The sequence below is a fragment of the Enterobacter sp. V89_11 genome (assembly GCF_029967775.1).
GTDB lineage: Bacteria > Pseudomonadota > Gammaproteobacteria > Enterobacterales > Enterobacteriaceae > Enterobacter > Enterobacter ludwigii.
This window is the reverse complement of sequence record NZ_JASCAN010000001.1, coordinates 115,343-173,013: the sequence shown is the minus strand read 5'-3', so window position 1 is coordinate 173,013 and position 57,671 is coordinate 115,343. Positions and strand designations below refer to the sequence as shown.

At 53.8% G+C, this 57,671-nt stretch carries 49 protein-coding genes and 1 pseudogene (2 of these 50 running past the window's edge); 33 read left to right on the top strand and 17 right to left on the bottom strand.

Annotated features, from left to right (window positions below; genetic code table 11):
• On the bottom strand, positions 1-1,834 hold the 5' portion of the coding sequence (locus tag QLG09_RS00735; RefSeq protein ID WP_282488674.1) for a recombinase family protein. 128 nt of this gene lie to the left of the window's left edge; 1,834 of the gene's 1,962 nt are visible here — the first part of the coding sequence; it begins with the start codon at positions 1,832-1,834; the stop codon falls past the left edge of the window.
• 106 nt (positions 1,835-1,940) lie between these two features.
• Here QLG09_RS00735 and QLG09_RS22380 point away from each other — a divergent pair.
• The 4 genes and pseudogenes from QLG09_RS22380 to QLG09_RS00720 form a co-directional block, all read left to right on the top strand.
• Positions 1,941-2,088, top strand: a pseudogene (locus QLG09_RS22380) (YkgJ family cysteine cluster protein); the annotation flags it as partial.
• Positions 2,089-2,342: 254 nt separating this feature from the next.
• Positions 2,343-3,206, top strand: coding sequence for a toll/interleukin-1 receptor domain-containing protein (locus QLG09_RS00730; protein WP_262811578.1), 864 nt, complete (start codon positions 2,343-2,345; stop codon positions 3,204-3,206).
• 17 nt (positions 3,207-3,223) lie between these two features.
• A complete protein-coding gene (locus tag QLG09_RS00725; RefSeq protein ID WP_282488673.1) occupies positions 3,224-4,309 on the top strand; it encodes a putative phage abortive infection protein in 1,086 nt (361 codons plus the stop codon).
• A gap of 831 nt (positions 4,310-5,140) precedes the next feature.
• On the top strand, positions 5,141-5,338 hold the full coding sequence (locus tag QLG09_RS00720) for a Fe-S-cluster oxidoreductase (RefSeq protein WP_282488672.1): 198 nt from the start codon (positions 5,141-5,143) through the stop codon (positions 5,336-5,338).
• On the opposite strand, the gene setB is transcribed toward QLG09_RS00720, so the two are convergent.
• Positions 5,335-6,516 (bottom strand): sugar efflux transporter SetB, encoded by a 1,182-nt coding sequence (setB, locus tag QLG09_RS00715; RefSeq protein ID WP_049023585.1) that lies wholly within the window; start codon positions 6,514-6,516, stop codon positions 5,335-5,337. The genes QLG09_RS00720 and setB overlap by 4 nt on opposite strands.
• Before the next feature lie 360 nt (positions 6,517-6,876).
• Here setB and fruB point away from each other — a divergent pair, with 360 nt between their 5' ends.
• Genes fruB through fruA form a run of 3 tightly spaced genes read left to right on the top strand, consistent with a single transcriptional unit; the run spans position 6,877 to position 10,644 of the window.
• Positions 6,877-8,007 carry a fused PTS fructose transporter subunit IIA/HPr protein gene (fruB, locus tag QLG09_RS00710; protein ID WP_049023584.1) on the top strand — a complete coding sequence of 377 codons (1,131 nt, stop codon included), beginning with the start codon at positions 6,877-6,879 and terminating at the stop codon, positions 8,005-8,007.
• On the top strand, positions 8,007-8,945 hold the full coding sequence (gene fruK, locus QLG09_RS00705; protein WP_014170919.1) for a 1-phosphofructokinase: 939 nt from the start codon (positions 8,007-8,009) through the stop codon (positions 8,943-8,945). The genes fruB and fruK overlap by 1 nt, the downstream gene beginning before the upstream one ends.
• A gap of 16 nt (positions 8,946-8,961) precedes the next feature.
• Complete coding sequence (gene fruA / locus QLG09_RS00700) at positions 8,962-10,644, top strand: PTS fructose transporter subunit IIBC (protein ID WP_032680587.1); 1,683 nt, start codon at positions 8,962-8,964, stop codon at positions 10,642-10,644.
• Positions 10,645-10,691: 47 nt separating this feature from the next.
• On the opposite strand, the gene nfo is transcribed toward fruA, so the two are convergent.
• Together nfo and QLG09_RS00690 are read right to left on the bottom strand one after the other, a co-directional pair.
• Positions 10,692-11,549 carry a deoxyribonuclease IV gene (gene nfo, locus QLG09_RS00695; protein WP_014170917.1) on the bottom strand — a complete coding sequence of 286 codons (858 nt, stop codon included), beginning with the start codon at positions 11,547-11,549 and terminating at the stop codon, positions 10,692-10,694.
• Between the two features lie 64 nt (positions 11,550-11,613).
• A complete protein-coding gene (locus QLG09_RS00690) occupies positions 11,614-12,660 on the bottom strand; it encodes a YeiH family protein (RefSeq protein WP_032678578.1) in 1,047 nt (348 codons plus the stop codon).
• A 98-nt stretch (positions 12,661-12,758) separates the two neighbouring features.
• Here QLG09_RS00690 and yieE point away from each other — a divergent pair, with 98 nt between their 5' ends.
• Entirely contained in the window at positions 12,759-13,625 is an 867-nt protein-coding gene (gene yieE / locus QLG09_RS00685; RefSeq protein ID WP_014170915.1) for a DNA-binding transcriptional regulator YeiE, read from the top strand.
• 171 nt (positions 13,626-13,796) lie between these two features.
• The gene (locus QLG09_RS00680; protein ID WP_020883191.1) at positions 13,797-15,266 is read left to right on the top strand and encodes an amino acid permease; all 1,470 of its coding nucleotides are present in this window, start codon (positions 13,797-13,799) and stop codon (positions 15,264-15,266) included.
• Positions 15,267-15,319: 53 nt separating this feature from the next.
• On the opposite strand, the gene QLG09_RS00675 is transcribed toward QLG09_RS00680, so the two are convergent.
• Both QLG09_RS00675 and fghA read right to left on the bottom strand, forming a co-directional pair.
• Entirely contained in the window at positions 15,320-17,305 is a 1,986-nt protein-coding gene (locus QLG09_RS00675) for a ligand-gated channel protein (RefSeq protein ID WP_049023023.1), read from the bottom strand.
• A gap of 249 nt (positions 17,306-17,554) precedes the next feature.
• Entirely contained in the window at positions 17,555-18,391 is an 837-nt protein-coding gene (fghA, locus tag QLG09_RS00670; protein WP_014170912.1) for an S-formylglutathione hydrolase, read from the bottom strand.
• A gap of 138 nt (positions 18,392-18,529) precedes the next feature.
• Here fghA and QLG09_RS00665 point away from each other — a divergent pair, with 138 nt between their 5' ends.
• The 7 genes from QLG09_RS00665 to mglC all read left to right on the top strand — a co-directional run bounded on the left by QLG09_RS00665 (position 18,530) and on the right by mglC (position 26,723).
• Positions 18,530-19,678 carry a YbfB/YjiJ family MFS transporter gene (locus QLG09_RS00665; protein ID WP_032678574.1) on the top strand — a complete coding sequence of 383 codons (1,149 nt, stop codon included), beginning with the start codon at positions 18,530-18,532 and terminating at the stop codon, positions 19,676-19,678.
• A gap of 102 nt (positions 19,679-19,780) precedes the next feature.
• Complete coding sequence (gene folE / locus QLG09_RS00660; protein WP_020883194.1) at positions 19,781-20,449, top strand: GTP cyclohydrolase I FolE; 669 nt, start codon at positions 19,781-19,783, stop codon at positions 20,447-20,449.
• Between the two features lie 18 nt (positions 20,450-20,467).
• Positions 20,468-21,625, top strand: a complete 1,158-nt coding sequence (yeiB, locus tag QLG09_RS00655; protein ID WP_014170909.1) for a DUF418 domain-containing protein YeiB — start codon at positions 20,468-20,470, stop codon at positions 21,623-21,625.
• Positions 21,626-21,780: 155 nt separating this feature from the next.
• A complete protein-coding gene (gene galS, locus QLG09_RS00650) occupies positions 21,781-22,803 on the top strand; it encodes an HTH-type transcriptional regulator GalS (protein ID WP_282488671.1) in 1,023 nt (340 codons plus the stop codon).
• A gap of 295 nt (positions 22,804-23,098) precedes the next feature.
• Positions 23,099-24,097: a galactose/glucose ABC transporter substrate-binding protein MglB gene (gene mglB / locus QLG09_RS00645; RefSeq protein ID WP_014170907.1), complete on the top strand. Its 999-nt coding sequence runs from the start codon at positions 23,099-23,101 to the stop codon at positions 24,095-24,097.
• A gap of 79 nt (positions 24,098-24,176) precedes the next feature.
• Positions 24,177-25,697, top strand: coding sequence for a galactose/methyl galactoside ABC transporter ATP-binding protein MglA (mglA, locus tag QLG09_RS00640; protein ID WP_020883197.1), 1,521 nt, complete (start codon positions 24,177-24,179; stop codon positions 25,695-25,697).
• 15 nt (positions 25,698-25,712) lie between these two features.
• Positions 25,713-26,723: a galactose/methyl galactoside ABC transporter permease MglC gene (mglC, locus tag QLG09_RS00635; protein ID WP_014170905.1), complete on the top strand. Its 1,011-nt coding sequence runs from the start codon at positions 25,713-25,715 to the stop codon at positions 26,721-26,723.
• Positions 26,724-26,772: 49 nt separating this feature from the next.
• On the opposite strand, the gene QLG09_RS00630 is transcribed toward mglC, so the two are convergent.
• The 5 genes from QLG09_RS00630 to QLG09_RS00610 form a co-directional block, all read right to left on the bottom strand.
• Positions 26,773-28,161 carry a glutamine synthetase family protein gene (locus QLG09_RS00630; RefSeq protein ID WP_049023022.1) on the bottom strand — a complete coding sequence of 463 codons (1,389 nt, stop codon included), beginning with the start codon at positions 28,159-28,161 and terminating at the stop codon, positions 26,773-26,775.
• A gap of 121 nt (positions 28,162-28,282) precedes the next feature.
• Positions 28,283-29,002 carry an outer membrane permeability protein SanA gene (sanA, locus tag QLG09_RS00625; RefSeq protein WP_014170903.1) on the bottom strand — a complete coding sequence of 240 codons (720 nt, stop codon included), beginning with the start codon at positions 29,000-29,002 and terminating at the stop codon, positions 28,283-28,285.
• Between the two features lie 127 nt (positions 29,003-29,129).
• The gene (gene cdd, locus QLG09_RS00620; RefSeq protein WP_047955879.1) at positions 29,130-30,014 is read right to left on the bottom strand and encodes a cytidine deaminase; all 885 of its coding nucleotides are present in this window, start codon (positions 30,012-30,014) and stop codon (positions 29,130-29,132) included.
• 129 nt (positions 30,015-30,143) lie between these two features.
• Positions 30,144-30,839 (bottom strand): CidB/LrgB family autolysis modulator, encoded by a 696-nt coding sequence (locus tag QLG09_RS00615; protein WP_014170901.1) that lies wholly within the window; start codon positions 30,837-30,839, stop codon positions 30,144-30,146.
• Complete coding sequence (locus tag QLG09_RS00610) at positions 30,836-31,234, bottom strand: CidA/LrgA family protein (protein ID WP_020883202.1); 399 nt, start codon at positions 31,232-31,234, stop codon at positions 30,836-30,838. The genes QLG09_RS00615 and QLG09_RS00610 overlap by 4 nt, the downstream gene beginning before the upstream one ends.
• A 194-nt stretch (positions 31,235-31,428) precedes the next feature.
• On the opposite strand from QLG09_RS00610, the gene dusC reads away from it, so the two are divergent.
• The 7 genes from dusC to QLG09_RS00575 all read left to right on the top strand — a co-directional run bounded on the left by dusC (position 31,429) and on the right by QLG09_RS00575 (position 40,977).
• Positions 31,429-32,361, top strand: coding sequence for a tRNA dihydrouridine(16) synthase DusC (gene dusC / locus QLG09_RS00605; RefSeq protein ID WP_049022986.1), 933 nt, complete (start codon positions 31,429-31,431; stop codon positions 32,359-32,361).
• Positions 32,362-32,671: 310 nt separating this feature from the next.
• A complete protein-coding gene (locus QLG09_RS00600) occupies positions 32,672-34,030 on the top strand; it encodes a carbohydrate porin (RefSeq protein WP_282488670.1) in 1,359 nt (452 codons plus the stop codon).
• 166 nt (positions 34,031-34,196) lie between these two features.
• Entirely contained in the window at positions 34,197-35,030 is an 834-nt protein-coding gene (gene bglG / locus QLG09_RS00595; protein WP_014170897.1) for a transcriptional antiterminator BglG, read from the top strand.
• 136 nt (positions 35,031-35,166) lie between these two features.
• The gene (gene bglF / locus QLG09_RS00590; protein ID WP_049022984.1) at positions 35,167-37,020 is read left to right on the top strand and encodes a PTS beta-glucoside transporter subunit IIABC; all 1,854 of its coding nucleotides are present in this window, start codon (positions 35,167-35,169) and stop codon (positions 37,018-37,020) included.
• Between the two features lie 12 nt (positions 37,021-37,032).
• The gene (gene ascB, locus QLG09_RS00585) at positions 37,033-38,427 is read left to right on the top strand and encodes a 6-phospho-beta-glucosidase (RefSeq protein ID WP_049022983.1); all 1,395 of its coding nucleotides are present in this window, start codon (positions 37,033-37,035) and stop codon (positions 38,425-38,427) included.
• 325 nt (positions 38,428-38,752) lie between these two features.
• Positions 38,753-40,162: a multidrug resistance outer membrane protein MdtQ gene (gene mdtQ, locus QLG09_RS00580; RefSeq protein ID WP_049022982.1), complete on the top strand. Its 1,410-nt coding sequence runs from the start codon at positions 38,753-38,755 to the stop codon at positions 40,160-40,162.
• A 50-nt stretch (positions 40,163-40,212) separates the two neighbouring features.
• Positions 40,213-40,977: an SDR family oxidoreductase gene (locus QLG09_RS00575; protein ID WP_020883205.1), complete on the top strand. Its 765-nt coding sequence runs from the start codon at positions 40,213-40,215 to the stop codon at positions 40,975-40,977.
• A 42-nt stretch (positions 40,978-41,019) separates the two neighbouring features.
• Here the strand turns inward: QLG09_RS00575 and QLG09_RS00570 are convergent, their stop codons facing one another.
• The gene (locus QLG09_RS00570) at positions 41,020-41,592 is read right to left on the bottom strand and encodes a DedA family protein (protein ID WP_014170892.1); all 573 of its coding nucleotides are present in this window, start codon (positions 41,590-41,592) and stop codon (positions 41,020-41,022) included.
• Between the two features lie 157 nt (positions 41,593-41,749).
• On the opposite strand from QLG09_RS00570, the gene QLG09_RS00565 reads away from it, so the two are divergent.
• Positions 41,750-42,337, top strand: coding sequence for a Yip1 family protein (locus tag QLG09_RS00565; protein ID WP_014170891.1), 588 nt, complete (start codon positions 41,750-41,752; stop codon positions 42,335-42,337).
• A gap of 167 nt (positions 42,338-42,504) precedes the next feature.
• Entirely contained in the window at positions 42,505-43,428 is a 924-nt protein-coding gene (gene pbpG, locus QLG09_RS00560; RefSeq protein ID WP_063435364.1) for a D-alanyl-D-alanine endopeptidase, read from the top strand.
• A 66-nt stretch (positions 43,429-43,494) separates the two neighbouring features.
• Here pbpG and QLG09_RS00555 read toward each other — a convergent pair whose 3' ends face one another.
• A complete protein-coding gene (locus QLG09_RS00555; protein WP_014170889.1) occupies positions 43,495-44,049 on the bottom strand; it encodes a GNAT family N-acetyltransferase in 555 nt (184 codons plus the stop codon).
• 111 nt (positions 44,050-44,160) lie between these two features.
• Positions 44,161-45,909, bottom strand: a complete 1,749-nt coding sequence (dld, locus tag QLG09_RS00550; protein ID WP_020883209.1) for a D-lactate dehydrogenase — start codon at positions 45,907-45,909, stop codon at positions 44,161-44,163.
• 189 nt (positions 45,910-46,098) lie between these two features.
• Here dld and bglX point away from each other — a divergent pair, with 189 nt between their 5' ends.
• From bglX to QLG09_RS00525, 5 genes are all read left to right on the top strand, one after another.
• On the top strand, positions 46,099-48,396 hold the full coding sequence (bglX, locus tag QLG09_RS00545) for a beta-glucosidase BglX (protein WP_049022980.1): 2,298 nt from the start codon (positions 46,099-46,101) through the stop codon (positions 48,394-48,396).
• Positions 48,397-48,542: 146 nt separating this feature from the next.
• A complete protein-coding gene (locus tag QLG09_RS00540) occupies positions 48,543-49,460 on the top strand; it encodes an ABC transporter substrate-binding protein (RefSeq protein ID WP_014170886.1) in 918 nt (305 codons plus the stop codon).
• A gap of 12 nt (positions 49,461-49,472) precedes the next feature.
• On the top strand, positions 49,473-50,630 hold the full coding sequence (locus QLG09_RS00535) for an ABC transporter permease (protein ID WP_014170885.1): 1,158 nt from the start codon (positions 49,473-49,475) through the stop codon (positions 50,628-50,630).
• The gene (locus tag QLG09_RS00530; protein WP_049022979.1) at positions 50,623-51,573 is read left to right on the top strand and encodes an ABC transporter ATP-binding protein; all 951 of its coding nucleotides are present in this window, start codon (positions 50,623-50,625) and stop codon (positions 51,571-51,573) included. Before QLG09_RS00535 ends, QLG09_RS00530 begins: the two co-directional genes overlap by 8 nt.
• The gene (locus QLG09_RS00525) at positions 51,557-52,294 is read left to right on the top strand and encodes an ABC transporter permease (RefSeq protein ID WP_049022978.1); all 738 of its coding nucleotides are present in this window, start codon (positions 51,557-51,559) and stop codon (positions 52,292-52,294) included. Before QLG09_RS00530 ends, QLG09_RS00525 begins: the two co-directional genes overlap by 17 nt.
• Here QLG09_RS00525 and QLG09_RS00520 read toward each other — a convergent pair.
• The gene (locus QLG09_RS00520) at positions 52,269-52,382 is read right to left on the bottom strand and encodes a protein YohO (RefSeq protein ID WP_010433613.1); all 114 of its coding nucleotides are present in this window, start codon (positions 52,380-52,382) and stop codon (positions 52,269-52,271) included. The two genes, QLG09_RS00525 and QLG09_RS00520, sit on opposite strands and share 26 nt — an antisense overlap.
• 69 nt (positions 52,383-52,451) lie before the next feature.
• Positions 52,452-53,192, bottom strand: coding sequence for an HTH-type transcriptional regulator MlrA (mlrA, locus tag QLG09_RS00515; protein WP_020883214.1), 741 nt, complete (start codon positions 53,190-53,192; stop codon positions 52,452-52,454).
• 217 nt (positions 53,193-53,409) lie between these two features.
• Between mlrA and QLG09_RS00510 the strand changes: the two genes are divergently transcribed.
• The 3 genes from QLG09_RS00510 to QLG09_RS00500 are packed head-to-tail and all read left to right on the top strand — an operon-like array spanning position 53,410 to position 56,331.
• The gene (locus QLG09_RS00510; RefSeq protein ID WP_040017978.1) at positions 53,410-55,095 is read left to right on the top strand and encodes a sensor histidine kinase; all 1,686 of its coding nucleotides are present in this window, start codon (positions 53,410-53,412) and stop codon (positions 55,093-55,095) included.
• Entirely contained in the window at positions 55,089-55,808 is a 720-nt protein-coding gene (gene btsR / locus QLG09_RS00505; RefSeq protein ID WP_049022977.1) for a two-component system response regulator BtsR, read from the top strand. Before QLG09_RS00510 ends, btsR begins: the two co-directional genes overlap by 7 nt.
• A 52-nt stretch (positions 55,809-55,860) precedes the next feature.
• A complete protein-coding gene (locus tag QLG09_RS00500) occupies positions 55,861-56,331 on the top strand; it encodes a DUF1456 family protein (protein WP_014170878.1) in 471 nt (156 codons plus the stop codon).
• Positions 56,332-56,395: 64 nt separating this feature from the next.
• Here QLG09_RS00500 and metG read toward each other — a convergent pair whose 3' ends face one another.
• A protein-coding gene (metG, locus tag QLG09_RS00495; RefSeq protein ID WP_049022976.1) for a methionine--tRNA ligase crosses the window boundary here: on the bottom strand, positions 56,396-57,671 show its 3' portion. 758 nt of this gene lie beyond the right edge of the window; the window shows 1,276 of its 2,034 coding nt (coding positions 759-2,034); its start codon lies off the right edge, out of view — the gene reads right to left on this strand; its stop codon occupies positions 56,396-56,398.

Sequence of the window (57,671 nt, the reverse complement as noted above, 5' to 3'; positions counted from 1 at the left end):
TCATTACTACTTGTGTTGCAACTGTGTCCTCTGTCTGCTGATGTAGATCATCCTCGAGCTCAGTTATAAATGTAGGATTGAGTTTGCTGGCCTCATGATTTTCCTTGACCTGTAGGGCAAATCCTACGGGATCGATTAGCTCATCAATGAAGGAGTGAAGAACCAGCCCTTGCATCTTGAGTATTTCGTCGTTTTTGATCGTTGCACTATCGACATACGTGGTGCCGGGTGAACGGTTACGGTTAAACTTGATCACTATTCTTTGCTTTTTATCGTCGGCAAATATGACTGAAAAATGACCATATCGATCATTTATGTCATAGCAATCGATGCGCTTGATCGCTTGCTTTACCCTTAAACGGATTCGCTTACGGTCAGGATTTTTCGTATCGTGCACATTGAAATTTTTAAATTGGTCCCATCCAGAGGTTTGGGTTTTTGATCTGCTAACCTTGTACCGTTTGAACTCATTTTCTAGTTGCGCTTTTATCTTTTTATGATCGTTTATCTGCTCTGCTAGGGCATCAATATCATCTGTCAAAATTGCTAATTTAAGCAGCTTCTCAATTCGCTCTGACTCTTTTGCAATCTCTGATTCGTACCAGGCAGTTTTATCTTCTAGATGGTTGGTCCAAACATGATCGGCGATAAGTTGCAAAACTGCATGTTCAAGCTGATATGACGTGAATCCTTTCTTGCCACATGGTTTACCCTGAACAATCTTTGAACCACATATATAACGGTACTTGTTCTTACTTGAACCAGACTTGAACATAAATGAACCACAGTTCCCGCAAAAGAGTATACCGAGTCCTGAAAGTAATGGGATTTCTGGTTCAGGATTTCCTTCTGGATGATTGAATGAACTGCGAGTGACTGCGCGGTGATGGTCTAACTGTGAAAGAGTTAGATAATCAATCTCTGACATCAGGGCAGGGTAGTAGTCTGGGATCGTGTATGTTTCTTTAAGAGGCTCATCTGTATCAGAATCGTAAATGACCGCGCCTGATTCTTCCCGTTTATCCAGAGTAAAGGTTTTTTGTCCATGAACCGTTGGGTTCAAAAATGTTCTAAGTAAGTGCTTACCCCATTTCTCAGTTCTTGGTGGTTGTATGTTGCCTTCTTGGTTTTTATAGACTCTTTTTTTTGGTGCTGGGTAATGTTCGTTAAGATACCGCTGGATCCCCAGCAATGTTTCGCCGCTCTGTTTTAATTCGATTATTTTTTGTGCTGTATTGTAGTAAACAGGGTGAGGCTCAACGTACCCTGATTTGGTATCAACCCACCATACATTTTGTCCGATTGATTCGATTGCTTTTGCTGCTGTTCCCGGTTGCCTTGAAAGGTTATATCTGATCAGAGCACGAGCTTGTGCTTCCACTCGATTTTTCTTAGTCAGTGATTCATCGTGTGCTCGAGTGAACATCAATAGGGAGATGATCAGATCAGTTGGATTATTCTTTACATCTGCATATTTATAAACTTTCTCATCCATTCCGGTTACAACGATAATTCCTTTCTTCAGAAGGCTTTTGAAAATGTCTAAAGCACTCCAGGCATCGTCACGGCTAATGCGGTCAAGGTTTTCTACAACTAACCATGATCCTTTAGGAACCTTTTTTCCTATCTGAGAGATGAATTCTGAAAGCTTACCTTCATAAGCATTTTTACCTTTGAAGGCAGACATGCCGAGATCGTGGTATGCGGTGCTATCCAGCTCAAGATCATAGCGTTCAGCAATCTTTGCAGCAGTATCTTGCTGACGCTCAAGTGAGTTTCCGTCACGTTGCTTAGCTGATGAAAAACGAACATATGAATACAGTTTAGGCTTCATTAATCGTACCTACCTTCGGGCTAGCAAGTGGGTGAAAGACTGATGCCCAGATGCTAACAGCAGACATGCAAATTTTAAACAATGAGTAATTGTACTTTTGACAGCTAGAGCGAACACACCCTCAGTTCAGCTCGACGACAGCGCTGCAAAATCTTTGGATCGCTGCTGCGCCCGAAGGTCTGCGGTAGCCTAAGCCGTCGCTTGATATGTGCTCTACGAGTCGCGAAGAAGCTATGATTTATCTCATAGAATAGGAAGTAAGGACAGACCCAGCAGTAGCCGAAGACAGTGCTTTTCTTAAAAGTGTTCACCTTAATATTTCGTTGGGATATATTCACGCACTTGAGTTATATTTTTTTTATTTAATTAAAGTGGTGATAAATTTCCACTGAAAATTATTTAATGCCAGCATGTCAGATTCTCTTTATATTCTGACCTAAAGTTATCACTTGAAATGTTAGGGAAATTAAACGATAGTAGTAGCATTTTTCTCAATAGGGGGTTAATTATGCCAATTTTTATTAGTTACTCACATAATGACAAAATATTTGTAGATAAGCTTGCCAATCAGTTAGTCCAACATAACGTAAATGTATGGTTGGATCGGTGGGAACTTTCAGTAGGTGATTCGATAATTGACTGTGTACAGAACGCTGTTGAGGGAGCCAGCGCTCTGTTAGTTGTGTTATCTAACAATTCTGTAAATTCTGAATGGTGCAAGAAGGAACTTTCCGCGGGCCTTTTACGTGAACTTGAAGAAAAGCGTGTCGTTGTACTGCCTCTGAAATTAGACGACTGCTCGATTCCATTGTTTGCCCGCGGAAAAATGTACGCAGATTTTACCAAAAACTTCGACGAAGGGCTTAAAGCAGTACTACAAGGTATTGCTAAGATAACAAACCCATCCCTCGGAAGAGCCCGGGAAGAACAATATGATACGGATTGGTCAATTGATGATGGTACAATAGATGGAAATATAGCCCTGAATATTAATTTTGTACAATTACCGAAACGTTATCCTTATACATGTTTATCGCAAATTGAAATTTTAGCTAATACACACGCGTCAGCTCGATTTATAAAAGAACAAACATTAACGAATAACCATCACGCTAAGTTACATATAATCAATATCTTGAATAAAAGATTGAAAGAAAACGGTGATTTGAAATTAATACTTTCTGATGAAAAAATGGTTTCTCAACGTTTCGTTTTAAATGGTAGTGAAGATGATGAAGTATACTACGTGACAGTATCTTCCAGGCGTATGGGGGAAGACACAGGATTTGATGTTCTGGTAAACGTCAGCGGTGTTGTTGACGATTGTTATCAGCACATGAGCAAAGTGCTTGCATCTCCCCTTAACAAATAGGTTTAGAAGAAAATATTATGAAGGTAAAACATAGAATACAACGCATGGTTAATATCTTGAGTTGTGGCTTTTATTCAAGGGTTGAAAATTCTTCTAAAGTATTTATTAACGATGTTCTGGATGATGACTCTGGAGATAAATTAAAAAAATATGCTTTTCTATTGATTATGGCTTTATTTTTATTGTTTTTAATTAATATATTCGGAACGGTGTTAGGCCTAGGAGGGGATCTAGGTTCGTTTGGTGATTTTATTGGAGGAGTGGCGAATCCAATACTTACATTTTTAACATTTATTTGTTTGATTAAGACTATTTTCATGCAACGAGATGAGTTAGTTCTTTCAAGAAAAGAGCTGGAACTAACCCGCAAGGAATATACTGAGACGCAGCTTGTTATCAGAAGGCAAAGTGTAGAAAGTACATTTTATAATGGTCTGAATCTACATCATGAGATAGCGAGAAACTTGCAGGTGGATTTTAATGATAGTGTTAATTTTATCAGTGAAAGAGATAAAATTGCATTAGGTCTCGACATTAAAAATGGCCGTCAGTGTTTTAAAGCTTTGCTGGATTATCTGGCATCTGATAGTCCTACCCAGGACGAATTGATAGAGAAGTATAAAAATATCAATAAACATAGAAATGAATGGTTTGGACATTACTTTAGGAATCTTTATAGAATAATCAAAATAATCGATGATCTTCCTGGTGAGTACTTTTCGGTTAGCCAAAAAGAAGAATATTGTCATACCCTCAGAGCGCAGTTGTCTTCAGATGAATTGGCTGTGTTGATGTTAAATTGTTATGGGGATGTCTGCGATCGTGGTGAATTCCGTGGACTACTCAGTCGCTATCAAATGCTGGAACATTTACCCCTCAAATATTCTGAAAAAGATGATAGGGGGGAAGTTAAAGTTGAGGTTGTTGGTTCATTTATAGTTACGCTCTCTTTTTTATCTACGTTTATACTAAGTAATGAAGAAATCGAAAAATCTAAAAAAAGAATAGATCTTAAACGCCACCCTGGTGGTGCCTTTGGGAAAAATTTATCAATAGCATTTCCAAAGAAGTTCGAGAGGGGTAATAATTCTTCGGACGTTTAAATTACATTAATATGCTATACGCCCATTCTTTTTCATAGAATTTTCGAAGATGTGGGCGTAATTCCCATCATGATAATTGTTCAGTTAGGGTAATAATTATTACCTTTTTCTACGAGCATCAACGCATGATTTGCACCACGCCATCAGTTTATCTGCATTGTCATTGCTAGGGTAAAAACTCGTTCTTTTTCTTCGTATTTTGCACCTGGGGCACCATTTCATATGCCTGGTATTTTTTTCTCCACGTAAGCAATCAGTACACCATACGGTTACTCCATCGGAGTGTTTGCTTGACTTACTAAATTTGCTGAACGGTAGCCGTATCCTGCACCTCGTACACTGCTTCGATAGTTCATTGATGTTGTTCTGTTTTAAGGCTAATGCAGGCTCGCATACATCATCCCTTGAGGATACCGTTTCGAGCGGGCAATTCTCGATCTTTTTCTGAACAGGCTCAGGGACTATTCTGGAAGAATAGTCAACCTGCTTGATTGCATTGTGGTAGGCCTCTGCGGGTGTAATTTGCTTTTGTTGTGGTGGATGGAATGTTGTTTGAGTGCTATCAATGACTTTTGTTCTTTCGACTCTGATCTCACCGATGTCCGTTTTGTAGGTATCAGTTTGCCTGATAACAGTTTTATCAGTTGTTTTTGCTTTGTTCTGATTTATCAGATAGATGGCTACAGCTACTAAACCAATTACGACCCAGAATATTTCCATTTCATCATCCTTTGCGTGAATCCCTTGATAGTAATTCGCTGATGAATATGTCGTCAATAAAACCGACGTATTTCCACTGTTACTAAATATACACTTATAATATTTTAAAGAATGAGTAAGTTACAGTTAGGCAAACCTGCCAATACCCGCTGTGTGCAGCTTGCTGAAAATAACCTGTGCATGATCTTTGGTTCCCCGCTGCGCCCGAAAGTCTGTTCCGGCCTTCAGCCGTCCGCGGAGATGTGCGGCAGCACGCGCACGCAGGCGATCACTTACCTTCTTGAGCTGGAAGCGCTCACCGCCCCTTAAACGTCCTTAATTCGCGCCAGACACCCTATCGTCAGCGTACACATCACCAGCGCAATCCAGAATACCGTGTGATAGCTCCAGATCTCGGCCACGATGCCGGCCATTGAACCTGCAATAATCCAGCCCACGCGAGTGGTATTGGTATAAAGGGTGGTGGCGGAGCCTGCCTGGCCTGGCATCAGGTCCTGGAAGTAGAGCATGCCAATCCCGGCGAGTATGCCGATATAAATGGCGTTGAGAAGCTGCAATGCCAGCAAGAGTTCCGGCGTGTGCACCGTCAGCATACCGATATAGAACAGCAGTCCTGCGACAGCCGCGATGCGCATTAAAAAACGCTTTCCGAAACGCTTCGCGTAATAGCCCGCGATCAGCATGGTCGGGATCTCAAGCCCGGCCGCGGTTCCCATCATAATGCCCGCCAGCTTCTCTGGCAGATGCAACTCATCAATAATAAACAGCGGCATGTTGATAATATAAAGGCTGTTTGTTCCCCACATCAACGTACAGATAACAAACAGGAGCAGCGCATCACGACGGTTACGGCGCGGGGCTTCCAGTACGCCTGAAGCCACTTTGGGCTCTTTGCGCATCGACGGCAGGAAGAACCACACCATGGTGCCGCACACCACAAACGCGACAGCCGCACTCAGGTACATCACCGTAAAGCCAAACCCCATCGCCAGGGCATACGCCAGCGGCGGGCCAATGACCCATGCCAGCGACACCTGGGCACGCAGAATAGAGCTGAACATCACCGCTTCACGACCGGTATGGTCGGCGTGCTCGCGGGCGAGGGCGAACATCTGCGGGTTCGCCGTGGAACCGAAGCTGCTCAGGAACACCCCCACGAACAGCAGGATGAAATAGTTGCGGTTAAAAGCAAACAACACGCAGGCAAACACCCCGAGAAGGCAGCAAAAGACGATCAGACTTTTACGATCGCCTTTTCTGTCGGAACGCCCCGCCAGAAACTGACTCACCAGAATGCCGATGATGGCACTGCCGGTAAAAAAGAAGCCAACCATTGCCGGACGGGCGTGGACTTCATTGGTCAGAAACAGGCTCAACGTGGGCGTCTGTAACGCCCCGGCAATGCCGGTAAGGAAGGCAACAATCAAAAACGCCGTGGACGTCAAATCAAAGGGTTTTGGCGAGGCGGCGGCAGGGGTGTTATGCATACTTTCAGTATCAGCAAGTCATAAAGAGACGCGGAGTGTACGACGCTTGTCAGAAAATAAACAGGTACTGCGGTCAATTTCGCCACGAAAAATCAAAATGCCATTTCAATTAACAGGCTCGGGCTGAACTTAGCTGAAACTGACGTGCTGAACGTCAGCAAGATTCAGCTGAGCGAAGAAGAAATGTGCTGTATCTCTAAATTCTGCATCGCCATTTGTAACTTTTCTTGCAAGGTTAAGCAGAAAGCGCAAGACTTTTTGAAACGTTTCAGCGCTATCTTGTTTTAACAAACGGAGCAGGCTAGCGCATTTTTTCTCATTTAAGCTGAAACGATTCAAGTTCAGCAGGAGAGGAGAACCATGTTCCAGTTATCTGTTCAGGATATCCACCCGGGCGCTCAGGCCGGGAACAAAGAAGAGGCCATTCGCCAGGTTGCCGCTGCCCTTGTGCAGGCGGGTAATGTCGCGGACGGCTACGTTAACGGCATGCTGGCGCGCGAGCAGCAGACCTCCACTTTCCTCGGCAATGGTATCGCCATTCCGCACGGTACAACGGACACCCGCGATCAGGTGCTGAAAACCGGCGTTCAGGTTTATCAGTTCCCTCAGGGTGTGGTGTGGGGCGACGGTCAGGTTGCTTACGTGGCAATCGGTATCGCTGCCAGCAGCGACGAGCACCTGGGCCTGCTGCGTCAGCTGACGCATGTGCTGAGCGATGATTCGGTGGCTGAACAGCTGAAGTCCGCGACGACTGCGGAAGAGCTGCGCGCGTTGCTGATGGGCGAAAAACAGAGTGAAGCGCTGAAACTGGATAATGAAACATTGACCCTGGATGTTGTGGCGAGCGATCTGGTCACGCTGCAGGCGCTGAACGCAGGCCGTCTGAAAGAAGCCGGTGCGGTAGACGCGTCCTTTATCACGCGCGTTATCAATGAGAAGCCGCTGAACCTGGGACAAGGTATCTGGCTGAACGACAGTGCTGAAGGCAACCTGCGCAGCGCTATCGCGGTGAGCCGCGCGGCCAACGCGTTTGACGTTGAGGGCGCGCACGCTGCGATGCTGGTCACCGTCGCGATGACCGATGAACAGCCGGTTTCCGCGTTAAAACGTCTTGGCGATCTGCTGCTGAATGACAAGGCTGAAAAACTGCTGAACGCTGACGCAAGCACGCTGCTGGCGCTGCTGACCAGCGATGATGTGCCGACTGATGACGTGCTGACCGCTGAGTTTGTAGTGCGTAACGAGCACGGCCTGCATGCCCGTCCTGGCACCGTGCTGGTGAATACCATTAAACAATTCGAAAGTGAGATTACCGTGACTAACCTTGATGGCACGGGCAAACCGGCCAACGGCCGTAGCCTGATGAAAGTTGTCGCGCTGGGCGTGAAGAAAGGTCACCGTCTGCGCTTTACCGCACAGGGTGCTGATGCTGAACAGGCGCTGAAAGCGATTGGCGACGCCATCGCGGCAGGTCTGGGGGAGGGCGCATAATGAGCAGACGTGTTGCGACTATTACGCTGAACCCGGCATACGACCTGGTGGGGTTTTGCCCGGAGATTGAGCGCGGCGAAGTAAACCTCGTGCGTACCACTGGCCTGCATGCTGCAGGTAAAGGGATTAACGTCGCGAAAGTGCTCAAGGATCTCGGTATCGATGTCACCGTGGGCGGATTCCTCGGTAAAGATAACCAGGATGGTTTCCAGCAGCTGTTCAGCGAACTGGGGATTGCTAATCGTTTTCAGGTTGTTCAGGGCCGTACCCGTATCAACGTCAAGCTGACGGAGAAAGACGGCGAAGTGACCGATCTGAACTTCTCAGGCTTCGAGGTGACTCCGTCAGACTGGGAGCGCTTCGTGAACGACTCTCTGACCTGGCTTGGTCAGTTCGACATGGTCTGCGTCAGCGGCAGCCTGCCGTCCGGCGTGAGCCCGGAAGCGTTCACCGACTGGATGACGCGTCTGCGAAGCCAGTGCCCATGCATTATTTTTGACAGCAGCCGTGACGCGCTGGTCGCCGGCCTGAAAGCCTCGCCGTGGCTGGTGAAGCCGAATCGCCGCGAACTGGAGATCTGGGCTGGCCGTAAGCTGCCAGAATTAAAAGATGTGATTGACGCTGCCCATGCGCTGCGCGAGCAGGGTATCGCTCACGTGGTTATCTCTCTTGGTGCAGAAGGGGCGCTGTGGGTTAACGCTTCTGGCGAATGGATCGCCAAACCGCCATCGGTTGACGTTGTCAGCACCGTTGGCGCAGGGGATTCAATGGTTGGCGGTCTGATTTATGGCCTGCTGATGCGTGAATCCAGTGAACATACTTTACGTCTTGCCACCGCCGTTGCTGCCCTGGCCGTTAGCCAGAGCAATGTCGGTATTACCGATCGTACCCAGTTAGCCGCGATGATGGCGCGCGTTGACTTAAAACCTTTTAACTAACAGCAGGAGAGGAATAATGAAAACGCTGCTGATCATTGACTCCGGTCTCGGACAGGCTCGCGCCTATATGGCGAAGACCTTGCTGGGAGCGGCGGCGAACAAAGCACATCTTGAGATGACGGATAACCCGGGCGACGCCGAAATGGTGATTGTTCTGGGGGATAAAATTCCCGCTGACAGTGCGCTGAATGGCAAAAAAGTGTGGCTGGGCGACATCAATCGCGCGGTGGCACACCCGGAACTGTTCCTGAGCGAAGCGAAAGGTCATGCGTCTGTTTACAGCGCACCGGTCGCGGCGCCGGTTGCCGCGACCGGACCAAAACGTATCGTGGCGATCACGGCCTGCCCGACGGGCGTGGCTCATACCTTTATGGCGGCTGAAGCCATTGAAACCGAAGCGAAAAAACGCGGCTGGTGGGTAAAAGTTGAAACACGTGGATCCGTTGGTGCGGGCAACGCAATCACCCCTGAAGAGGTGGCTGAAGCCGATCTGGTGATGGTTGCGGCTGACATCGAAGTGGACCTGGCAAAATTTGCCGGTAAGCCGATGTACCGCACGTCAACGGGCCTGGCGCTGAAAAAGACCGCTCAGGAGTTTGATAAAGCGCTGGTGGAAGCGAAGCCGTATCAGGCAACGGGGTCCACGCAAACTGCGACGGAAGGTAAGAAAGAGTCAGCTGGTGCCTATCGCCATCTGCTGACCGGTGTGTCTTATATGCTGCCGATGGTGGTGGCGGGCGGTCTGTGTATTGCCCTCTCGTTCGCGTTTGGTATTACCGCGTTTAAAGAAGAAGGCACGCTGGCTGCCGCCCTGATGCAGATTGGTGGTGGTTCCGCGTTTGCCCTGATGGTGCCGGTGCTGGCAGGCTTTATCGCCTTCTCCATCGCTGACCGTCCGGGCCTGACGCCGGGTCTTATCGGCGGTATGCTGGCGGTGAGCACCGGGTCTGGCTTTATCGGCGGTATCATTGCCGGTTTCCTGGCGGGTTACGTTGCGAAGCTTATTAGCTCGAAGCTGAAACTGCCGCAGAGTATGGAAGCGCTGAAACCGATTCTGATCATCCCGTTGATTTCCAGCCTGGTGGTGGGCCTGGCGATGATTTACCTCATCGGTAAACCGGTAGCGGGTATCCTGGCGGGTCTGACCCACTGGCTGCAAACCATGGGTACTGCGAATGCGGTACTGCTGGGAGCTATTCTCGGTGGCATGATGTGTACCGACATGGGTGGCCCGGTGAACAAAGCAGCATACGCATTCGGTGTTGGCCTGCTGAGTACCCAGACCTACGCGCCAATGGCAGCGATTATGGCGGCCGGTATGGTGCCACCATTGGCTCTTGGCCTGGCAACCATCATTGCACGTCGTAAGTTCGACAAAGCGCAGCAGGAAGGGGGGAAAGCCGCCCTGGTACTTGGCCTGTGCTTTATCACCGAAGGGGCAATTCCGTTCGCTGCGCGTGACCCAATGCGCGTGCTGCCATGCTGTATCGTGGGGGGCGCGGTAACCGGTGCTATCTCCATGGCGGTTGGCGCGAAACTGATGGCACCACATGGCGGTCTGTTCGTGCTGCTGATCCCAGGTGCAATCACGCCAGTGCTGGGTTATCTGCTGGCGATTGTGGCCGGTACGCTGGTGGCAGGTCTCTCTTACGCGGTGCTGAAACGTCCGGAAGCGGAAGGGGTCGCGAAAGCGGCGTAAGCGGTAAAACAATAAAAAAGCCGGGTGCTTATGCGACCCGGCTTTTTTTATGCCGCCTGTTCAGCGGTTTGCTGTGCCTTCAGCCAGGCAATCTCTTCTGCCCAGATGTCCGGATTAATGGTTTCCAGCACCATCGGGATACCGTCGAAACGGGCATCCTGCATAATAAAGCGAAACGCATCGTGGCCGATATTGCCTTCACCGAGGCTGTGATGGCGGTCCACGCGGCTGCCAAACGCGCTTTTCGCATCGTTCAAGTGCATTCCGCGCAGATACTTGAAGCCCACAATGCGTTCAAACTCATCGAAGGTCTTTTTCGTCTCATCAAGCGTTCGCAGATCGTAACCCGCGGCAAAGGCATGGCAGGTATCAATACATACGCCCACGCGGGATTTATCCTCCACGCCGTCAATAATGGCCGCCAGATGTTCGAACTTAAAGCCGAGGTTACTGCCCTGCCCGGCGGTGTTCTCGATGACCGCCGTCACGCCCTGGGTTTTATCCAGCGTGATGTTGATGGATTCGGCAATGCGCGCCAGACAGGCATCTTCGTCAATCTGCATCAGATGACTTCCCGGATGGAAGTTCAACAGCGTCAGCCCAAGCTGCTCGCAGCGCTGCACTTCATCAAGAAAAGCCTCGCGGGATTTCTCCAGCGCCTCCTGCACGGGATGGCCGAGGTTAATGAGATAGCTGTCGTGGGGAAGGATTTGACCCGGCCCGTAGTGGTATTTCTCACAGGCGGCTTTGAAATCATCAATCACTTCAGAGGTGAGCGGGGCGGCGCGCCACTGGCGCTGGTTCTTGGTGAACAGGGCGAAAGCGGTCGCCTCAATTTCGGCGGCGCGAATGGCGGCATTCGCAAGGCCACCTGCAGCGCTGACGTGCGCTCCAACATATTTCATAAAGGGACTCCTGTTAACCCGAAATACGTATGATAGCGGGTTAACAGGAGAAGGATGAAGTGGTTTATGCCATCAGGCTATGTACCGCGAGGTTAATCGCACCGCCGCCAACGATCAGCCAGATGAAGAGTACCAGCGCCATCAGCAGCGGTTTTGCACCTGCTTTTTTCAGCGCGCTCACGTGTGTCGTGACCCCGAGCGCCGCCATCGCCATCGCCAGCAGGACGGTATCCAGCGTGACCAGCATATCCACCACGGCTTTCGGCAGCAGGTGGAAGGAGTTAAATACCGCCACCACGATGAAAAGAATCGCAAACCATGGAATGGTGATTTTACTCTTCTGGCTGCTGCCTGCCGGCGCGAGTTGTTTTACGCGAGCGGCCAGGATAATCAGGAACGGAGCCAGCATCATGACGCGCAGCATTTTGGCAATGACCGCGGCATTTTCCGCATCCGGATTAATAGCGTGACCCGCCGCCACCACCTGAGCCACTTCATGCATGGTTGAACCAATATAAATGCCGTAGGTCTCCGGGCTAAACCAGTGCGCAACCAGCGGGTACATGGCCGGGTAGAGGAAAATCGCCAGCGTACCGAAAATGACGACGGTCGCGACGGCAACCGTCACTTTGCTGGATTCTGCCTTAACGACAGGCTCGGTTGCCAGTACCGCGGCAGCCCCGCAGATGCTGCTGCCGGCACCAATCAGCCAACTGGTTTGTTTATCCAGCCCAAACACTTTCTGGCCGATAAAGCAGGCCAGTAAAAAGGTGCTGGTCAGGGTCAGGACGTCAATAGCGATCCCGCTGACGCCGACGTCCGCAATCTGTGAAAAGGTCAGGCGGAAGCCGTAAAGGATAATCCCGAGGCGCAGCAGATGCTGTTTGGCGAAAATAACCCCGCCATCACAGGACTTCCAGATATGGGGGTAAACGGTATTTCCCACCACCATGCCGAGCAATATTGCCAGCGTTAAGGCACTAAAACCTGCCCCGGCGACGGCCGGAATACTGCCGCCCCATAACGCTACGCCAGTTACCACCGCGCTGAGCGCAAGACCCGGCACGAAGTGCCACAATGTACGTTGATGCTGTAAGGTGTGTTCTGACATAACCTTCTCCTTTATCTGGCTAAAAGGTTACGGCGTTGTGGCTTAAAAATAAAATTGATTATATACTTATAATCAATCTATATAAGTGGTAAGTAACCATGCACATTACGTTGCGTCAGCTGGAAGTTTTTGCCGAAGTGCTGAAAAGCGGGTCGACGACGCAGGCCTCGCAAATGCTGGCGCTGTCCCAGTCCGCGGTAAGCGCGGCCCTGACCGATCTGGAAGGGCAACTGGGGGTTCAGCTTTTCGACAGAGTGGGGAAACGGCTGGTCGTCAATGAACATGGCCGCCTGCTGTACCCGCGCGCGCTGGCATTGCTGGAGCAGGCGACTGAAATCGAACAATTGTTCCGCGAAGAGAACGGGGCCATCCGCGTTTACGCCAGCAGTACGATCGGCAATTACATTCTGCCGGAAGTGATTGCCCGCTATCGCCGGGATTTCCCGACCCTGCCGCTGGAGATGAGCGTTGGCAATAGCCAGGATGTCATCAATGCGGTGATCGATTTCCGCGTGGACATCGGTTTGATTGAAGGGCCGTGTCACAACGTCGATATCATTGCTGAACCCTGGCTGGAAGATGAGCTGGTGGTGTTCGCCTCGCCGGCCTCTTCTTTATTACAGGGTGAAGTGACGCTGGAACGGCTGGCTCAGGCGCAGTGGATCCTCCGGGAACAGGGCTCCGGTACCCGTGAAATTGTCGATTACCTGCTGCTCTCTCACCTGCCGCATTTCCGGCTGAGTATGGAGCTGGGCAACTCGGAAGCCATCAAACACGCGGTCCGTCATGGGCTGGGCATCAGCTGTCTCTCCCGGCGGGTGATTGCTGAACAGCTTGAGGCCGGCACGCTGGTCGAAATACCGCTCCCGTTGCCTAAACTGGTGCGCACGCTGTGGTGCATTCATCATCGTCAGAAACACCTTTCCAGCTCGCTGCAGCGTTTTCTGCGCTATTGCGACATGTAAACCCGCAATGCGGATCCTCTCTCCGTTGGGAGAGGGGAGATGCAGATGCGTGCTTTACTTATAATCCTGGCCGAGTCATGAAGCTCTCTTATAACTGAGCATTTCTGCCGGAAGGAACGCGTATCGTCTGCTACAATCGCGCCTCATTTGTTGAAGGGACAGCATTTTCACATGGTTTCAGAAATTAAAACCACAGAAGCGCCCGCGCTACGTCGCGAACTTAAGGCGCGTCACCTGACGATGATCGCTATCGGCGGTTCAATCGGTACAGGTCTTTTTGTTGCCTCTGGCGCAACAATTTCGGCAGCCGGCCCGGGTGGGGCACTTTTCTCTTATATCCTGATTGGCCTGATGGTGTACTTCCTGATGACCAGTCTGGGCGAACTGGCGGCGTACATGCCGGTATCCGGTTCGTTTTCGACCTACGGTCAAAAATACGTTGAAGAAGGCTTCGGCTTCGCGCTGGGCTGGAACTACTGGTACAACTGGGCCGTTACTATCGCCGTTGACCTGGTCGCCGCACAGCTGGTGATGAACTGGTGGTTCCCGGACACGCCAGGCTGGATCTGGAGTGCGCTGTTCCTGGCGGTGATCTTCCTGCTCAACTACATCTCCGTGCGTGGTTTTGGCGAAGCGGAATACTGGTTCTCTTTGATTAAAGTGGCAACCGTCATCATCTTTATCGTCGTCGGTGTGGCGATGATCGTTGGTATTTTCAAAGGCGCTCAACCTGCAGGATGGAGTAACTGGAGCATTGGCGATGCGCCATTTGCGGGTGGATTCTCGGCCATGATTGGCGTGGCGATGATTGTCGGCTTCTCCTTCCAGGGAACCGAGCTGATCGGGATTGCTGCCGGTGAATCCGAGAACCCGGAGAAGAACATTCCACGCGCGGTGCGTCAGGTATTCTGGCGTATCCTGCTGTTCTATGTGTTTGCGATTTTGATTATCAGCCTGATCATTCCTTACACCGATCCAAGCCTGCTGCGCAATGATGTGAAAGACATCAGCGTTAGCCCGTTCACGCTGGTCTTCCAGCATGCCGGTCTGCTCTCCGCCGCGGCGGTGATGAACGCCGTTATCCTGACCGCCGTGCTCTCAGCGGGTAACTCCGGCATGTACGCGTCTACCCGTATGCTCTATACCCTGGCATGCGACGGCAAAGCGCCACGCATCTTTTCTAAGCTGTCCCGTGGCGGCGTACCGCGTAACGCCCTGTATGCCACAACGGTGATTGCCGGTCTGTGCTTCCTGACCTCCATGTTTGGCAACCAGACGGTGTACCTGTGGCTGCTCAATACGTCCGGTATGACGGGCTTTATCGCCTGGCTCGGGATTGCTATCAGCCACTATCGCTTCCGTCGCGGTTACGTTATGCAAGGTCATGACATCAATGACCTGCCGTATCGCTCAGGGTTCTTCCCGCTGGGGCCTATTTTCGCCTTCATTCTGTGCCTGATTATTACGCTGGGACAGAACTATGAAGCGTTCCTTGCGGACCGTATCGACTGGGGTGGTGTAACGGCGACCTACATCGGTATTCCGCTGTTCCTGATAATCTGGTTTGGTTACAAACTGACGAAGGGGACGCGCTTTGTTCGCTACAGTGAAATGGAATTCCCGGGACGCGTAAAACAATAACCGCACTTCCTCTCTTTTAGCCCGCTCGGTTGAGCGGGCTTTTTTATTGGCGATCAGAAGCTGTAGGTCATGCCGACAGTGTAACGGCGGCCATCAAGTACGGTATCGTAAGTCTCGTAATCAATCTGTTTATCCAGCACGTTATACACGCCTGCGGTTACCAGCAGGTTCTTATTGGCGTTATAGCGCAGACCCACATCAACCTGCGTGTAAGACGGGCTGCCCTGTGACATTGAGGTTCGGCTGAGATACTCAGAAGATTTGCCGCGGAAGTTCAGGCGGCTCCAGAAGCCCACATCCTGCGTAGCCTGCCAGTCCACCGTGGTGTTGAACATATGCTTAGGCATTTTATTCAGCGGCTTACCGGAGAACTGACCGCTCTTCTGCTCGGATTCGGTATAGGTGTAGTTAGCCGTCCAGTTAACATCACGGGTGATTTTCCAGCCGAAAGTGGATTCCACACCGCGCATGTTGGCTTTGTCGACGTTGACCCGGTCGCTGACAAAATCGTAGGCATGACCGCCAATCGTACAGGCAGGGTCGGCACTGCTGTTACAGCGACGTACTTCAGTGATTTTGTTTTTGAAGTCGGTATTGAACAGCGTAACGCCGGCGTTAAGACTGTCATTGTTATCCCAGAGCAGGGCGATCTCTTCGCTCAGGCTCTTCTCCGGCTTGAGGTCCGGGTTACCCACGATCATGCCATCCAGCCGACCGCCGCCCGTTGCCTGACCCCAGTTGGCGGAGGACTGACGCAGATCCGGTGCACGGTAGCCGGCAGAAACGCCCCCTTTTAACGTCCACTGTTCTGCAAGGTGCCACACCCCATAACCGCGAGGCGTCCAGTTGGTGCCATAGTTCTGGTCTTTATCCATACGCAGACCACCGGTCGCCGTGAAGCTATCGGTCATCGCCCACTCATCTTCAGCAAACAGCGCCCAGCTCCAGCGCGTCAGTTTGTTGAGCCCGTCCGCCGCCTCAAGCTGGTTACCGTTGTCACGCAGCTTCTCATAGCGATATTGACCGCCGAGGGTCAGGGTATGGTCGCCGAGGAAGATCTGGTTCTGGTTGTTGAAAGTGGTGTTATACGAACGCATTTTGCGAACCGGGTTATTGGTCTCTTCCTGCTGGATGTAGCTGGTAGTGTTGAAGTCGCTGTAGTAACCGCTGTGGGTAAGGGAATAGGTCGTATGTTCGTAGCGGGTTTCGCTTTTGCTGTTTGGCGTGCAGGTTGCCCCGCGGCAGGTTTCAGTCGCTTTCGACTTGCCCGGCGTGCTGTTTCGGTCCTGAAGTTCGCGGGCAAAATCGAGGTCAAAATCGTTCTGCTCGTCCGGGGTAAAGTTCAGCGTGATCCCGCCGTTACGCATTTTCTGCTCATTGAAACCGTTCAGGATCTGATCTTCCGCGCGACGTGAGAGCAGGCCTGTCACTTTTGCACCGAGCAGTCCGTCAATTAACGGGCCGGAAGCGTAGGCGTTGGTCTGGAAGATATCCCCGGAATCATGGTTCTCCTGGAACGTGGCATCGCCGTGTAACGATCCGGTCCAGGCTTTGGTATTCGAGACTTTTTTGGTAATGATGTTGATTACGCCGCCCATTGCATCTGAGCCATAGAGCGATGACATGGGCCCGCGGATCACTTCGATGCGCTCGATAGACTCCAGCGGCGGTAGCCAGCCTTGCTCAATGCCCGAGTTATCGCTGTTCGGGCGCGTGCTGCGCGTGCTGACGCGCTTGCCATTGACCAGGAACAAGGTGTACTGGGACGCCATGCCGCGAATGCTGATATCGCTGCTGCTTCCGCCGCCCGTGACGACGACGCCCGGGACATCTTTTAGCGCATCGGTCACATCGCGGTAAGCCTTGTCTTCAATCTGCTGCTTTGAAATGACGGAGATAGAGGCTGGGGCATTCTGGATTTTTTGCTCAAAACCCGTGGCGGTCACCACCACGGTATCCGGGTCGGCTGCGTGAGCAAGTGGGGAGAGCATGGCGGCGCTGATGGCAACAGCCAGTAACGTAACGCGTGGTATTGTCATTTGAACATTCCATATCAAAAAGAAAAACACTCCATCGGGTAACCCTGAGAACTGTATGTATTTGTCTTGTAAGAACTCTTTGTGATGGAGAAGAGCCTGGAATTGTACAAAAGAATGTGAAATTGTAAACACAAATGATAATCGAAATCATTTGTGTTTTGATGTTGGTTGGTGAAACTGGCTTTTATTCAAAGGGATAGGGTTTTGAGGCCCGGCAGACGGAGCGCCACCGGGCAAGAAGGGAGGAACTTACTTAAACAGATGCGCCGCATGGAAGCGGAGATGATCTTCAATAAATGACGCCATAAAGTAATAGCTGTGGTCATACCCTGGCTGGATACGCAGCGTCAGCGGCCAGTCCTTCTGGCGTGCCGCTTCGGCCAGAACCGCAGGTTGAAGCTGACCGGCGAGGAACTGATCCGCATCGCCCTGATCGATCAGCGTCGGGATGGCGTCCCCCGTGTTGCTGGCCAGCATCAGCGCACAGCTGTCCCACGCCTGCCATTTATCTGTGTCACTGCCCAGATAATGGGTGAAGGCTTTCTGACCCCATGGCACCTGAGTGGGGTTCACAATCGGGGCGAATGCCGACACGCTGGTGTATTTTCCCGGATTTTTCAGCGCCATTATCAACGCGCCGTGTCCACCCATGGAGTGTCCGCTAATGGCGCAGCGGTCGCTTACCTCAAATTCGGCCTGAACCAGCGCAGGCAGTTCGTCACGAATGTAATCATACATGCGGTAATGACGTGCCCAGGGCTGCTCTGTCGCGTTCAGGTAGAATCCGGCGCCTTTGCCCAGATCGTACCCGGCATCATCGGCGACATCATCGCCACGCGGGCTGGTATCAGGCATGACCAGCGCAATCCCCAGTTCAGCCGCAATACGCTGCGCGCCCGCTTTGGTGGTGAAGTTTTCGTCGGTACAGGTTAAACCGGACAGCCAGAACAGCACGGGTGGCTTTACGCCCGTTTCAGTTGGCGGCAAAAAAATGCTGAACGTCATGGCACAGTTCAGTACGCTGGAGTCGTGCCGCCAGCGCTGCTGTCGACCTTCAAAACAACGATGCTCTTCGAGCAGTTCCATGCAGGGCTCCTTAATACGAATTGCTATTTACTCGGCCCATAATACAGAGTTTTCATTTACCTGTGAGCAACTTTCACTTTCGCAGGACGGTAAGATGCGGCATCATAAATTAACTTTTCTTTAACAATTGGAGCGATCATGGCGCTGCGTATCGCGCTCAGTGGGTTTGTGGTTCTGGTGGTAGCGATGGGGATAGGGCGCTTTGCTTTTACCCCTCAGGTGCCGCTAATGATTGCCGCCGGGCAACTCACGCTCACCAGCGCGGGCCTGGTGGCGGCGATGAACTATCTGGGCTATCTGGTGGGAGCATGGGATGCAATGCGTGCGCACCGCTTCGTTGAAACACGCCTCTGGTTGGGTATTTTTGGTGCAGTTGCGCTGACGCTGCTTTCCGCTGCGGCCGATAACGCCGTGGTACATGGCCTGCTGCGCTTTGTGATTGGCTGCATGAGTGGCTGGTCGATGGTGCTGATTGCCGCCTGGACCAACGAGCGGCTGGGACAACTGGGGAAACCGGGTCTCAGCGCCGCGGTATTTGCCGGGCCAGGTGCAGGTATTGCGCTCAGCGGGCTGCTTGCCGTCTATATCCAGGCTAAGGCGCTTTCCGCCGGTGCAGCATGGCAAATCTACGGCGTACTGGCGCTGGTGCTTATCGCGCTGGTGGCCCGGTATCTGCCGCGTGCGGGTCAACTTCACCGGCCGGGCAGCGCACCGGAACCGCTCGTCCTGACGAAGAATTTAAAGCGCCTGGTCTGGAGCTACAGCCTGGCCGGGTTTGGCTATATCCTTCCGGCGACCTTTTTATCGCAAATGGCGGCCGTGCGTTTTCCCGGCAGTCTGTTTGCCCAGTTTGTCTGGCCGATATTTGGTATTGCCGCCGTGGCGGGCATTGCGCTCAGCATCGTTTTACGCCACACCTCAACCTCAAACCGCAGGCTGGCTATCGTATTGTGGTTGCAGGGGGCCGGCGTACTGGCAGCCTGGCTGTTGCCGGGGATTGGCGGGTTACTGACCGGCGGCTTGCTCGTTGGGGGCGGGTTCTTGTGTGCCGTTCAGCTCTCTTTACTTTATGGGCGCGAGCTGGCACCAGATCACACGCGCTACATGGCGGGACTGCTTACTACCGGTTATGCCATCGGTCAGTTGATTGGCCCGGTAACGTCGGCGTTATCGACGTGGCTCACGCACCGACTGGAGCCTGCGCTGGGGCTGGCGGGCGTCGCGCTGTTCATCGGCGGCGCACTGGTCTGGGATCGTCAGGCCGAAAGGCAACAGCAATTGCAATAATTATCGTCGTGAATACTGGATTATGTGCGCCGCCTCACGCACAATGAGCGCACACTTTTGCCACAACGAGGGCAAAAGACGCCACACCTGCAGGAGAAAAGAATGCCATCACTCAGTAAAGAAGCAGCCCTGGTTCACGAAGCTCTGGTTGCGCGTGGTCTTGAAACGCCACTGCGTCCACCCGTTCAGGAACTGGACAATGAAACCCGTAAGCATCTGATTGCTGGGCATATGACCGAGATCATGCAACTGCTGAATCTCGATCTGAGCGACGACAGTCTGATGGAGACGCCGCACCGTATCGCAAAAATGTACGTTGACGAAATTTTCTCCGGCCTGGATTACGCCAATTTCCCGAAAATCACCGTCATTGAAAACAAGATGAAGGTGGATGAGATGGTAACGGTACGTGATATCACGTTAACCAGTACCTGCGAACACCACTTCGTGACCATCGACGGTAAAGCGACCGTGGCTTATATTCCTAAAGATACGGTGATTGGTCTGTCGAAGATCAACCGCATCGTGCAGTTCTTTGCTCAGCGTCCACAGGTGCAGGAGCGTCTGACGCAGCAGATCCTGACCGCGCTGCAAACGCTGCTGGGCACCAATAACGTGGCAGTATCTATCGACGCCGTTCACTACTGTGTGAAAGCACGCGGCGTGCGTGATGCCACCAGTGCGACCACCACGACGTCGCTGGGCGGTCTGTTTAAATCCAGCCAGAACACCCGCCAGGAGTTTCTGCGCGCCGTGCGTCACCACAACTAATCTGACAGGGCAGGCTACATGGAGCGAAACGTCACGCTCGATTTTGTTCGAGGCGTCGCCATTCTCGGTATCCTGCTGCTTAACATCAGCGCCTTCGGCTTGCCGAAGGCGGCGTATCTCAATCCTGCGTGGTATGGCGACATCACCCGCAGCGATGCCTGGACGTGGGCCATCCTCGATCTCTTTGCCCAGGTCAAATTCCTCACCCTGTTTGCCCTGCTGTTTGGCGCGGGCCTGCAGTTACTGCTCAGGCGCGGCACGCGCTGGATCCAGTCGCGTCTGACGTTGCTGGTGATCCTCGGCTTTATTCACGGGCTGTTCTTCTGGGATGGCGACATTCTTCTCGCCTATGGCTTAGTCGGGCTGATTTGCTGGCGGCTCATTCGCGATGCGCACAGCGTAAAAAGCCTGTTTAACACGGGCGTGATGCTTTACGTCATGGGCCTTGGCGTGCTGTTACTGCTGGGGATAATCTCCGGTGATGCGGCAAACCGTTCATGGATCCCCGATGCCGCCAATCTTCAGTACGAGCAGTACTGGAAGCTGAAAGGAGGCACGGAAGCGATAAGCAACCGTGCGGATATGCTTGGCGATAACCTGCTGGCGCTGGGGGCGCAGTATGGCTGGCAGCTGGCAGGGATGATGCTGATGGGGGCATCACTGATGCGCACCGGCTGGCTGAAAGGGGAGTTTTCCCTTCGCCACTATCGCCTGACGGGAGCCGGGTTAATTCTTCTCGGCGTGCTGATTAATCTGCCGGCAGTGATCATGCAGTGGCATCTGCACTGGAACTACCGCTGGTGTGCGTTTCTGCTTCAGGTCCCGCGCGAGCTGAGCGCGCCCTTCCAGACGATTGGCTATGCGGCACTCATTTACGGCTTCTGGCCACAAATGTGTCGCGCATGGATTGTCAGTGCCATTGCCTGCGTAGGCCGTATGGCCCTCAGCAATTACATTCTGCAGACGCTGATATGCACCACGCTTTTCTATCGGTTTGGCCTGTTTATGAAGTTCGACCGGCTTTCGCTGCTGGCGTTTGTTATCCCGGTCTGGATGGTTAACCTGGCGTTTTCTGTTCTCTGGCTACGTTATTTCCGCCAGGGGCCGCTGGAGTGGGTGTGGCGTCAGTTAACCGCACATGCTTCAGGGGTATCATTGAGAAATACATCCAGATAACGATCTGGATCACAATCATTAACAAAACGGATGTAAACGTTTTCATCTGTGTGAGCTTCTTCACGTAGTCCCCTTTCTCTCGCTGCCAAAATAGCCACCTTGCTAAACACAGGGGGTGTCTGTGAGTTGCTGCAATCCTTTGAAGGATGGTGAATATGATCACCATTCGTGACGTCGCCCGTCAGGCGGGTGTTTCCGTGGCTACCGTCTCACGCGTGCTGAACAACAGCGCGCTGGTCAGCCCTGACACCCGCGAAACCGTAATGAAAGCCGTGACCCAGCTGGGTTATCGCCCTAATGCCAATGCGCAGGCGCTAGCCACGCAGGTCAGCGATACCATTGGCGTGGTGGTGATGGATGTCTCTGATGCCTTTTTCGGTGCGCTGGTTAAAGCGGTAGACGTTGTCGCTCAGCAGCATCAGAAATACGTGCTGATTGGCAACAGCTATCACGAGGCTGAAAAAGAGCGTCATGCGATTGAAGTGCTGATCCGCCAGCGTTGTAACGCACTGATTGTGCACTCAAAAGCCTTAAGCGATGACGAGATTTCCGGGTTTATGGAGCAAATCCCGGGCATGGTGCTGATCAACCGTATTGTGCCAGGGTATTCCCACCGCTGCGTCGGGCTGGATAACGTCAGCGGGGCGATGATGGCCACCAAAATGCTCATCAACAACGGGCATCAGCGGATCGGTTTTTTGGCCTCCAGCCATCATATTGAAGATGATGAGCTGCGGCGCGAAGGCTGGCAAAACGCCCTTAAAGAACAGGGTATTACGCCGTCTGAAAGCTGGGTCGGAACCGGAACGCCGGATATGCAGGGCGGGGAGGCGGCGATGGTGGAGTTACTGGGCCGTAATCTGCAGCTGTCTGCCGTGTTTGCCTATAACGATAACATGGCGGCCGGGGCGCTGACTGCGCTGAAGGATAACGGCATTGCGGTGCCACAGCATTTATCGTTGATTGGTTTTGATGATATTCCCATTGCCCGTTACACCGACCCGCAGCTGACCACCGTGCGTTACCCCATTGCCTCTATGGCCAAACTGGCCACTGAGCTGGCGTTACAGGGGGCGGCAGGGCTGCTGGATCCGGGCGCAACACACTGTTTCATGCCGACTTTAGTGCGTCGACATTCTGTCGCTGCCCGGCAAATTGTGGTTCCGATCACTAACTGATTACATCAGCTGATGTAACCGTTTTCAATCTGTGAGTAAATTCACAGTATCTTAACAAGGCGCTGACTATGATGTCAGCGTTTTAGGGGCTGAAACGCTATGTAACAGTGATTAATCACTTTCACCATAGCCAATGTGCCGCAAACAACGAATAAAACGCATTTCTGGAGCGTTACCGAACACGGAAGATAGAAATTTTATAAGTGAACTTCGGCTGTCAGTAACGTTTCATTAACACCTGCCTGCCGATCGTTATTCACAAGAACTACCCTGCATAAAAAAAACCGGAGATACCATGAATAAGAAGGTGTTGACCCTGTCTGCTGTAATGGCAAGCATGCTTTTTGGTGCAGCAGCGCACGCTGCGGATACCCGTATTGGTGTGACCATCTATAAATACGACGACAACTTCATGTCTGTTGTCCGTAAAGCTATCGAGAAAGATGCTAAAGCAGCGCCAGATGTTCAGCTGCTGATGAATGACTCCCAGAACGACCAGTCCAAACAGAACGACCAGATCGACGTTCTGCTGGCAAAAGGCGTGAAGGCACTGGCCATCAACCTGGTTGACCCAGCTGCGGCAGGCACGGTCATTGAAAAAGCGCGCGGCCAGAATGTGCCGATTGTCTTCTTCAACAAAGAACCTTCCCGTAAAGCGCTGGACAGCTATGACAAAGCGTTTTACGTCGGTACTGACTCCAAAGAGTCCGGCATTATTCAGGGCGATCTGATCGCTAAACACTGGGCGGCGAACCCGAACTGGGACCTGAACAAAGACGGCCAGATCCAGTTCGTACTGCTGAAAGGCGAACCAGGCCATCCGGATGCTGAAGCCCGTACCACTTACGTTATCAAAGAGCTGAATGATAAGGGCCTGAAAACCCAGCAGCTGGCATTAGATACCGCGATGTGGGATACCGCTCAGGCGAAAGATAAGATGGACGCGTGGCTGTCCGGCCCGAACGCTAACAAAATCGAAGTGGTGATTGCCAACAACGATGCGATGGCTATGGGTGCGGTAGAAGCGCTGAAAGCGCACAACAAATCAGCCATTCCTGTGTTCGGTGTGGATGCGCTGCCAGAAGCTCTGGCCCTGGTGAAATCCGGTGCAATGGCCGGGACCGTGCTGAACGATGCCAACAACCAGGCGAAAGCAACCTTCGATCTGGCGAAAAACCTGGCCGATGGCAAAGGTGCGGCAGACGGTACGACCTGGAAAATTGAAAACAAAATCGTTCGCGTACCTTACGTTGGCGTAGACCAGTCCAACCTGGCTGAGTTTATCGGTAAATAAGTTATTTGAATTGTCTTCACTGGGCGCAACTTGTTGCGCCCTTTTATAACGCGATATGCGAGGCCAACAAGGTATAATTATGGTCAGCACAAATACTCAGTCATCTGGTGAATACTTGTTGGAAATGAGCGCTATCAACAAGTCATTTCCCGGGGTTAAGGCACTCGATAATGTTAATTTAAAAGTTCGTCCTCACTCTATTCATGCATTAATGGGGGAGAACGGCGCAGGTAAATCAACATTATTAAAATGTCTTTTTGGGATCTATCAAAAAGATTCTGGCAGCATTCTTTTTCAGGGGAAAGAGATCGATTTCCATTCAGCAAAAGAAGCACTGGAAAACGGTATCTCAATGGTTCACCAGGAATTAAACCTGGTGCTGCAGCGTTCTGTTATGGATAACATGTGGCTGGGCCGTTATCCGACCAAAGGTGTCTTTGTCGATCAGGATAAAATGTATCGCGACACCAAAGCGATTTTCGATGAACTGGATATTGATATCGATCCGCGCGCCCGCGTGGGAACGTTATCCGTGTCCCAAATGCAGATGATCGAAATTGCCAAAGCGTTCTCCTATGATGCGAAAATCGTCATCATGGACGAACCGACATCGTCATTAACGGAAAAAGAGGTTAACCACCTTTTTACCATTATTCGTAAGCTCAAAGACCGCGGCTGCGGCATTGTTTATATCTCTCACAAAATGGAAGAGATCTTCCAGCTGTGTGATGAGATTACCATCCTGCGCGATGGCCAGTGGATTGCCACCCAGCCTCTCGAAGGGCTGGATATGGACAAGATCATCGCCATGATGGTGGGGCGCTCTCTGAACCAGCGCTTCCCGGACAAAGAGAACAAGCCGGGTGAAGTGATCCTTGAGGTTCGCAATCTCACCTCGCTGCGTCAGCCGTCTATTCGCGACGTCTCTTTTGACCTGCATAAGGGCGAAATTCTCGGTATCGCAGGTCTGGTCGGGGCAAAACGTACTGATATTGTCGAAACCCTGTTCGGTATTCGTGAGAAAGCCGCGGGCACCATCACGCTGCACGGTAAGAAAATCAATAACCACAGCGCTAACGAAGCTATTAATAATGGTTTTGCGCTGGTCACGGAAGAGCGTCGTTCGACCGGTATTTATGCGTATCTGGATATTAACTTTAACTCGTTAATTTCTAATATTCGCAACTATAAAAACAAAGTCGGGCTGCTGGATAACTCCCGCATGAAGAGCGATACCCAGTGGGTGATTGACTCCATGCGCGTCAAAACGCCAGGTCACCGCACGCAAATTGGTTCGCTGTCAGGCGGTAACCAGCAGAAGGTCATTATTGGGCGTTGGTTATTAACCCAGCCAGAAATTCTGATGCTGGATGAACCGACCCGCGGTATTGACGTCGGCGCGAAGTTTGAGATTTATCAGCTGATTGCCGAGCTGGCGAAAAAAAATAAAGGGATCATTATTATTTCTTCCGAAATGCCGGAATTGTTAGGGATCACAGATCGTATTCTGGTTATGAGCAATGGTCTCGTTGCCGGTATTGTTGACACCAAAACGACAACGCAAAACGAAATTTTGCGTCTTGCGTCTTTGCACCTTTAAGATCAGGGGCTCCTCATGAGTGCGTTAAATAAAAAAAGTTTTCTCACTTACCTGAAAGAAGGCGGTATTTACGTTGTTCTTTTAGTACTGCTGGCTATCATCATTTTCCAGGACCCTACGTTCTTAAGCCTGTTGAACCTCAGTAACATCCTGACCCAGTCCTCCGTGCGCATTATTATCGCGCTGGGCGTGGCGGGACTTATCGTGACGCAGGGGACTGACCTGTCAGCGGGACGTCAGGTTGGCCTCGCGGCGGTTATCGCGGCAACGCTGCTACAGTCGATGGAAAACGCCAACAAGGTGTTCCCGGAAATGGCGACCATGCCCATTTTCGTGGTAATCCTGATTGTCTGTGCGATCGGCGCAGTGATTGGTCTGATTAACGGCATCATTATCGCTTACCTGAACGTGACGCCATTTATCACCACCTTAGGTACGATGATCATCGTTTACGGTATCAACTCCCTGTACTACGACTTCGTGGGGGCGTCGCCAATCTCTGGCTTCGACAGCGGGTTCTCGACCTTTACGCAAGGGTTTATCGCGCTGGGCAGTTTCCGCCTGTCGTACATTACCTTCTACGCCCTGATTGCCGTCGCTTTTGTCTGGATCCTGTGGAACAAAACCCGCTTCGGTAAAAACATCTTCGCTATCGGCGGTAACCCGGAAGCGGCGAAAGTGTCCGGCGTCAACGTTGCCCTGAACCTGCTGATGATCTATGCCCTGTCAGGTGTGTTCTACGCCTTTGGTGGGATGCTGGAAGCGGGCCGTATCGGCTCTGCAACGAACAACCTGGGCTTCATGTACGAACTGGATGCGATCGCAGCCTGTGTGGTCGGCGGCGTCTCCTTTAGCGGCGGCGTGGGTACCGTGTTCGGCGTGGTAACCGGTGTCATCATCTTTACTGTGATCAACTACGGTCTGACCTACATCGGCGTGAACCCATACTGGCAGTACATCATCAAAGGCGGCATCATCATCTTTGCGGTCGCCCTGGATTCACTCAAATACGCGCGTAAAAAATAATCGCCTCTGGCATTACCTGGCCCGCTCATCGAGCGGGCTTTTTTGTGCTTCATGCCAGACTCGACTCCTCCCGGGTGACGATGCTCTCGAACCAGTCGAGCTCGGAGAGTTTGCAGGCAACCCACTGTTGAGAAAAAGCCTCTCCCAGGCTGTCGGTAAGATACTGACAGCGTGCAAATGTCTCGATCGCCTCCTGCTGAAACAGCGGCAGATCCGGCCCGTCCTGCTGAGGTTCAGGTAAATCCTGCTCGTCAAAATTTTCCAGTCCGTACAGCATTCCGCTCAGAAGCGTTGCCGCCACCAGATACGGGTTGGCATCAGCCCCGGCCAGCCGGTATTCAATACGCCGGTTATGGTCATCAGAGCAGGGAATACGCAGCGCGGCGGAGCGGGTGTTATAGCCCCAGGAGTTAAATAGCGGTTCCGTGAGGTTTTTACGCAGGCGGCGGAATGCGTTAACGCCAGGGGCGAGAATGGCGATGGAGGCGGGCATCAGCGCCAGCTGGCCAGCGATGCAGAGGCGCATCATGCTGTTCAGCGCTTCCACCGGTGACGCGAATACGTTTTCGCCATGAATATCGTTCAGGCTGAAATGGAAGTGCAAACCGCTGCCGGACTGCTGGCTGAACGGTTTGGCCATAAAGTTGGCCTGCAGACCTTGTTTCTCCGCAACGTAGCGGGTCAGGCGTCGCAGGGCCAGCACGTTATCGCAGACTTCAACGACGCGATGGCTATGCTTCAGGTTTAACTCGAACTGGCCAGATTCGGCTTCGGCCACGATCCCGGTCAGGGGGATACGCTGCAGGTGCGCCAGCTGCTCCAGCTCGTCAAACAGTGCCGCGTGTGCCGTTGAGGTATCCATATGAAAGCAGCCCTGATTTTGTGGATCCTGCGTGCCACGCCCGGTCAGGTAAAACTCAATTTCCGGGGCAATCACCGGGAAGAGCCCGTGCTGATGGAAACGAGCCAGAACGTTTTGCAATATCACCCTTGGCTCAAGCGGGCACGGTTTGCCGTCGCTCTCTTTCATGGTCAGCAGGATCTGCGCGTTATGCTGAGGGTCTTGCGAACAGGGGCGCAGGGAACCGCCGACGGGAACGCAGAGCCGGTCGGGCTCATCATCAATCGGGGCGGCTATTTTGCCTTTATGGTCCATGGAGTAGACGGAGAGGGGGAAGTAACAGCCTTTTTCCAGATTCAGCATGCTTTCCACCGAGAGCCGCTTGCCGCGCATAATGCCATTGATATCGTTCAGGTAAACGTCAATATGTTTTGTCTGCGGGTAACGTTCCAGGTAATCCGCCACTTCCAGCGAGAGGTTGTGCTGCATGGCATCAATTTTGTCATCAAGCCAGAGGCCAGCGTTGAGCGCCGTCGGAAGTGATAAACCCGGGAAGTTAAAATAGGGGCGGATATTTTTCAGGAAAAACGCATTCATTATTGAGTTCATAGTCATTCTTCAATGAAGCCGTAGCGGCAGTGAACTCAGCTTAAAAGGGGCGGCGTAAAGGCGGGATAAAAAGCGTTACGCCCGGTATAAAGAAAGTATAAAGGCGAGGCTATTTTTTCTCTTTTTTCTGCATATCAAGCAGTTGTTCTGGCGTGACGGCCGGGTAGCCCTGCGCATCTTCCGGCACTTCATGCATCGCCGGAATGGGTACCAGCGGACCTAAAAAGCGCGGTTCACGTTTGAAGATGTACAGATCGGCCAGAGCGCCAAAACGCGCGCCAAACTCACGTACGCGGACGCTCAGCATATCTTTTGGCGACGGCACGGCGTAGCACTGCGCCTGGATACCCATATGCAGTGCGATAAACAGCGCCCGTTCGCAGTGGAAGCGTTGGGTGATGATGATGAAATCGTTGGTATCGAAAACCTTGCGCGTACGCACGATGGAATCCAGAGTGCGGAACCCGGCGTAGTCGAGCACGATATCGGCCGGATCGACGCCGGCGGCAATCAGGTCTTTGCGCATGGTGACCGGTTCGTTATAGCTTTGCAGCGCATTATCGCCGCTCAGCAGCAGGTAATTCACTTTGCCGCTGTTATACGCGTTCAGCGCGCCCTGAATGCGGTAACGGTAATACTGATTAATTACCCCAGTGCGGTAATACTTGGCGGTACCCAGCACAACGCCGACCTGACGATAGGGCAGGTCCTGCAGGTCGTCAAAGATATACGGAGCCGTTTTCCAGCTCATCCAGCGATCAAGACCCAGCACGATCAACAGCAGTATGCCGACCAGGACAGACAGGCTGTAAAAAGCGCGCTTTAACATGCAGATGGCTCGTACCGAAGGTGAAATTTAACTCAGGCTACTTTACCCGCCTGGTTAGCGCAAGAAACAGCGAATCAACTGAGGGGTTTTTCAGCAAAGCGGCGGGCATTTCTGCCCGCCGGAGGCATTACGCAAGCAAAACACGGTCAATAGTTGAGCAGCCGAGCGCTTTCAGCGTTGCGGCGGTGGCATCCCACTGGATCAACGGCGCGTCGGCTTTCTCTGCCAGAATAGCGCGCTGAATGTCCGGGTAGTCATAGCCATTGAGGCTCAGCAAATTCAGGGCGCCCTGAAGTGGTGGCAGCGTCGGGTTAAAGGCGGCGTTTTCGGCATAGCTGCCGGTGAAGATGCGACCATCACGACACTGTAGCGCCACACCGCTTGGGGAGTGACTGTATGGCGTGTGGCTCTTGTTCGCCGCACGAATCGCGGCTTCGCTCAGCGCATCGCCGGAAAGGGCAAAACCGTGATCCTGTTCATCCATCAGCAGTGTTTTGATGTCGAGATCTTTCGGACCAAACGCGTCAGGCAGGTAATCCCCGAGGGTATGCGGCGCACGGCCTGGCAGATTGATGCGTAACGCCAGCCCGCTGTTCAGCTCGTTCATGAACTGGCGGCAGTGGCCGCAAGGGGTGTAGTTAACGGTAATGGCGCTCAGCGCTTGTTCACCGCGCAGCCAGGCGTGGCTGATGGCGCTTTGTTCCGCGTGAACGGTCTGCTGCATGGTCGCGCCGAGGAACTCCATGTTGCCACCGAAGTACCAGGTTCCGCTTACGCCGCGTGCAATTGCACCGACGTTGAAATGAGAAAGATCGGCGCGGGCGCAGGCCGCCGCCAGCGGCAGCAGCGCGAAGGCCAGCGCGTCGTCGTCCAGCCCTGTGGCTTCTTTCAGTGCCGTGACGTGTTCAGCCGTCAGCAGGGCCGGGAAATGCTCATCCGCCAGAATCGGGGCCAGAGCTGATTGCACATTCTCTGCAAGCTGGGCGAAAGCAGCTTGAAAACGTGGATGCATGGCGTTTGCCTCATAAAGGTTAATGGATCGGTAGTTTACGGAGCCGCTGGGGCTTTATATGTGATCCACTTCTCATTATGTATGCAACTTATGAAAACAAAATGAAATTTGCGCGACGCATCGCAAATTTTAACCCATGACCGCCACAATCAGCGGGAAAATAAACGGTGCGAGCAGGGAGGTGATAATCCCGCAGATCACCAGTGCGAGTGAGCTAAACGCCCCTTCCTGATAATCCAGTTCAGCGCAGCGCGCGGTGCCCAGGGCGTGCGACGCGGTACCCATCGCCAGACCTCGTGCCGCTTTGGTGTGGATACGCATCGCATTCAGCAGGGTATGTCCAAAGACCGCGCCGAGGATCCCCACGAATATCACACACATGGCGCTGATGGCCGGAATCCCCCCCAGGCTGCCGCCCACGGCCATCGCAATAGGCGTGGTGACCGACTTAGGCAGAATAGAGGCCGCAATTTGCGGGGACGCGCCCATCAGCAGCGCCACCGAGGTGCCGGTGATCATCGCCACCAGGCTCCCGACAAAACAGATGGTAATGATGGATTTCCAGCGGGCGCGGATCTGGTGCAATTGCTCATATAAAGGAAAGGCGAGCGCCACCACGGCGGGCTGCAGAAGGTCGTTCAAAATTTTGCTGCCGGCAAAGTAGCGTTCATAAGGAATGCCGGTGAGAAGCAGGAACGGGATAATCACCACCATCGCCACCAGCAGCGGATTAAGTAACGGCATTTTGAAACGCGCGGCGAGTTTGCGTGCGGCGAAGAACACTGCCAGCGTTAACGGCAGCGACCACCAGATATTGGCCATCATTGTTTTGTTCCTTTCTGCCCAACCACTTTACGTTCGCCATGCACCAGATGCGAACTCCAGCTTACTACCAGGAAAACCACCAGCGTACTGACCGCGCAGGAGACCACAATGGGTCCGAACTGCGCCTGGAGCAAATCAAAATACTGCATAACCCCGACGCCGATAGGCACGAACAGCAGCGCCATATAGCGAATAAGGACAAAGCAGCCAGGGTTAACCCATCTGGCAGGCAGAATTTGCAATGCCAGCAAAACAAAGAGGATCAACATTCCGATGATGCTGCCGGGAATGGTGATGGGAAGCAGGGATGCGATAAAGATTCCGGCATACAGGCAGGCGTAAATCAGGACGAATGCGCGAAGATATTGCCAGATAATGTTCAATGATTTTCTCATGGTGAAAGTCCTTGATGAAACGCATTCATCATACAATTAAACCTAAAAATGTGCCACGGATCACATCATGAATTTTGAGCATACCAGACATTCCGAAATGGAACGTCTGGTATAACCTCACCGGGTTAACCGCCGGGCTTTCCTCACGCCGGGAGAGCGGCTACTATAGCGCGTCTTTTTTCACAGGTACTGCTATGCGTGTTTTACTGGCCCCAATGGAAGGCGTGCTCGACTCTCTCGTGCGCGAGCTTCTGACCGAGGTGAACGACTACGATCTCTGCGTGACGGAGTTTTTGCGCGTGGTCGATATGTTGTTGCCAGTAAAATCATTCTATCGCCTTTGCCCGGAACTGCATCATCAGAGCCGCACCTCTTCCGGCACGCTGGTGCGCATTCAGCTACTGGGTCAGTATCCCGAATGGCTGGCGGAGAACGCGGCTCGTGCCGTAGAGCTTGGTTCCTTTGGGGTTGATCTCAACTGCGGTTGCCCATCCAAACTGGTGAATGGCAGCGGTGGCGGTGCCACCTTGCTGAAAGATCCGGAGCTGATTTACCGTGGCGCAAAAGCCATGCGTGAGGCTGTACCGTCGCATCTGCCGGTGACGGTAAAGGTGCGTCTTGGATGGGACAGCGACGCGCGTCAATTTGAGATTGCCGATGCCGTGCAGCAGGCCGGGTCCACTGAGCTGGTGGTGCATGGCCGCACCAAAGAAGATGGCTATAAAGCCGAACGTATTAACTGGCAGGCGATTGGCGAGATCCGCAAAAGACTCACCATTCCCGTTATTGCCAACGGGGAAATCTGGGATTACGAAAGCGCGCAGGCGTGCCTGAAAGAGACTGGCTGCGATGCGGTGATGATTGGCCGCGGCGCGCTTAACGTACCAAACCTCAGCCGGGTGATTAAATATAACGAACCACGTATGCCGTGGGCTGATGTGGTCACGCTACTGAAAAAATACAGCCGCCTCGAAAAACAGGGTGATACCGGGTTATATCACGTCGCGCGAATTAAGCAGTGGCTCAGTTATTTACGCAAAGAGTACAGTGAAGCGCTGGGGTTATTTCAGGAGATCCGCACGCTGCAGACTTCCGCTGATATTGCACGGGTGATTCAGTCCAAATAATAAGCGTTAATTTGCTCACACTTTTTTAAAATATAAAACAAAGCAGGTTTTCAACGTGACGCCACGATGTTAAGGTGCCACTGTATTCAACGCAGGATTGTTACTGGTTAACAGGCAAAACCTAAGCGTTTCACAGCACGTATCGCTGTGGAGCGCTTAGGTTTTTTTTTGCCTGTCATTTACGCAGGAGAGAAATTTGGCTTAACAATTTTTACTGACGTCTTTCACTGAAATGAATAATTAAATCGCGACAGGAAAAGAGAATTTTCCTGCGACGGCTTACGCACTCAATACTCACTCACAGGTTGTTATGATGGCATATAAAAATATACACACTACACTGTGCGCGCTCGCCTTAATAACATTCCCCTCTTTATCAGGGGCACAGGAATGGAATGGAACGGTGTTAGGTTTTGAAGCGCCACCGGACCCTCTCCTGGGCGATATGGGCGGCATCCGCAAGATCATTAACGATAACGGGTTTACTTATAATCTGGGCTATCTGAACGAAATCGCCTGGAACGGAGGTGGCGGCTATAACCATGATTCTCACGTGGCGTATATTGATCAGTTTGCGCTGACCTTTAATCAGGATCTGGAGCGCTGGACAGGCGTGCCGGATGCGCAGATCGAAGGAAATATCGTCAACCGTAATCACAATGACGATCTCACCACCAGGCGTGTTCAGGATCCGCGCGTTAACTTTAACGACCTGACCCAGGAAAGCTGGGGAGGGCAGTCCATTACCCGCCTGGGCTGGCTCACCTTTGCCCGCAGTTTTGACGATCGGCGTCTGACCTGGCGCATCGGGATGATGAACAAAGTGCAAACCTTTGATCAAATCATTCCGTGTGACTTCCAGTTGCTCTCGCAGTGCGGCGGGAAATCTGCCAACTCACTGACCTGGAACAACTGGAACGTGCATACCTGGGGCTCCACGCTAGCGTATAAAGTAACGCCCACGCTGACCATAAAAGGCGGTGTGATGGAGCAAAACCCGGACGCGTCAAGCCGTAGTCATGCCTGGAGCTGGTCAACAAAGGGCAGTAAAGGAATATTACTCCCGGTTGAAATCGAAGCGCGTCCGCATATCAACGGTCTGCCGGGCGCGTACAATCTGGGCGTAGTGTTTACCAATGCGCCGCAAACCGATTTTTACCGGGGTAAATCCGGTGGGGCGGGTGCGAGCGACCCGGATGGATTTGATAAGCACAACCGCACCTGGTTTATGTATGCCGGGCTAAACCAGCAACTGACCCAACATCAAAATGATCCGAATCGTGGGTTGAGCGCCTCTTTCAGCATGAGTCTTGCCGATCAACGCACGAACTCTATGCACCAGGTATACTCTGCCTCACTGCGATACCGTGGGTTGTTTGATGCGCGTCCACAAGACTGGATTGGCTTCGGTCTGACCTGGATTGATATGAGCAGCCAGTACGCACGCAACCAACGTTACCTGAACAGCCTGAGCGGGGCTTCCGATTATAACGATCCGGCATACCATCCTGTGCCGGACCATTCGCTGAACGGTGAGTTCTACTATCGCTTTCGTCCGCTGTCATGGCTGGAGCTACAGCCGGGCATCCAATACTGGCACCATCCTGGTGGGGTTTCCCGCACGCAGGATGCCTGGGTAACTGAGCTGAAAACGGTGGTGACCTTCTGAGATCACCGTCGCAAGTTCGATCTGCGTCACGTTTCTTACTCGTGACATATTGAGGCTACGAATGAAACTGATAGAGTGCCAGAACTGGATTGTTACTGCTTAGGCAGGCAAAACCTGATTTTCTGGCATCTGCCGGAGGTCAGGTTTTTTTGTTTCTGGGGTTCCGATGAAAATCGCCAAAATTCTTAATAATAATGTGGTGGTTGTTCAGGATGAACGCGGATGTGAACAGGTCGTGATGGGGCGTGGGCTGGGGTTCCAGAAACGCGTCGGTGATGAACTGGATACCGCGCTTATTGAAAAGGTGTTTGCATTACAAAGCGATGAGTTGATGCGTCGACTCGGAGAGCTGCTGAGCCAGATCCCGCTTGAGGTGATGACCACCTGTGACTGCATTATTGGGCAGGCAGCGCAGCGGCTGGGGAAACTGCAGGACAGTTTGTATATCACCTTAACGGACCACTGCTACTTTGCGATTGAACGCCAAAAGAAAGGGCTGGCAATCAAAAATGTGCTGCTGTGGGATATTAAACGTCTCTATCCGAAGGAGTTCGAATTAGGGCAGGAGGCGCGGGCCATTATCGCCAAACGCCTGAATGTTGAACTCGAGGAGGATGAAGCCGGGTTTATCGCGCTGCATCTGGTGACGGCGCAACTGAATAGCGAAATGCCGGAAGTGATGCACGTGACGCGGGTGATGCAGGAGATCCTGCAACTGGTGAAGTATCAGCTACAGCTTGAGTATGACGAAGAGTCGCTCAGTTATCAGCGTTTTGTCACCCATCTGAAATTTTTTGCTCAGCGGATGCTTACCCGCACCGTGGTAGAAGATGATGATGTTTCGTTGCATACGGCGGTAAAGGACAATTACGCGAAAGCCTGGAAATGCGCAGAGAAAATCGCGCAGCATCTGAATAAGAGCTATCAGCGTGAGCTGACAACCGAAGAAATTATGTTCCTCGCGATTCATATTGAGCGGGTAAGAAAAGAGGGGCGCTAAGCCTCAACAATGGGATTGTTACTGCATAATGCAGGCAAAACCCGGGTGCGGTCTTTGAAAAAAGACCGTTCTCGGGTTTTTTTATTTTGTACTCAGTCAACAGGTGCCTTCGGGCATCGGATGTAAGGAAATCGAGATGGAATACCAGGCTTTAGCACAGGATATTCTCGGGCACGTTGGCGGGAAAGAGAACATCGTCAGCCTTGTTCACTGCGCCACCCGACTTCGCTTCAAACTGAAAGAGAATCAAAAAGCGGATGCGGAAGGGTTAAAGAAAAACCCGGGGGTGATCATGGTAGTCGAAAGCGGCGGTCAGTTTCAGGTCGTGATTGGTAACCATGTGCATGATGTGTGGCTGGCGGTACGCAAGGAAGCAGGGCTGACAGATGATACCCCTGTGGTGGACGATAAGATGGAAAAAGGCAACCTGCTGGGCCGTCTGATCGACATCGTTTCCGGGATCTTCACGCCGTTTATTGGCATCCTTGCTGCGTCCGGTATTTTAAAAGGGCTGCTTGCGCTGGCCGTGGTTTGCGGCTGGCTCACGACTGAAAGTGGCACCTATAAAATCTGGTTTGCCGCAAGCGACGCGCTGTTCTTCTTCTTCCCGCTGGTGCTGGGCTATACGGCCGGGAAAAAATTCGGCGGCAACCCGTTTATTACCATGGTGATCGGCGGGGCGCTTACCCATCCGATGATGATCGCCGCCTTTAATGCGAGCCAACAGCCGGGGGCGGTATCGGAAGCCTTTCTTGGTATTCCGGTTACCTGGTTCAACTACAGCACATCGGTGATCCCGATTATTCTCGCTTCGTGGGTAAGCTGCTGGCTGGAAAAGCAGAGCACCAGGTGGCTGCCATCATCGATGAAAAACTTCTTCGCTCCGCTGATCTGTTTAGGCGTTACTGTTCCACTGACGTTCCTGGTCATTGGTCCGCTGGCGACCTGGCTGAGTCAGATACTGGCGAACAGCTATCAGGGGATCTATGTGCTGGCACCGTGGCTGGCGGGGGCGGCAATGGGGGCACTGTGGCAGGTATGCGTAATTTTTGGCCTGCACTGGGGGCTGGTGCCGCTGATGATTAATAACCTGGCGGTACTGGGGCATGACTCGATGCTGCCCATGTTGCTGCCAGCAGTATTTGGTCAGGTGGGTGCGGCGCTGGGCATTTTCCTGCGTACCCACGATGCCCGCCAGAAAATGCTGGCAGGCTCATCCGTCACGGCCGGGATCTTTGGCATCACCGAGCCAGCCGTGTATGGCGTAAACCTGCCGCTGCGCCGTCCGTTTATCTTTGGTTGTGTCGCTGGTGCTATCGGCGGGGCGATTGTCGGCTTCAGCGATACCCACGTTTATTCCTTCGGCTTCGCGAATATCTTTACCATCGCACAAATGATCCCGCCGGGTGGGGTGAATGCCACGCTGTGGGGCGGCGTTATTGGTACGGTGGTTGCGCTGGTACTGAGCTGTGGCCTGACGCTGGTGGCCGGTATGCCGGGGCGCACAATGCCTGATTCTGCAGTGTCGGTCGGGGAAAACGACGTGTTATCCCCGATGACCGGTACCGTTCTGGCGCTCGATCACGTGCCGGATACCACCTTTGCCAGCGGCCTGCTGGGCAGCGGGGTTGCCATTATTCCTTCAGATAACAAAGTGGTTTCCCCTTTTGCTGGCGTTGTAGCTTCGCTTTTCCAGACCAAACACGCCATCGGCCTGCTCAGTGACAACGGTATTGAAGTGTTAATCCACGTAGGTATCGACACCGTGAAGCTCGACGGCAAGCCATTTACCGCTCATGTGAAGGTGGGGGACAAGGTACAGCCGGGGGATCTGCTGCTGGAGTTTGATCGTCAGGCGATTATCGATGCCGGATACGACCTGGCGACCCCGATTATTATCAGTAATAGCGACGAGTACCGCGAAGTGGTGACCGTGGCGGCAACCTCCGTGAATGCGGGAGCACCGTTACTCAGCGTAAACCATCAATAACAGGAGAATGGAATGAAGACTTTCCCGGATGATTTTTTATGGGGCGGTGCGGTTGCCGCGAATCAGGTAGAAGGCGCTTATCGGGAAGACGGTAAAGGGTTGTCCACCTCTGACGTTCAGCCGCAGGGAGTTTTTGGCCCGGTGGTTGAGCGCGTCGAGGGCGACAGCGGCATCAAGGATGTCGCGATTGATTTCTATCATCGATACCCCGAGGACATCAAACTGTTCGCCGAGATGGGCTTTAGCTGCCTGCGCGTTTCCATTGCCTGGACACGCATTTTCCCGAACGGCGACGAGCAGCACCCTAACGAAGCGGGGCTGGCTTTTTACGACAAGTTGTTTGACGAACTGGCCGCGCACAACATCACGCCGCTTGTCACACTGTCGCATTACGAAATGCCGTGGGGGTTGGTGAAGCAGTACGGAGGCTGGGCCAGCCGTCAGACCATTGGGTTCTTTGAGCGCTATGCCCGTATCGTATTTACGCGCTACAAAACGAAGGTAAAGCTGTGGCTGACGTTCAATGAGATCAATATGTCTCTGCATGCACCGATGACCGGCGTCGGTCTGCCGGAAACCAGCAGCAAAGGTGAGGTGTATCAGGCTATCCATCATCAACTGGTGGCTAGCGCGCTGGCAGTGAAAGCCTGCCATGAGATCATTGCAGACGCCCGGATTGGCAACATGTTGCTGGGCGGGCTGATGTATCCGCTGACCTGCAAGCCGGAAGATATCCTGGAAACACTGCAGGAAAACCGCGCCTGGCAATTCTTTGGCGACGTGCAGTGCCGTGGTGTTTATCCGGGGTATATGCAGCGCTTCTTCCGCGATAACGATATCCAGATTGATATTACCGATGCCGATCGTGAGGCGTTGAAATCGACCGTCGATTTTATCTCGTTCAGTTACTACATGACGGGATGTGTCACCGCGGATGAGGCGCTTAATCAGCAGGCTCGGGGCAATATCCTTAGTATGGTACCTAACCCGCATCTGGCTAGTTCCGAGTGGGGCTGGCAGATTGACCCTGTCGGCCTGCGTACTCTGCTGAACGTGCTCTGGGATCGCTATCAAAAGCCGCTGTTTATCGTGGAAAACGGTCTGGGCGCGAAAGACACGCCGGATGCTGACGGCGTAGTGCAGGATGATTACCGCATTAGCTACCTTAACGACCACCTGGTACAGGTGCGTGAAGCCATTGAAGATGGTGTGGAGGTAATGGGTTACACCAGTTGGGGGCCGATCGATCTGGTCAGTGCGTCTAAAGCAGAACTCTCAAAACGCTATGGCTTTATTTATGTCGATCGTGATGACAGTGGAAAAGGGACGTTAGCGCGCAGTCGTAAGAAAAGCTTCTACTGGTATAAAGAGGTTATTGCCACAAAAGGCGCTTCCCTGAAAGCATAATGATGTGAATTTGCCCGGCGCTGAGCCGGGCAATGAAATCAGAAAATCATCTTGAATACACCGGTTACCACCAGCAGCCCTATCAGAAATATAATTAAAATAACCCACAGTAATATTTTCATTCGCTTCTCCTGCGTCTGTTTGTCGAAAGTAAGTGTAGCAGTGAATTTATAATGAAGATGAATTCACTCATTTAATTCATTCTTATGATGAATAATTTTCTGAGTATGAAAATGTATGACAAATTGCGGGTTGCCACGCGTTACTAAAAAAAAGAGCGACGTCTGGCGTAAGTTGCGCCTTTATTTTTCGCGTGAATGGCGTAATGAAACCTTTATCTCTGAGTATTCCCCTGGTTTTTATTCTGGTGGCCTGCGCGCCGGAACATGCCTCGGTTTCCCCTGTAAATATGCAATCAACAACGGCTGCGGTGAATACTACGCTGAGCCATACCGCGTGGCCGAAAGATGCATGGTGGAAAACGTATAACGATCCTGAACTCAATTCGCTGATTGCGAAGGCGCTGAACGATGCGCCGGATATGCAAATTGCCCGTCAGCGCATCACGCTGGCGGAAGCGCAGGCAAAAGCCACCCTGGCCGCCGGAGGGCCGGAAATTGATTTCTCAGCGGATGCTGAACGGCAAAAAATGTCGGCCGAGGGGCTGATGGGGCCCTTTGCGATAACCGATCCGGCGGCGGGAACCACCGGGCCGTGGTACACCAACGGTACTTTTGGTCTGAGCGCGGGCTGGGATCTCGATTTGTGGGGGAAAAATCGTGCACGGGTTGAAGCCCGAATTGGCCGGGTAAACGCGCAAAAAGCGGAGCTTGAGCAGACCCGGCAACTGCTTGCCAGCAGCGTCGCACGTCTTTACTGGGCGTGGCAAACCCAGGCCGCGGTGGGGGATGTCCTCACGGAGATTAAACACCAGCAGGACACGATTATTGCAGCCGACCGCGAATTGTATCAGCATGGGATCACCTCTTCCGTTGAGGGCGTCGAGACCGACATCAACGCCAGCAAAACTGACGAGCAGCTGGCAGAAGTGAACGGAAAAATGAAAGCCGTTGAGGCGCGTCTGAGCGCCCTGACGAACACCTCCTCAGTGACGCTTACACGCCACGCCTTACCCACAGTAGAAGCCTCGCTCCCGGCCACGCTGGGGTATGAACTGCTGGCACGTCGACCGGATTTGCAGGAGGCTCGCTGGTATATCGAGGCCTCCATGAGTGACGTTGAGGCCGCCAGAGCAGCGTTCTATCCCGATGTGAATCTGATGGCTTTCTTACAGCAGGATGCCCTGCACCTGAGCGATTTGTTCCGCTCTTCTGCGCAGCAGATGGGCGTCACCGCCGGGCTGACGCTGCCCATTTTCGACAGCGGCAGGCTAAACGCCGAACTGGATATTGCCCAGGCGCAGAACAATCTCTCCGTCGCGCGTTATAACAAAGCGGTGGTGGATGCGGTGAATCAGGTGGCGCGCACGGCCAGCGAAGTCGAAACACTGACCGCCAAAAACCAGCACCAGCAGCGTGTCGAAAAAGAGGCTGCCCGCGTTGTTGCACTGGCTCAGGCCCGCTTTCGCGCCGGCATTATCCCCGGCTCCCGCGTAAGTGAGGCCAGAATACCGGCCCTCAGGGAGCAGCTCACCGGGGTGATGCTCAAAGGCCAGTACGTTGACGCCACGCTGCAGCTGACCTCGGCGCTGGGGGGAGGCTATCATCAGGGCTAAAAAGCGCGATTATCTATACTTACCTCTTTGCAGCTTTTCTGGAGGTGAGTATGACCAAAGTCGCGATTGTTACCGCATCGGATTCCGGGATTGGGAAAACCACAGCCCTGATGCTGGCTGAACGAGGGTTTGATATCGGCGTCACCTGGCATTCTGACGAAAAAGGTGCGCTGGAAACCTGCCGCGAAGTCGAGGCGAAGGGCCGGCGTGCAGAGGCGGTTCAACTTGATTTAAGCACTCTCCCGCAGGGCGCGCAGGCCATTGAAACGTTAATTACGCGCTTTGGTCGGCTGGACGTGCTGGTCAACAATGCCGGGGCGATGACCAAAGCGCCGTTTCTCGACATGCCGTTTGAGGAGTGGCGGGGGATTTTTACCGTTGACGTGGATGGCGCGTTTCTCTGTTCACAGATCGCTGCGCGTCAAATGGTGAAGCAGGGAGAAGGGGGGCGAATTGTGAACATTACCTCGGTGCATGAACACACGCCTTTACCGGATGCCAGTGCGTATACGGCGGCCAAGCATGCCCTGGGCGGATTAACCAAATCCATGGCGCTGGAGCTGGTCGAGCATAACATCCTTGTGAATGCCGTTGCGCCAGGAGCCATTGCCACGCCAATGAATGATATGGACGACAGTGAAGTGAAGGCCGGTTCGATGCCCGCGATCCCGCTCGCGCGGCCGGGGCATACCAAAGAGATTGCCAGCCTGGTGGCGTGGCTGTGTGACGGTGACGCCAGCTATGCTACCGGGCAATCATTTATTGTCGACGGCGGTTTTATGCTGGCGAATCCGCAATTTAAGCCCGCCGGGTAGAAACTTTTCGCCCTCTCTTTGTGCGAGAGGGCGCCATTGCACTTACTCTTCATCCCGCGTCTTTTCCCGATGCTTCAGCCACAGCCGGACCGCAATTACCGCCACGACAATCAGGATAACCCATGCCCAGTGCTTCAGATGCTGGTCAACATTATGCAACCACGGACCAATCACTTCTCCACCCACATAACCGAGCGTGGTAAAGATCAGGGCCCAGGCAATCGCGCCAAGAATGTTCAGCGGCAGGAAAATTTTCGGCGGTAAATGGCTGGCGCCAATCAGTATTGGGCCGATAATCCGAAAGCCGTACATAAAACGGGTGCCAATCACGAACAGGTAAGGGTGACGCTGGATAAGCCGTTGGGCACGGTGAATTTTCTTGCGGTGCTTTGAAAAGCGCTTCAAAAGCGTGGGGCCAAAGCGCAGTCCCAGAAAGTAGAGCAGCTGATCGCCAATCATCCCACCGAGTGCGACTGCGGCAACAACGAGTGGGAATTTGAGTAACCCCTGATGCGCGGCCACCCCGCCGAGCAGCGTGATGGTTTCTCCTTCCGCCACGCTGCCAACGACCAGTGCAGCGTATCCATATTGTTCAATAAGACTGTTGATATCCATTACGTCAACGTCATCTCCCTTATTATGCCTCGTTTAATCATATACCCCATGAATCAATAACGGGGCAATCAACGGAAATTTCCCACTGTACATAAAATAATCTCAGGCCTGCATTATACTTAAGATATCGCTGACGGGCCGACAACAAGGGGGCGTTATGAACCATGTCTGGGGACTTTTCTCCCATCCCGATCGTGAAATGCATGTCATCAAAACGGAGAACGAAACGGTCTCGCACCATTACACGCATCATGTGCTGCTGATGGCAGCGGTGCCTGTAATCTGCGCGTTTATTGGCACAACACAAATCGGCTGGAACTTTGGTGATGGCACCGTGGTTCAGCTTTCCTGGTTTACCGGTCTTTCACTGGCCATTCTCTTTTATGGCCTGATGCTGGCGGGTGTGGCTGTCATGGGGCGTGTCATTCACTGGATGGCGCGTAACTATCCGCAACGTCCATCGCTGGCACACTGTATGGTTTTTGCCGGGTATGTCGCGACGCCGCTGTTCTTAAGCGGTATTGTGGCGCTGTACCCACTGGTCTGGTTGTGCGCGCTGATCGGTACTATTGCCCTCTTTTACACCGGTTATCTGCTGTATCTGGGGGTACCAACCTTCCTCAATATCAATAAAGAAGAGGGCCTGAGCTTCTCCAGTTCAACGCTCGCTATCGGCGTGCTGGTGCTGGAAGCGCTACTGGCTCTGACGGTTATTCTGTGGGGTTATGGATACCGTCTCTTCTAGGCTCACTGCATTGCTGGCGTAAATGCCAGCAATGCAGCATCTGTTCACGATTATCCTCTGGCGACAAAGCCCGGTGACCGCTATGATGCCGAAGCCAGCCTGCGTTTCTCCATCGACACAGGCGGTGTACGTCATAACGTGCGTGAATAATTATCAGAAGTCTCACCATGCTGAAATTCCGAGTCTCTTTACTTAGCCTGGCCCTGTTGCTGGGAGCGTCCGCTGCCGCGCCAGCGATCGCCAAAACGCCCGCCGTGACCACCGCTGCTGCCCAGCCGCAAATCGCTTCCGGCAGTGCGATGATTGTTGATCTCAACACCAATAAGGTGATTTACGCCAGCCATCCGGATCTGGTACGCCCGATCGCCTCGATTACCAAATTAATGACCGCGATGGTGGTGCTTGATGCACATCTGCCGCTGGACGAAAAACTGAAAGTGGATATCAGCCATACGCCGGAGATGAAAGGGATCTACTCCCGCGTGCGACTGAACAGCGAAATCAGCCGTAAAAATATGCTGCTGCTGGCGCTGATGTCTTCTGAAAACCGCGCAGCGGCGAGCCTGGCCCACCACTATCCGGGTGGCTACGAAGCATTTATTCGTGCGATGAACGCAAAAGCCAAATCGCTGGGGATGACCAATACCCGTTACGTCGAGCCGACTGGTCTGTCGATTCACAACGTCTCCACGGCCCGCGACCTGACAAAACTGCTGATTGCCAGCAAACAGTACCCGCTGATTGGTCAGCTCAGTACGACCCGTGAAGAGATGGCGACCTTTGCGAACCCGGCCTATTCGCTGCCGTTCCGTAATACTAACCATCTGGTGTACCGGGATAACTGGAATATTCAGTTAACGAAAACCGGGTTTACTAACGCGGCGGGACACTGCCTGGTGATGCGTACCGTATTCAACGGTAAACCGGTGGCGCTGGTGGTGATGGATGCCTTTGGTAAATACACCCACTTCGCGGATGCAAGCCGACTGCGTACCTGGATTGAGACGGGGAAAGTGCAGCCGGTACCGGCCGCGGCGTTGACCTACAAAAAGCAGAAAGCGGAGCAGATGGCAACCGCCCAGAACGACTGAGCCGGATTGCTAATGACTGTGTTTTCGCCCTCTCCCGCGGGAGAGGGCAACAGACCTCGCTGCGCCTTACTCCGGCAGCGTCCAGTCTCCGTCATTGAGTGAGCGCTGCATGATCACCGTATCCCGCCAGTCACCTTTCTTATACCCGACGCTGCGTAACTGACCGACGATTTCGAAGCCGTATTTCTTATGCAGCCGTAACGAGCCGGCATTGTTGTTGCCATCCCCCACAACGGCAATCATCTGCCGCCACGGTCCTTGCTCGCAGCGGGCGATCAGCGCATCCATCAGGACGGAGCCAAAACCACGACCGGTAGTACTCGCATCCACGTAAATCGACTCTTCCAGAGTGTAGCGATAGGCATGGCGCGGACGGTAAGGCGTCGCGTAGCAGTAGCCTACGACGATGCCGCGATACAGCGCGACAAGCCACGGTAAGCCATTCTCGGCCACGCTTTTCATTCGCTGACGCATTTCATCAACGGTGGGGGGAACTTCTTCAAAGGATGCGCGCCCGTGAAGCACATGCCAGGCGTAGATAGCGGCGATAGCATGCACATCGTCGGGAAGGGCATCGCGCACTTCCACTTCGGTTTCGGATAAAATATCAACAGCCGACATGATGTGCCTGCTCCTCGTAACAGATGCCGGAGAAACGTTTCTCCGGCGACAGAACGCTACTCTAGTACGATTAAGGCGCGCTTAACAATCTCTCAAATTTGGCTGTGGGAATTAATCAGACGCTTGCGTCACGGGCTGCTCCGCGTCAGGACTCTCTTTCCAGTATTTATTCCGCGTTGTTTTACCAATGCCGGGGTTCATGCTGTTTGTGGGGTCATTCTCGCGATAAAACTGCTTAAGTGCGTCAGGAGCCTTATAAAGATGCCCCACGTTATGTTCCGCAGGATATTGTGCGCCTCGCGCGTGCAGCAGCGCGAGCATCTGCTCTTTCAGCGCGTGCGCATCCACCCCTTTCTTAACGATGTAATCCTGGTGGAAGACGTAGCACATAAAGTGGCCGTAATAGAGCTTGTGGACCAGCTTGCTGTCGATTTCCGGCGGCAGGTGTTCAAACCACTCGGTATCGTTGCGGCGAAGGGCGATATCCAGCGCCAGAATGTCTTCCACCTCGTCTGAATGCACCGCCTGATAACGAATGGCGGCACCCGCAGCGGCGAAACGGTGCAGGAAGGCTTTGCTGCCCTCTTCAGGGGTACAGGCAAAGAAATCGCCTTCGGCAGTTTTGAAGAATTCACTGAGCCAGGTTTGCGCTTCGGCAATTCCGTCCCCGGCCATTTTCAGCAGCAGGTGATGCTCGTACTTATCGCGCCAGGTTTTCATCCGCTCCGGCAGATGTGACGGGAAGACGTTGCCCAATTTCTGCATAAAGCGGTCGGTAAAGTGGGGTTTAAACAGCGGCACTTTTTCCAGCATCGCGTCGGTACGGCCCTTCATGGTGAAGAAGAACGGCATTTTATCGGTGCCGAGCTTGTCGATCATCAGGAACGTATCTTTGCCGTAGCGTTCCGCGATGTCGTAAATATCACGGTGCATGTACTCGCCCGCCACTGGCAGGTGAGCGAACTCGCCCAGAATATGACGACGGATCTCGGTCAGCACGTCCGGCTGATTGGTGCCGATGTAGAACACCTGCTGTTTTTTCTCGGCCGGGAAGGTGTCGAGGCGCACGGCAAAAACAGCCAGCTTGCCCGCACAGCCCGAAGATTCAAACAGGCGGTCAGGGTCGGCGTTGTAACGTGCCGGGGTATCCGCTTCGATATCCCGCACGCGGGTGATGTAATCGTGGTCGTGAGCATGACGACCGTCGTGCTGGACGTCTTCATCTTTCACCCGATCGTCGTCGAGCTTACTCAGGATCTGTTCCGGCGTTACGCCAAGATCAATGCCCAGATGGTTGACCAGGGTCAGCTTGCCATTTTCGTCGATACGGGCAAAAAGTGACATCTCGGTGTAAGCCGGGCCGCGCTGCACCAGCGAACCGCCGGAGTTATTGCAGATCCCGCCGATCACGGAGGCGCCAATACAGGATGAGCCAATGACCGAATGCGGTTCGCGTCCCAGCGGCTTAAGCGCTTTTTCAAGGGAGTAGAGCGTCGTGCCAGGGAACGCGAGCACCTGCTCGCCTTTATCCAGCAGATGCAGTTTGTCGAGACGCAGGGTGCTGATGATTACGATGTCACGATCGTAATCGTTGCCGTTCGGCGTTGAGCCTTCAGTCAGGCCGGTGTTAGCCGCCTGCATGAGAATAATTTTGTCGGCGGCCACGCAGGCGCTCAGGACGCGCCAGAGTTCAAGCAGCGTGCCGGGAAATACCACCGCCAGCGCCTCGCCCTGACCGGAACGAAAGCCCTTACGGTAGCGGGCGGTTTTTGCCGGGTCGGTAAGCAGGTGAGAGGAGCCAACCAGGCGCGACAGTTCGTTAATAAACGTCGTGTTATCGTGAGTTCGAACAGAAGACATCTTCCACTCCTTGTGGTGGGGCAAATTTCTCGCTGTAAAGCATAGCGCGATTAACTGTTAAGCGGTCGAGTATTCACGAGAAAAATCAGAGAATAACCCTGCAACGTTCTGAGGGTTTGTGGCACACTGCGCTTTTCGCACGGTCTGGCCGAGTTCTTCCGGCGGTTATTGATGAGAGAGTAAAACGACATGAAATGGCTATGTTCTGTAGGTGTCGCCGTCAGCCTGGCGCTGCAACCTGCGCTGGCAGAGGATTTGTTTGGCAATCACCCGCTCACGCCTGAAGCCCGGGACGCGTTTGTCACGGAATTGCTCAAGAAAATGACGGTCGATGAGAAAATTGGCCAGTTGCGTCTTATCAGCGTCGGCCCGGATAACCCGAAAGAGGCCATCCGCGAGATGATCAAAGACGGGCAGGTCGGGGCTATTTTTAACACCGTCACCCGCCCGGATATCCGCAAAATGCAGGATCAGGTGATGGAACTCAGCCGCCTGAAAATTCCGCTGTTCTTCGCCTATGACGTGGTGCACGGTCAGCGTACCGTCTTCCCGATTAGCCTTGGTCTGGCATCGTCCTTTAACCTTGATGCGGTGAAAACCGTGGGGCGCGTTTCCGCCTATGAAGCGGCGGATGATGGCCTGAATATGACCTGGGCACCGATGGTGGACGTCTCCCGCGATCCGCGCTGGGGCCGCGGCTCAGAAGGGTTCGGTGAAGATACCTATTTAACAGCCACGATGGGGAAAACCATGGTGGAAGCGATGCAGGGTAAGAGCCCGGCAGATCGCTACGCGGTGATGACCAGCGTCAAACACTTCGCGGCCTATGGCGCCGTGGAAGGCGGTAAAGAGTACAACACCGTGGATATGAGCCCGCAGCGGCTGTTCAACGACTACATGCCACCGTACAAAGCGGGGCTGGATGCCGGCAGCGGCGCGGTGATGGTGGCGCTGAACTCCCTCAACGGCACGCCGGCGACCTCCGATTCGTGGCTGCTGAAAGACGTTCTGCGTGACCAGTGGGGCTTTAAGGGCATTACCGTCTCTGACCACGGCGCCATTAAAGAGCTCATTAAGCACGGTACCGCCTCCGATCCGGAAGACGCGGTACGCGTGGCGCTCAAGTCCGGCATTAACATGAGCATGAGCGACGAGTACTACAGCAAATACCTGCCGGGGCTGGTGAAGAGCGGTAAGGTGACCATGGCGGAGCTGGATGACGCCACGCGCCACGTGCTGAACGTGAAATATGATATGGGGCTGTTTAACGACCCGTACAGCCACCTGGGGCCGAAAGATTTTGACCCGGCGGACACCAACGCGGAAAGTCGTCTGCACCGCAAAGAGGCCCGCGATGTGGCACGCGAAAGCCTGGTGCTGCTGAAAAACCGCCTCGACACGCTGCCGCTGAAGAAATCCGGCACCATTGCCGTGGTGGGCCCGCTGGCTGACAGCAAGCGCGACGTGATGGGGAGCTGGTCTGCAGCGGGGGTGGCCGATCAGTCCGTCACGGTGCTGACCGGTATCAAGAACGCCGTGGGTGAGAACGCGAAAGTGGTTTACGCCAAAGGGGCGAACGTCACCAACGATAAAGACATTGTCACCTTCCTCAATCAGTACGAGGAGGCGGTGAAGGTCGATCCGCGTTCGCCGAAAGAGATGATTGATGAAGCGGTGAACACCGCTAAGCAATCTGACGTGGTTGTCGCGGTAGTGGGTGAAGCGCAAGGGATGGCGCATGAGGCCTCCAGCCGTACCGACATCACCATTCCGCAAAGCCAGCGCGATCTGATTGCCGCCCTGAAGGCGACCGGCAAGCCGCTGGTGCTGGTGCTGATGAACGGTCGTCCGCTGGCGCTGGTCAAAGAAGACCAGCAGGCCGACGCGATCCTGGAAACCTGGTTCGCCGGTACCGAAGGCGGTAATGCGATTGCCGACGTGCTGTTTGGCGATTACAACCCGTCAGGCAAGCTGCCAATGTCCTTCCCGCGTTCGGTCGGGCAGATCCCGGTTTACTACAGCCACCTGAATACCGGCCGGCCGTACAACGCCGACAAACCGAATAAGTACACCTCCCGTTACTTCGATGAAGCGAACGGCCCGCTGTATCCGTTTGGTTACGGTTTGAGCTACACCACCTTCAAGGTTTCTGACGTCAAAATGTCTGCGCCGACCCTGAAGCGTGACGGCAAAGTTACCGCAAGCGTCGAGGTGAGCAACACCGGTAAACGCGAAGGGGCAACGGTCATTCAGATGTACGTCCAGGATGTTACCGCCTCCATGAGCCGTCCGGTGAAACAGCTGCGTGGCTTCGAGAAGGTCAACCTGAAGCCGGGCGAAACCAAAACCATCAGCTTCCCCATCGACGTGGATGCGCTGAAGTTCTGGAACCAGCAGATGAAATATGATGCGGAGCCAGGCAAGTTTAACGTCTTTATCGGGGTCGATTCCGCTCGCGTAAATAAAGGCGAGTTCGAGCTGCTCTGACGTTTCCCTCCCTTGCATCCCCCGCTTTGCGGGGGATGCGTCTTACCTTATGTTAAAAAGGCATTTTGACGGTTAATTCCGCCGTTTTAAGCTACGCTTTTCTCTCAAGCCTCTGAAAAAGGCAGCAAAAAAATGAGGACAGTGGAATGACGATTGCAAAGGGGATGTTGGGTTCAGCGGTGTTACTGGCGGCGCTGAGTCTGCCATTACAGGCGGCAGAACCGGTAAAAGTGGGCTCCAAGATAGATACCGAAGGTGCGCTGCTCGGTAACATTATTCTGCAGGTACTGGAAAGCCACGGTGTTAAAACCGTCAATAAAGTCCAGCTGGGAACCACGCCTGTGGTACGCGGCGCGATTACCTCCGGCGAGCTGGATATCTACCCGGAATACACCGGCAACGGCGCGTTCTTCTTCAAAGATGAAAACGATCCGGCGTGGAAAAATGCCAAAGCCGGGTATGAAAAAGTCAAAAAACTCGACGCTGAGCAAAATAAGCTGGTCTGGCTGACGCCGGCGCCGGCCAACAATACCTGGACCATCGCGGTGCGCAAGGACGTGGCGGAGAAAGGAAAGCTGACCTCGCTTGCGGATTTGAGTCGCTACCTGAAAGAGAAGGGTGACTTTAAGCTTGCGGCTTCCGCTGAGTTTATTGAGCGTCCGGATGCGCTGCCGGCGTTTGAAAAAGCCTATGATTTCAAACTGGATCAGGCCCAGCTGCTCTCTCTGGCGGGCGGTGATACCGCGGTGACCATCAAAGCCGCTGCGCAGCAAACGTCGGGCGTTAATGCGGCGATGGCTTACGGCACCGACGGCCCGGTCGCGGCGCTTGGCCTGCAAACCTTAACCGATCCAAAAGGCGTCCAGCCGATTTACGCCCCGGCACCTGTCGTGCGGGAAGCGGTACTTAAAGCGTACCCGGATATTGCTGAATGGCTCAAACCGGTCTTCGAAAAGCTGGATGCAAAAACGCTGCAACAGCTGAATGCCAGCATTGCCGTTGAGGGACTGGATGCCAAAAAAGTGGCCGCCGATTTCCTGAAACAACAAGGGCTTGTGAAGTAACAGGACAGGGCTGTGCCAATAAAATGTCATAACCGCGTACTGCTGCTGTTGGCCTGTGTGGCCATCGCGGCGGTCGCGTTACCGTTTGTGAATGTGGCCCCGAATCGCCTGATGTCGGGGGAGAGTCGCTCGCTCTGGCAGGTCTGGTCATTTACGCCGTGGTTGCTGGTGGCGGCACTGGGCGCGTGGGTTGCGTTGTCGCTCTGGCAAGGACGCACGGCCCAGTGGCTGACGCTGCTGCTTTGTGAAGGGCTGTTTATCGCCTTATTCTGGGGAGGCGGGCTTGCGGCAACACACATGACCTCGGCGGAAAGTCCGCTGGCAAGAACCTCTGTGGGTAGCGGTTTGTGGCTCTGGCTGGCGCTGTGTCTGCTGGCCTGCAGCGATGCTATTCGCCGTCTTATCTCAACATCCGTCTGGCGCTGGATACTCAATGCCCAGATATGGTGTATTCCGCTGCTGCTGCTGTTTAGCGGTGAGCTGAATAATCTCTCGCTGTTAAAAGAGTACGCCAACCGTCAGGAGGTGTTTAATGACGCCCTGGCGCAACACCTCACGATCCTCTTCGGCACCCTGATCCCGGCCTTACTGCTCGGCATACCGCTGGGTATGTGGTGCTATCGCCACCCTTCACGTCAGGGCGGGGTGTTTGCCGTACTGAATGTGATTCAGACTATCCCGTCCGTCGCTCTGTTTGGCCTGTTGATTGCTCCGCTGGCCGGGCTGGTGAAGTCGTTCCCGGTGCTGGGAACGATGGGGATCGCCGGAACCGGTTTAACGCCAGCCCTTATCGCGCTGGTGCTCTATGCGCTGCTGCCGCTGGTGCGCGGCGTGGTGGCCGGGCTGAGCCAGGTCGCGCCGGACGTGCTGGAAAGTGCCCATGCAATGGGGATGAGCGCGAGACAATGTTTCTGGAAGATCCAGCTGCCGCTGGCTTTGCCCCTGCTGCTGCGCAGCCTGCGGGTGGTGGCGGTGCAAACCGTTGGCATGGCGGTGATTGCGGCGCTGATCGGCGCGGGCGGCTTTGGCGCGCTGGTTTTCCAGGGGCTGTTGAGTAGCGCCCTGGACCTGGTGTTATTGGGCGTGGTGCCCACGATTGCGCTGGCGGTTGTCATCGACGCGCTGTTTGCCTTATGGCTCGCGCTGCTCAGGAGAAGAGCCAATGATTGAATTTCACGATGTCAGTAAAACCTTTGCGGGTCGTCCGGCGGCAAGCCATCTCAACCTGAATTTTGCCGAGGGCGCATTTTCCGTGCTGATTGGCACATCGGGGTCGGGAAAATCCACCACCCTGAAGATGATTAACCGCCTGGTTGAACATGACAGCGGTCTGATCCGCTTTGCCGGAGAGGAGATCCGCAGCCTGCCTGTGCTGGAGCTGCGTCGTCGTATGGGGTATGCCATCCAGTCCATCGGCCTGTTTCCGCACTGGACGGTCGCGCAGAACATCGCCACCGTGCTGCAGCTGGAGAAATGGTCGCGGGCAAAAACTGCCGACCGGGTTGATGAACTGATGTCTCTGCTCGGGTTAGAACCTGCGCTGCGTGACCGCTACCCGCACCAGCTTTCCGGAGGCCAGCAGCAGCGGGTGGGCGTGGCGCGTGCGCTGGCGGCCAATCCGCAGGTGTTACTGATGGATGAACCCTTCGGCGCGCTGGATCCGGTCACGCGCGCCGCACTGCAGGCGGAAATGACCCGCATTCATCGCATTCTGGGGCGAACAATCATTCTTGTGACGCACGATATTGATGAGGCGCTGCGTCTGGCCGACCATCTGGTGCTGATGGACCATGGTGAGGTGGTGCAGCAGGGGACGCCGCTTGAGCTGCTGACCTGGCCGAAAAACGATTTTGTGCGTGAGTTTTTTGGCCACAGCGAGCTGGGCGTCAGGCTGCTCTCGCTGCGTACGGTCAGCGACTATATGCGTCGACAGGACGCGACGGTGCGTGGCGAGCCTCTGCAGGAACAGATGAGCTTGCGGGATGCGCTTTCGGCGTTTGTTGCCCGTCAGTGTGAAGTGTTGCCCGTTGCGGATGCCCGGGGCGCGCCAAGTGGCACCCTGCATTTTCGCGATCTGCTGGCAGGGGAGGTGACACGTGAAGGCACTTCGTGATCCGCTGTTCTGGCTGGTCGTGCTCTTTGTCGCTTTGCTGTTGCTGATGCCGCACAGCGCGGCGCTGTTTAGCACGCTCTTCCCCGACTTGCCGCGCCCGGTGTATCAGCAGGAGAGTTTTATTAATCTTGCCCTGGCCCATCTCTGGCTGGTGGTGCTCTCAAGTGCCGTCGCTATTGTACTGGGCGTGGGGGCGGGCATCGCGGTCACGCGCCCCGCGGGCCGGGAGTTTCGCCCGCTGGTGGAGACCATTGCGGCGATTGGCCAGACGTTTCCGCCGGTGGCGGTGCTGGCGATTGCAGTGCCGGTGATGGGTTTTGGTCAGCAACCGGCCATCATTGCGCTGATTTTATACGGTGTGTTGCCCATTCTGCAGGGTACGCTGGCCGGTATTGCGGCGGTACCTGCGTCGGTACTGAGCGTCGCTGAAGGGATGGGGATGAGTCATGCAGAGCGGCTGCGCAAAGTTGAACTCCCCCTGGCGGCACCGGTCATCCTTGCCGGGATCCGTACGTCGGTGATCATCAATATCGGGACGGCGACCATTGCGTCGACGGTGGGGGCCAACACCCTGGGAACGCCGATTATCATCGGCTTAAGCGGGTTCAATACGGCCTATATTGTGCAGGGGGCCTTGCTGGTCGCGCTGGCGGCAATCGTCGTCGATCGCGTTTTTGAGCGTCTGGCGCAGTATCTCAGCCGACACCGCCACGAACAATAAACGAATACCCGGCCAGCATCACGCCGCCGATACCGCTTACGGCCATCAGAACAAAAAGGGTAATTACGGCCAGTTTGGTTGCCTTCATCATGTGCTCCTGTTGTTAACGGAACAATTATACGGTGAAGCGCAGCTGTTAATGAACCATTAAATGCCGTTACGGCTCTTCCGGGCCAAGCGAGTAAACCGGGTAACCATGTTCACGCCATTCCGTCATCAGCTGTTGCTGTGAGGCGGAAGGCACTTCCCCGCACCAGACCAGCAGGGTCTGGCCGTCGAACAATTCAGGGCGAAATTGCGCCAGCGAGTGCACAAGGACGTCAACGCGCCAGCCATTCTGGGTGGCAATCCAGGCCTCCAGCCACAGACGAGTAGTATCGTGCACGTTCCAGCCGACCACCAGCGCGTCTTTTCCGTGCTTGTTCTTCGCCGAGGCAAGGCAGACGGCAATATAGTTGATCAGGACGCCGTCGAGCATACTCAACAGCGCCTGCAGGGTGGTCTGCTGACACTGCAGGCGTCGACGGAGCGGGATGAAAAGATGCGTGATCAGCGTTTGCGCGGGATAATCGCGCCCTTGCTCTTTTATCCATGCGCGCAGGCGCTGCAGATTGCCCGCCTGCAGAAGGCGCAGCAACGTTTCCTGTTGTTCGCGCCAGAGAAGCTGCGTGTCAGGATCGTCATGGCTGAGCAGGGATTTCACTTTGCCAACCTGCACACCGTTATCGATCCAGCTTTTGATCTCGCGGATCCGGTCGATATCGGCATCGTTGAAGAGACGATGGCCTCCGTCCGTTCTCTGCGGTTTGAGTAATCCATACCGTCGCTGCCATGCCCGTAGCGTGACGGGATTGATATCACAAAGGAGTGCCACTTCACCGATTGTGTAAAGCGCCATATTCGCCCCCTGGCTTACGCGTCCCCAGCTTAACTGTAGTCCCTGTTTACTGAACCAGGAAGAAATGGTTGTTTTTTGCACGAATAATGCGAAGCAGGCGTTAGGTTCGGCAAAAGGTGTGATGCCGGCCACGAATTGCAGCTTTTTTGCCGCGCTTCAAAGAAAGTTTACCGCCAGCAGTGTATGTTACGCGTTTTGAGGGTGTGCGGTTTTGAGTATGTACGAGTTTAATCTGGTGCTGCTGTTGCTTCAGCAGATGTGCGTGTTTCTTGTCATCGCCTGGTTGATGAGTAAAACGCGTCTGTTCATTCCGCTGATGCAAGTTACCGTACGCCTGCCGCACAAGCTGCTCTGCTACGTGACCTTCTCTATTTTCTGCATTATGGGAACCTATTTTGGTCTCCATATCGAAGACTCCATTGCCAATACGCGAGCCATCGGTGCCGTGATGGGCGGGCTGCTTGGCGGCCCTGTGGTCGGTGGGCTGGTCGGGTTAACCGGTGGCCTGCATCGGTATTCGATGGGCGGCATGACGGCGCTGAGCTGTATGATCTCAACGATCGTCGAAGGGCTGCTCGGCGGCCTGGTTCACAGCTATATGATTAAGCGCGGTCGTCCGGATAAAGTCTTTAGCCCGCTCACCGCCGGGGCGATCACCTTTGTCGCTGAAATGGCGCAAATGGCCATCATCTTGCTGATTGCCCGACCGTTTGAAGATGCGCTCCATCTGGTGAGCAATATCGCCGCCCCGATGATGGTGACGAATACCGTGGGTGCTGCGCTGTTTATGCGTATTCTGCTCGACAAGCGCGCCATGTTTGAGAAGTACACCTCGGCGTTTTCCGCGACGGCCCTGAAGGTCGCCGCTTCGACGGAGGGGATCCTGCGTCAGGGCTTTAACGAAGAGAACAGCATGAAGGTGGCGCAGGTGCTTTATAAGGAGCTGGATATCGGCGCGGTGGCGATAACCGACCGTGAACGGTTGCTGGCTTTTACCGGCACGGGCGACGATCACCATCTGCCCGGGAAACCGATCTCCTCCGCCTATACGCTGCGCGCCATTGAAACCGGCGAAGTGGTGTATGCCGACGGCAACGAAGTTCCTTACCGCTGTTCGCTGCACCCGCAGTGCAAACTGGGCTCCACGCTGGTCATTCCGCTGCGCGGGGAAAACCAGCGGGTAATGGGCACCATCAAGCTTTATGAAGCGAAAAACCGTCTGTTCAGCTCTATCAACCGTACGCTGGGAGAGGGCATTGCTCAGCTGCTCTCCGCGCAGATCCTCGCCGGGCAGTATGAGCGTCAGAAAGCGTTGCTGACGCAATCCGAAATTAAACTCCTGCACGCTCAGGTGAATCCGCATTTCCTGTTCAATGCGCTTAATACGCTCAAAGCGGTGATCCGCCGCGACAGCGATCAGGCCGCGCAGCTGGTTCAGTTCCTGTCGACGTTTTTCCGCAAAAACCTTAAACGTCCGTCCGAGATTGTGACCCTGGCTGATGAAATAGAACACGTTAATGCTTACCTGCAGATTGAGCAGGCACGCTTCCAGACTCGTCTGCAGGTGTCGTTATCCGTCCCGGATGAGCTGGCGTATCAGCATCTTCCGGCCTTTACCCTGCAGCCTATTGTGGAAAACGCCATAAAACACGGTACGTCACAGCTGTTGGGGATTGGGGAAATCACCATTTCCGCCAGCCGCTTTAACCATCATCTGGTGCTGGATATTGAAGATAACGCCGGGCTTTACGTGCCTTCCACCTCAGGCGGATTAGGGATGAGCCTGGTGGATAAACGCCTGCGCGCGCACTTTGGTGATGACTGTGGCATTACCGTGGCCTGTGAGCCTGACCGATTCACCCGTATTACGTTACGACTGCCGCTGGAGGAAAACGCATGCTAAGAGTGCTGATTGTGGATGATGAGCCGTTAGCACGGGAAAACTTGCGCGTTCTGTTGCAGGAGCAGCCTGACATTGAGATTGTGGGGGAGTGCGCAAACGCCATTGAGGCCATTGGCGCCGTGCACAAACTGCGCCCGGACGTGCTGTTCCTCGACATTCAGATGCCCCGAATTAGCGGCCTGGAGATGGTCGGAATGCTCGACCCGGAGCATCGCCCCTACATTGTGTTTTTGACCGCCTTCGATGAGTACGCCGTCAAAGCCTTTGAGGAGCACGCATTCGATTATTTACTGAAACCGATTGAAGAGAAGCGTCTTGAAAAGACTCTCAGCCGTTTGCGCCAGGAGCGCACCGCGCAGGATGTCACGCTGTTGCCGGAAAACCAGCAGCCGCTGAAATTTATCCCCTGCACCGGCCACAGTCGGATTTACCTGCTGCAGATGGACGATGTGGCGTTTGTCAGCAGCCGTTTGAGCGGCGTATTTGTTACCAGCGCGGAGGGTAACGAAGGCTTTACCGAGCTGACGCTGCGGACGCTGGAGAGCCGAACGCCGCTCGTTCGTTGCCATCGCCAGTATCTGGTGAACATGGCGCACCTGAAAGAGATCCGGCTGGAAGACAACGGACAGGCAGAGCTGGTGCTGCGTGCCGGGCAAACCGTCCCCGTCAGTCGCCGCTACCTTAAGAGTTTGAAAGAGGCGATCGGCCTGTAAAACTGGTACACTGCGCCCCATTGCATCATCGACAGTTAAGTTAAAGGCACCCATGCTCAGTAATGATATTCTCCGTAGCCTGCGCTACACCCTGAAAGCAAACAATAACGATATGGTGCGCATTCTTGCGCTTGCTGGCATGGAGTCCACCTCTGCCGGTTTCGACACCTGGATGACAAAAGAGGATGAAGAGGGGTTTGTTCGCTGCCCTGACATTATCCTGTCTGGCTTCCTGAACGGCCTCATCTACGACAAGCGCGGGAAAGATGACTCAGCACCAGAACTGGCGCTTGAGCGTCGGGTGAATAACAACACGGTGCTGAAAAAGCTGCGCATCGCGTTTTCACTGAAAACAGACGACATTCTGGCGATTATGACAGAGCAGAAGCACCGCGTGTCGATGCCGGAGATCACCGCCATGATGCGTGCGCCGGACCATAAGAACTACCGCGAGTGCGGCGACCAGTTTTTGCGTTATTTTTTACGCGGACTGACTCACCGGGTGCATCACGCTAAGCCGTGAGTGGTACCGGGGCGTGAAGGATGAAGAGGCAAAAAAAAGCCGGAGATTATCTCCGGCTTTTTTATTATTTCACCTGCTGACCTGGTTTGGCGCCTTCATCAGGGCTTAACAGGAAGATATCTTTCCCGCCAGGACCTGCCGCCATCACCATGCCTTCCGAGATGCCGAAGCGCATTTTGCGCGGTGCCAGGTTGGCGACCATCACGGTCTGACGGCCAATCAGCACCTGCGGATCAGGATAGGCAGAACGGATTCCGGAGAAGACGTTACGCTTCTCACCGCCCAGATCCAGCGTCAGGCGCAGCAGTTTGTCCGAGCCTTCGACAAATTCCGCGTTTTCAATCAGTGCGACACGCAGATCGACCTTGGCGAAATCATCAAAGGTAATGGTCTCCTGAATCGGATCGTCTGCCAGCGGGCCAGTCACCGGCGCAGCGGCAGCCTTCACCTCTTCTTTAGACGCTTCCACCAGGGATTCTACCTGCTTCATCTCGATGCGGTTGTACAGCGCCTTGAAGGTATTCACCTTGTGGCCGAGCAGCGGCTGCTGGATAGCATCCCAGGTCAGCTCGGTGTTGAGGAACGCTTCAGCGCGGGAGGCCAGCTGTGGCAGTACCGGCTTCAGCCAGGTCATCAGCACGCGGAACATGTTCAGGCCCATGGTGCAGATCGCCTGCAGGTCGGCGTCACGGCCTTCCTGTTTCGCGACAACCCACGGTGCCTGCTCGTCAACGTAGCGGTTAGCCACGTCAGCCAGCGCCATGATTTCACGAATCGCTTTACCGAACTCACGGCTTTCCCAGGCTTCGCCAACCGCCGCGGCGGCGTCGGTGAAGGTTTTGTACAGCTCAGGATCGGCCAGTTCGGCAGACAGCACGCCGTCGAAACGCTTGGCGATAAAGCCCGCGTTACGGGAAGCCAGGTTGACGACTTTGTTGACGATGTCGGCGTTCACGCGCTGCACGAAATCTTCCAGGTTCAGGTCGATATCGTCGATGTGGGAAGAGAGCTTCGCCGTGTAGTAGTAACGCAGGCTGTCCGCGTCGAAGTGGTTCAGCCAGGTGCTGGCTTTGATGAACGTACCGCGAGATTTGGACATCTTCGCGCCGTTGACCGTCACATAGCCGTGCACAAACAGGTTGGTTGGTTTACGGAAGTTACTGCCTTCCAGCATCGCCGGCCAGAACAGGCTGTGGAAGTAAACAATGTCTTTGCCGATAAAGTGATACAGCTCGGCGTCGGAATCTTTCTTCCAGTATTCGTCAAAGCTGACGGTGTCGCCGCGCTTGTCGCACAGGTTCTTGAAGGAACCCATGTACCCGATTGGCGCATCCAGCCAG

Bases quoted from the DNA above. Each gene is read 5' to 3' on its own strand.
- QLG09_RS00665 (WP_032678574.1), top strand. From the start codon at position 18,530: ATGGCGCTGCGTATCGCGCTCAGTGGGTTTGTGGTTCTGGTGGTAGCG.
- QLG09_RS00575 (WP_020883205.1), top strand. From the start codon at position 40,213: ATGACCAAAGTCGCGATTGTTACCGCATCGGATTCCGGGATTGGGAAA.
- QLG09_RS00680 (WP_020883191.1), top strand. From the start codon at position 13,797: ATGGTTTCAGAAATTAAAACCACAGAAGCGCCCGCGCTACGTCGCGAA.
- QLG09_RS00615 (WP_014170901.1), bottom strand. From the start codon at position 30,839: ATGATGGCCAATATCTGGTGGTCGCTGCCGTTAACGCTGGCAGTGTTC.
- QLG09_RS00570 (WP_014170892.1), bottom strand. From the start codon at position 41,592: ATGGATATCAACAGTCTTATTGAACAATATGGATACGCTGCACTGGTC.
- sanA (WP_014170903.1), bottom strand. From the start codon at position 29,002: ATGTTAAAGCGCGCTTTTTACAGCCTGTCTGTCCTGGTCGGCATACTG.
- cdd (WP_047955879.1), bottom strand. From the start codon at position 30,014: ATGCATCCACGTTTTCAAGCTGCTTTCGCCCAGCTTGCAGAGAATGTG.
- fruA (WP_032680587.1), top strand. From the start codon at position 8,962: ATGAAAACGCTGCTGATCATTGACTCCGGTCTCGGACAGGCTCGCGCC.
- QLG09_RS00730 (WP_262811578.1), top strand. From the start codon at position 2,343: ATGCCAATTTTTATTAGTTACTCACATAATGACAAAATATTTGTAGAT.
- pbpG (WP_063435364.1), top strand. From the start codon at position 42,505: ATGCTGAAATTCCGAGTCTCTTTACTTAGCCTGGCCCTGTTGCTGGGA.
- mlrA (WP_020883214.1), bottom strand. From the start codon at position 53,192: ATGGCGCTTTACACAATCGGTGAAGTGGCACTCCTTTGTGATATCAAT.
- QLG09_RS00530 (WP_049022979.1), top strand. From the start codon at position 50,623: ATGATTGAATTTCACGATGTCAGTAAAACCTTTGCGGGTCGTCCGGCG.
- QLG09_RS00565 (WP_014170891.1), top strand. From the start codon at position 41,750: ATGAACCATGTCTGGGGACTTTTCTCCCATCCCGATCGTGAAATGCAT.
- QLG09_RS00555 (WP_014170889.1), bottom strand. From the start codon at position 44,049: ATGTCGGCTGTTGATATTTTATCCGAAACCGAAGTGGAAGTGCGCGAT.
- fruB (WP_049023584.1), top strand. From the start codon at position 6,877: ATGTTCCAGTTATCTGTTCAGGATATCCACCCGGGCGCTCAGGCCGGG.
- QLG09_RS00720 (WP_282488672.1), top strand. From the start codon at position 5,141: ATGAGTAAGTTACAGTTAGGCAAACCTGCCAATACCCGCTGTGTGCAG.
- QLG09_RS00600 (WP_282488670.1), top strand. From the start codon at position 32,672: ATGATGGCATATAAAAATATACACACTACACTGTGCGCGCTCGCCTTA.
- bglG (WP_014170897.1), top strand. From the start codon at position 34,197: ATGAAAATCGCCAAAATTCTTAATAATAATGTGGTGGTTGTTCAGGAT.
- QLG09_RS00520 (WP_010433613.1), bottom strand. From the start codon at position 52,382: ATGAAGGCAACCAAACTGGCCGTAATTACCCTTTTTGTTCTGATGGCC.
- fruK (WP_014170919.1), top strand. From the start codon at position 8,007: ATGAGCAGACGTGTTGCGACTATTACGCTGAACCCGGCATACGACCTG.
- QLG09_RS00725 (WP_282488673.1), top strand. From the start codon at position 3,224: ATGAAGGTAAAACATAGAATACAACGCATGGTTAATATCTTGAGTTGT.
- QLG09_RS00630 (WP_049023022.1), bottom strand. From the start codon at position 28,161: ATGAATGCGTTTTTCCTGAAAAATATCCGCCCCTATTTTAACTTCCCG.
- dusC (WP_049022986.1), top strand. From the start codon at position 31,429: ATGCGTGTTTTACTGGCCCCAATGGAAGGCGTGCTCGACTCTCTCGTG.
- QLG09_RS00690 (WP_032678578.1), bottom strand. From the start codon at position 12,660: ATGTCAGAACACACCTTACAGCATCAACGTACATTGTGGCACTTCGTG.
- fghA (WP_014170912.1), bottom strand. From the start codon at position 18,391: ATGGAACTGCTCGAAGAGCATCGTTGTTTTGAAGGTCGACAGCAGCGC.
- folE (WP_020883194.1), top strand. From the start codon at position 19,781: ATGCCATCACTCAGTAAAGAAGCAGCCCTGGTTCACGAAGCTCTGGTT.
- yieE (WP_014170915.1), top strand. From the start codon at position 12,759: ATGCACATTACGTTGCGTCAGCTGGAAGTTTTTGCCGAAGTGCTGAAA.
- mdtQ (WP_049022982.1), top strand. From the start codon at position 38,753: ATGAAACCTTTATCTCTGAGTATTCCCCTGGTTTTTATTCTGGTGGCC.
- QLG09_RS00540 (WP_014170886.1), top strand. From the start codon at position 48,543: ATGACGATTGCAAAGGGGATGTTGGGTTCAGCGGTGTTACTGGCGGCG.
- nfo (WP_014170917.1), bottom strand. From the start codon at position 11,549: ATGAAATATGTTGGAGCGCACGTCAGCGCTGCAGGTGGCCTTGCGAAT.
- mglA (WP_020883197.1), top strand. From the start codon at position 24,177: ATGGTCAGCACAAATACTCAGTCATCTGGTGAATACTTGTTGGAAATG.
- bglX (WP_049022980.1), top strand. From the start codon at position 46,099: ATGAAATGGCTATGTTCTGTAGGTGTCGCCGTCAGCCTGGCGCTGCAA.
- dld (WP_020883209.1), bottom strand. From the start codon at position 45,909: ATGTCTTCTGTTCGAACTCACGATAACACGACGTTTATTAACGAACTG.
- galS (WP_282488671.1), top strand. From the start codon at position 21,781: ATGATCACCATTCGTGACGTCGCCCGTCAGGCGGGTGTTTCCGTGGCT.
- QLG09_RS00610 (WP_020883202.1), bottom strand. From the start codon at position 31,234: ATGAGAAAATCATTGAACATTATCTGGCAATATCTTCGCGCATTCGTC.
- setB (WP_049023585.1), bottom strand. From the start codon at position 6,516: ATGCATAACACCCCTGCCGCCGCCTCGCCAAAACCCTTTGATTTGACG.
- btsR (WP_049022977.1), top strand. From the start codon at position 55,089: ATGCTAAGAGTGCTGATTGTGGATGATGAGCCGTTAGCACGGGAAAAC.
- QLG09_RS00510 (WP_040017978.1), top strand. From the start codon at position 53,410: ATGTACGAGTTTAATCTGGTGCTGCTGTTGCTTCAGCAGATGTGCGTG.
- bglF (WP_049022984.1), top strand. From the start codon at position 35,167: ATGGAATACCAGGCTTTAGCACAGGATATTCTCGGGCACGTTGGCGGG.
- ascB (WP_049022983.1), top strand. From the start codon at position 37,033: ATGAAGACTTTCCCGGATGATTTTTTATGGGGCGGTGCGGTTGCCGCG.
- QLG09_RS00675 (WP_049023023.1), bottom strand. From the start codon at position 17,305: ATGACAATACCACGCGTTACGTTACTGGCTGTTGCCATCAGCGCCGCC.
- mglC (WP_014170905.1), top strand. From the start codon at position 25,713: ATGAGTGCGTTAAATAAAAAAAGTTTTCTCACTTACCTGAAAGAAGGC.
- mglB (WP_014170907.1), top strand. From the start codon at position 23,099: ATGAATAAGAAGGTGTTGACCCTGTCTGCTGTAATGGCAAGCATGCTT.
- QLG09_RS00500 (WP_014170878.1), top strand. From the start codon at position 55,861: ATGCTCAGTAATGATATTCTCCGTAGCCTGCGCTACACCCTGAAAGCA.
- yeiB (WP_014170909.1), top strand. From the start codon at position 20,468: ATGGAGCGAAACGTCACGCTCGATTTTGTTCGAGGCGTCGCCATTCTC.